The following is a 57671-nucleotide window of genomic DNA, read 5'->3' as shown; positions in this document are numbered from 1 at the left end:
TCGTCGAAGTGGGTGTAGAGGAAGTTCTCTTTGTGGTGCGCCAGGCACCACTTGGCCATGATCGAACCGCCACGGGAAACGATCCCGGTCACGCGCTTGGCGGTCAGCGGCACGTAGCGCAACAGCACGCCGGCGTGGATGGTGAAGTAGTCGACGCCCTGCTCGGCCTGCTCGATCAGCGTGTCGCGGAACAGCTCCCAGGTCAGGTCTTCAGCGACGCCGTTGACCTTCTCCAGCGCCTGATAGATCGGCACGGTACCGATCGGCACCGGCGAGTTGCGGATGATCCACTCGCGGGTTTCGTGAATGTGTTTGCCGGTGGACAGGTCCATCACGGTGTCCGAGCCCCAGCGAATGCCCCAGGTCAGCTTCGCCACTTCTTCTTCGATGGACGAACCCAGGGCGCTGTTGCCGATGTTGCCGTTGATCTTCACCAGGAAGTTGCGGCCGATGATCATCGGTTCCAGTTCGACGTGGTTGATGTTGGCCGGAATGATCGCGCGACCACGGGCGATTTCTTCGCGGACGAACTCAGGGGTGATTTCTTTCGGGATGCTCGCGCCGAAGCTGTGGCCGGCGTGTTGCTGAGTCAACAGGCCGGCAGCACGGGCCTCTTGCAGCTTCATGTTTTCGCGGATGGCGACGTATTCCATCTCGGCGGTGATGATGCCTTTGCGCGCGTAGTGCATCTGGCTGACGTTGGCCCCGGCCTTGGCGCGGCGCGGGTTGTTGACGTGGGCAAAACGCAGTTTGGTCAGCTCCGGATCGGCCAGGCGCTCCTGACCAAAGTTGGAGCTCAGGCCTGGCAGACGCTCGGTGTCGCCACGGTCGTCGATCCACGCCGAACGCACGTCGCCCAGACCTTTGCGCACGTCGATCACCACGTTCGGATCGGTGTACGGGCCGGAGGTGTCGTAGACGGTGACCGGCGCGTTGATTTCGCCGCCGAAGTCGGTCGGCGTCACCTCGAGGGTGATTTCGCGCATCGGCACGCGGATGTCCGGGCGCGAGCCCTGAACGTAGACTTTTTGCGAACGGGTGAACGGCTGAACCGACTGCTCATCGACCTTGGCCGAGTCACTCAGGTTGATCGCGTTTTTAGATTTTGTAGTCATCACGGGCTCTCCAGACAGCATCCAGGCAGTGGATTGTCGGAGCAGAACCTGAAAGGCACGGACGCACCAGGAAAGGTGCTGTGCATCGTCGTCGAGCGTTCGATTGTCGAACAATTTCCCGGACGAAGCACAAGAGGACTCGCCGGGTGACGAGAAATCTTGTTCCCTACGCAGGCGCTAACCTGATCAGGTTCAACGGGATCCGAAATTATTCGATCTCAGCCTCATAGCAAGGCACCCCGACAAGAACCCGGCCAGTCTAGACACAACCGGCAAAGAACGCCAACACCGCGGCAAACACCATGATGAATGGCGCAATTACCGGGACTTGCAGGATTGTTGCCGCACGTTTGCACAACTACACTCGCTGTGCCCTGCGCACCTTGACGCTGTCGGGGCCGCGCCGTAGCCTTGGCGCGCACATTATTTTCGTAATATTTTTGCTAGGGATCGCCTCATGCTGCGCAAACTTTCACTGGCTCTTGCCGTGTCTTGTGCGTCCAACGCAATGGCCTGGGCAGCAGAAGCGCCCTTGTCGACCAAGACCGATCTGGTCAGCGTCTATCAGGAAGCCGTCGACAACAACGCCGATCTGGCCGCCGCCCGCGCCCAGTACGGCGCGCAGAAAGAAGTGGTGCCACAGGCCCGTGCCGGCTTGCTGCCGAACCTGTCCGGCGGCGCCGAAGTGGCGGATGTGCGCACCTCGATCGACCAGCCTTCAGCCATTGCCAATCGCAGCGCGCATTCCTATCAGGCGACCCTGGCCCAGCCCTTGTTCCGTGCCGACCGCTGGTTCCAGTACCAGGCCGCCAAGGACGTCAACGAACAGGCCGCCCTGCAACTCTCGGCCAGCGAACAGAACCTGATCCTGCAATCAGCCGAAAGCTACTTCAACGTGCTGCGCAGTCAGGACAACCTGGCTTCGACCAAGGCAGAAGAAGCCGCGTTCAAGCGTCAGCTCGACCAGTCCAACGAGCGCTTCGATGTCGGCCTGTCGGACAAGACCGACGTCCTGCAATCACAAGCCAGCTACGACACCGCGCGTGCCAACCGGATCGTTGCCCAGCGTCAGGTCGACGATGCCTTCGAAGCGCTGATCACCCTGACCAACCGTCAGTACAACTCGATTCAGGGCATCGTCCATACGTTGCCGATCCTGCCGCCGACACCCAACGACGCCAAGGCCTGGGTCGACACCGCCGCCAAACAGAACCTCAATCTGCTGGCGAGCAACTTTGCGGTCAGCTCCGCCGAACAGACCCTCAAGCAGCGCAAGGCCGGCCACTTGCCGACCCTCGACGCCGTGGCCAAATACGAAAAGGGTGACAACGACGCCCTCGGCTTCGCCAACCCTAACGCCTTCGGCACGCCGTACGGTGGCAACGTCGATCAACGCACGCTGGCGTTACAACTGAACATTCCGATCTACAGCGGCGGGCTGACCAGTTCGCAAGTGCGCCAGTCCTATGCGCAACTGGATCAGAGCGAACAGCAGCGCGAAGCCCTGCGCCGGCAGATCGTCGAAAACACCCGCAACCTGCACCGCGCGGTGAACACCGATGTCGAGCAGGTACAGGCGCGGCGCCAGTCGATCATTTCCAACCAGAGCGCGGTGGAGGCCACGGAAATCGGTTATCAGGTGGGGACGCGCAACATCGTCGACGTGCTCGATGCTCAGCGCCAGCTGTACACCTCGGTGCGCAACTACAACAACACCCGTTACGACTACATCCTCGACAACCTGCGCTTGAAGCAGGCGGCGGGGACGTTGAATCCGGGTGATCTGGAAGACCTGCGACGTTATTTGAAGGCCGACTACAACCCGGACAAGGACTTCCTCCCGCCGGATCTGGCCAAAGCCGCCGAAGCACAGCTCAAGGCACGGCCGTAAACAGAAAACAAGATACCTGTGGCGAGGGAGCTTGCTCCCGCTCGGCTGCGCAGCAGTCGTAAACCTGGCGACTCGATGTCTCTGGGCTTGGGGCAGCTGCGCTGCCCAACGGGAGCAAGCTCCCTCGCCACAGGGGTTGAGTGCAAATCAGCGAATCAACCGGCCCAGCCCATCCAGCAGCCGCTGCAACGCTCCCTGATTACGGCGCATCACCGCCAGTCCAGCCTCGGCCATGCGCTGGGCATCGCGCGGCAATTCGAACAGGCGCTGCACTTCCACCGCCAGCCCTTCGGCATCATCCACTTCGGCCAACGCCCCGGCCTCGCGCAACTGCGCGGCGATGTCGAGGAAGTTGAACAGGTGCGGGCCACTGATGACCGGTTTGGCCAGTGCCGCCGGCTCCAGCAGATTGTGCCCGCCGTTGGGCACCAGGCTGCCACCGACAAAGGCGCTGTCGGCCAGTGCATAGAGAAACAGCAACTCGCCCATGGTGTCGCCGAGCAGCACCGAAGTGTCCGCCTCGACATTGGCACCGGTGGAACGACGCACCGTGGCAAAGCCTTCGCGCTGGCACAACTCGAACACCGAATTGAAACGCTCGGGATGACGCGGCACCAGAATCAGCAGCGCATTCGGGTAATTCGCCAGCAGGCGACGATGGGCGTCGAGCACCACTTCGTCTTCGCCTTCGTGGGTGCTGGCGGCGATCCACACCGGGCGTTCCAGCGCCTGCCATTGGCCGCGCAACTCATGGGCGCGCTGCAGCAGTTGCGGGTCGATGGTCAGGTCGAACTTGATCGAACCGGTGACCTCGACCGTCTGCGGGCGCGCGCCGAGATCTCGGAAGCGCTGGGCTTCAGCCTCGGTCTGCACCGCGAAAAAACTCATTTCAGCGAGCATCGGCGCGGTCAGCTTGCTGAAGCGCCCATAGCCCCGCGCCGAACGCTCGGACAAACGACCGTTAGCCAGCGCCACCGGTATCCCGCGTTTGGCGCACTGATGAATGTGGTTGGGCCACAGTTCGGTTTCCATGATCACCGCGAGTTTCGGTTTGGCGTGATCAAGAAAACGCGCCGCTGCGCACGGCAAGTCGTATGGCAGATAGCAATGCTGGATGCGCGGCTCGCTGGCGAACAGTGCCTGTATCCGCTCCGATCCGGTCGGGGTCATGCAGGTCACGGTGATCGGCAGCTGTGGATAACGTTGCAGCAAGGCGCGAATCATCGGTGCAGCAGCGATACTCTCTCCCACCGATACCGCATGCACCCAGATGCCTCCGGGTCGCAGTGACGGCATGCCATAAGAGAAGCGCTCGCCAATCCGTTTGGCATACGCCGGAGCCTTGCGCGAGCGCAGCCACAGCCGAATCGCCACCAATGGCAGCCCCAGGTAAAACAGCGCGGTGTAGAGAGTTCTATTCATGGCGGCGGAGTTTATCGACTTTTGTCGCCGATCGCCCGCAAGTGCACGGCAAAACGTTCCGCCAGCCACCTTGCGGCAGGGCCGAGAGGTTCGTCGCGGCGCCAGACCAGTTCCACCACCAGCGCCGGCGGCGTCCATTCACTGTCCAGCTCAACCATCAGGCCCTGATAGGCCGAATACTGCACCACATGCCGGGGCAGCCACGCCCAGCCAAGATCCCGCACCAGCCATTCGGCCATCACATAGAAACTGTCGGCACGCCACACCTGCGGGCTCGCCGGTTCGTTGCCGGGGTAGACGCTGGTTTGCGTCGACATCAGCAATTGCCGATGCTGCGCCAGCTGCTGGCAGGTGACGTAGGACTGCGTCGCCAACGGATGATTGATGCCGCAGACGGTGACCATTTCCACCCGCCCCAAGACCCGACGTTCCAGCGCTTCGGGGATTTCATCGTGATAGAACAGCAGGCCCAGATCGGCACGGCGTTCGACCAGTTTGCGCGCCACTTCGCCTTGGGCGGCGCTGGTCAGTTGCACTTCGAGGCTGGGAAATTGCCCGGCCAGCGCATCGAAGCTTTCCACCAGTGCCTGATAAGGCATGGCCTCGTCCTGGGCCACGCGCAACTGCGCTTCCTGACCGCGCATCATCGCCATCGCCCGACCGTTCAGACGCTCGCATTGACGCAACACTTCTCGCGCCTCTTCGAGCAGCGCCTCGCCGGCTTCGGTGAGTCGGGGCTGGCGACCACTGCTACGCTCGAACAGGCTGACGCCCAGATCATCTTCCAGCAGGGCAATCGCGCTGCTGATCGCTGACTGCGCCTTGCGCTGCTGGCGTGCTACGGCGGAGAACGAGCGCTGTTCGGCGACGCTGACGAAGGCGCGCAATTGTTCCAGATTCCACTGGGTATTCATCGATCGACCCATCTTCAAAACAGATAGGTAATGACTTTACCGCATCTGGCGAATCACTAGAATGCCGCCTCAGCAAGCAACGTTTTACATGAGGATCTACACATGAACGCCTACGCCTTCCTGGCTATCGCCATCTGCGCCGAAGTGATCGCCACCGTTTCGATGAAAGCGGTCAAAGGCTTGAGCACCCCGCTGCCGCTGATTCTGGTGATCGTCGGCTACGGGATCGCCTTCTGGATGCTGACCCTCGTTGTCCGCACCGTGCCGGTGGGTGTCGCCTACGCCGTGTGGGCGGGCATGGGCATCGTCATGGTCAGCGTCGCGGCGCTGTTCATTTATGGGCAGAAACTGGACGTGCCAGCGATGCTCGGGATGGCGCTGATCGTGCTCGGCGTGGTGGTCATCCAGTTGTTCTCCAAGACCGCAGGGCATTGAAGAAAAAGATCGCAGCCTTCGGCAGCTCCTACATTGGAATGCATATCCCTGTAGGCGCTGCCGAAGGCTGCGGTCTTTTTCGCCTCTGAGCTCCGATCCCCGAGTCTGTATACTGCGCCCTCGTCTTGAACACTGAGGTCGTTGCATGCCATCCGTTATTTCCACCGACGTGCTGATTGTCGGCGCTGGTGTCGCCGGCCTCTGGCTGAACGCGCGCCTGCGCCGCCAGGGTTTTTCGACCGTGCTGGTGGAAAGCGCCAGCCTCGGCGGCGGGCAGAGTGTGAAGTCCCAGGGCATCATCCACGGTGGCGCCAAATACGCGCTGCACGGTGCACTGACCGGCGCCTCGGAAGCCATCGCCGACATGCCGCGCCGCTGGCGTGAGGCGCTGGCCGGCAACGGCGAGCTGGACCTGTCCGGCGTGCGCGTGCTGTCCGAAGCGCATTATCTGTGGTCGCCCGGCACCCTCGCCGGCAACCTCACCAGTTTCTTCGCCAGTAAAGCCGTGCGTGGCCGAGTCGATCAGGTCAAGGGCGATCAACTGCCGCCGGCCCTGCAAGACAAGCGCTTCAAGGGCAAGGTCTATCGCCTCGCCGAACTGGTGGTCGACGTGCCGAGCCTGATCCAGCGCCTGGCCGATCTGGCCGGTGACAGCCTGCTCGCCGGGCAAAACATCGAGCCGCTGTTGGAAGCCGGTGTGCTGGTCGGCCTGAAAGTCGACGGCCGCGAGATTCGTGCCCAGCGCATCGTGCTCAGCGCAGGGGCCGGCACCGCGCAGTTGCTGGAAGACCTGGGCCTGACCCAACCGGCGATGCAACGCCGACCGCTGCACATGATCATCGCCAAAGGCCCAAGCCTGAAGCCGTTGTACGCCCATTGCCTGGGTGGCGGCACCAAGCCGCGCATCACCGTCACGACTCACCCGGCCGCTGATGGCAACTGGGTCTGGTACCTGGGCGGCGACATTGCCGAAAGCGATGGTGTGGCCCGCGAGCCTGCCGAACAGATCGCCACCGCGCAGAAAGAACTCGGCCAATTGCTGCCGTGGATCGACCTGAGCCAGGTGCAATGGGCGACCTTGCGGGTAGATCGCGCCGAGCCGCTGCAAACCGGCCTGACCCGTCCGGACAACGCTTTCCTTGCCGAGCAGGGTCGCCTGCTGGTGGGCTGGCCAACCAAACTGGCGCTGGCACCGGACTTTGCCGACCGGGTCATCGCCTCACTGGAGCGCGACGGCATTCAGCCGCAAGCTGCCGAAGCATTGCCGGCGCTGCCAAAACCACCGATGGGCGTACCCGCCTGGGAGCAATTGTTGCCATGAGCGTAGCGACCCTGCACGAACTGCATCGCCCGCTGGGCAGCACCGGCCTGCTGGTGTCCCCGCTGGGCCTGGGCACGGTCAAGCTGGGCCGCGACCAGGGCGTGAAATACCCCAACGGTTTCCAGATCCCCGACGATGACGCGGCACGCTTGCTGCTCAATCAGGCCAAAGGTTTGGGCATCAACCTGATCGACACTGCCCCGGCTTATGGCCGCAGCGAAGAACGCCTCGGCCCGTTGCTGCGCGGCCAGCGGCAGGACTGGGTGATCGTCAGCAAGGTCGGTGAAGAGTTTGCCGACGGCCTGTCGCGCCATGACTTCAGTGCGGCGCATACACGGATGTCGGTCGAGCGTAGCCTGCAACGTCTTGAAACCGATTTTATCGACCTGGTGCTGGTGCACTCCGACGGCAACGATCTGGCGATCCTTGAGCACGAAGAGGTCTACGCCACCCTTGCCGCACTCAAGGCCGAGGGCAAGATTCGCGGGTTCGGTTTCTCCGGCAAAACCGTCGAAGGCGGGCTCAAGGCGCTGGAGCAAGGGGACTGCGCGATGGTCACCTACAATCTGAACGAACAGCACGAGAAGGCAGTCATTGACTATGCTGCTGCCCACGGCAAAGCCATTCTGGTGAAGAAGGCCCTGGCCAGCGGCCATGTGTGCCTGAGCCCCGGCGTGGATCCGGTACACGCCAGCTTCGAGCTGTTGTTCCAGCAGTCCGGCGTGGCCAGTGCTATTGTCGGGACGATCAATCCGCTGCACCTCGCCCATAACGTTGCGACCGTTGCCCAGGTCCTTCGTGGTCACTGACGCCGCCCCGCGGCCTTAAGCAGGAGCCGACATGCCGCGTACGCTCATCAGAAAGAACCCGAGCAACTTCAAGACACTGCCGCTGTTCGTCGAGGCCACGCCCGAAGGTCTGACCTATCAGAGCGTCGGCATGCCGCTGAATTTCGCCCAGACCTTGCAGCGGCGCAAACCGGTGAGCGTGGCGGATGCCGAGCGCTTCGCGGTGGAACTGGCCAACCTCGGAGTCTCGGTGCGCCTGACCCTGCATTGGCAGAATCGCGACTACTGGGTGCTGGTGCGCCAGCGTCGGCAGGATCGCGGCGACGTGGTGCTCAAGCTGATTTCCGGTTACGTGCCAGCCCATGAGCTGAACATCCCGCTGCACACCGCGATTCAAGAGATTGCCGAAGAGTGCCTGCTGGAAACCCCGGAGGGCTGGCTCGGCGGGCGATTCAACGACACGTGGCTGCCCGCGCCCTACTCGTCCGCCCTGCATTATCGCGAAGCGCTGCCGTTTCGCCTGACGCCGTTGTCCGGCTCGGCGCGGCCGGTGCGCTGCGCCAATCTGCAATTGCTCGAACGGCCCCGGGCCTATGTGCATTTGCCCACCGCGTCGCTGCAACTGATCTACGACCTGCGCCTGGAAGTACCAAAAGAAGCCAAATCGCTGAGCCTGTTTCATGTCGATGAGCGGCTGGAGGGTGATCAACTGGTGGCGCGCCTGGACCGCAAGCGTCCGGATCTGTACCTGATGCCGTTGCAGGATGGTGAGCCGCTGGCTGAGCTGTACACCTTGAAGAAAGGTCAGCTGTCTCCGGCCGGCACGCGCGGTCTGTATCTGGCCGAAAGTTTTGCCAGACAGGATGGCTGGCTGGTGCGTGAGGAGCGGATTCGCTGGAAGGATTGGTTACGTCAGCAAGGCCTGACGCCGCCGGAGAAACCCACGGGCCTGGCGCGGTTGCGCGGCAAGGCGAAGCAACTGCTGAAGAAGATCGTACCGCGCAAGAAAGTCAGTTCCTGAAACGCAAAAGATCGCCGCTTGCGGCAGCTCCTGCAGGGAAGCGCATTCCAATGCAGGAGCTGCCGCAGGCGGCGATCTTTTTAGCTTGAATCAGTGACCGCGGATTTTCTCCACGATCGCCGTGGTCGAGCTGTTTTCCACCAGCCCCAGCACTTTCACCGTGCCGCCGTAAGCCTTGACGATGTCGGCGCCGACCACCTGGTCGATACCGTAATCACCACCCTTGACCAACACATCCGGTTTGACTTCGCGCAGCAGGTTTTCCGGGGTGCCTTCCGGGAAGCTGATCACCCAGTCCACCGCGCCGAGGCCGGCGAGTACCGCCATGCGTCGGTCGACACTGTTGATCGGACGTCCCGGCCCCTTCAGGCGGCTGACGGAGGCGTCATCGTTGATCGCCACGATCAGACGGTCGCCCTGGGCGCGCGCCTGCTCGAGGTAGGTCACGTGCCCGGCGTGCAGAATGTCAAAGCAGCCATTGGTGAAGACGATGCGCTCGTTATGCGCGCGAGCATCGGCCACTGCCAGTACCAGTTGCTCCAGCCCCAGCACACCGCGTTCCGAACCTTCTTCACGCTGGATCGCGCGACGCAGTTCCGGAGCGCTGATTGCTGCAGTACCGAGCTTGCCGACCACAATACCGGCGGCCAGGTTGGCCAGCGCCACCGCGTGCGGCAGTTCTTCACCGGCAGCAATTGCCGCCGCGAGGGTGGAAATCACCGTATCACCGGCACCGGTCACATCGAACACTTCACGGGCACGGGCCGGCAGGTGCAACGCCGGATGCTCCGGACGCAGCAGGGTCATGCCGTGTTCGCCACGGGTGACCAGCAGCGCGCCGAGTTCGAGATCGTGCATCAGGGCGGCGCCCTTGCTCACCAGCTCGTGCTCATCGGCGCAACCACCGACGATGGCTTCGAATTCGCTGAGATTCGGCGTGATCAGGCTGGCGCCACGGTAAATCGAAAAATCCTTGCCCTTGGGATCGGCCAGCACCGGAATGCCTTTGGCCCGGGCCGCCTGAATCAGGGCCTGATGGTTCTTCAGCGCGCCTTTGCCGTAGTCCGACAGCACCAGCACTTTGATGCCCTCGAGCAGATCATCGACCTGCGAGGCCAGGGCCAGCGCATCGGTGGCAAACGGTTCTTCGAAGTCGATACGCAGCAATTGCTGGTGCCGGCTCATGACCCGCAGTTTGACGATGGTCGGCTGATGCGCGATGCGCTGAAACAGGGCACGCACGCCCGCGCCCTTGAGACTGTTGCTCAGGCTGTCGGCGGCTTCGTCATCACCGGTCACACCGACCAGCGACGCCGGCGCACCGAGCGCGGCAATGTTCAAGGCAACGTTGGCAGCACCGCCCGGACGGTCTTCGATTTGCTCGACTTTTACGACCGGAACCGGTGCCTCAGGGGAAATCCGTGAGGTTCCACCATGCCAGTAACGGTCGAGCATGACATCGCCGACCACCAAGACTGGGGCTTGATCGAATCGCGGCATGGACAACTTCATGGAGCAACCCACATACAAAATGAACAGGGGCGCGATATTAACACAGGGTTGGCGCAGGCTTGAGTGCAGCCTGCAACAGGATGAAACAGTCCGTTACTTTGCTCATTTTTTGAGCACCAGCGCCGCCAGTTGCTCACAGGATTCGGACAACTCCAGCGTCTCGGTGTCGATCTGCCACTCGGCTGCCAATGGCGCTTCGTAAGGACTGTCCACGCCCGTAAAGTGCGTGATCCGACCTTCCCGCACGGCCTGATACAACCCTTTCGGATCGCGACGGGCGCAGACTTCGAGCGAAGTGCTGACGTGCACTTCGATGAAATCACCCTGGGCAAACAACCTGCGCGCAGCATCGCGTTCGGCGCGAAACGGCGAAATGGCCGCAACGATCACTATCAGCCCGGCGTCGACCATCAACCGTGCTACCTCGGCCATGCGCCGGGTATTTTCCCGGCGGCAGGCGTTGCTCATGCCCAGGTCGCGACACAGGCCATTGCGCACATTGTCGCCATCGAGCAGAAAGGTGTGCAGACCCGACGCATGCAGGTGCAGTTCGAGGGCATTGGCCAAGGTTGACTTACCGGCGCCGGAAAATCCGGTCAGCCACAGGCAGCGTGGGCGTTGCGACTTGAGCGCTGCACGGGCCTGATGTGACAACGCCAGACCGTAAGGCCGAATGGCCGGGGCTTGCATCGGCATTGACAGGAACTCATTCATAACCGAGCAACTCGTAATCACGCTGATAAACCCGACGCACCAGACGCCGGGTGCGCACCGTACAGAACTCCCGCGCCGGCATCGTTTGCCTTTCCCGCGAGCCGTTGACGTGAGGCAACTCGCCAGTCAGCCGCAACTGTTCGCAAACCAGACGAAAATCCCGCGCCAGATGCTCCTGATAACCGATGAAGTCCAGCGCCAGATGCCCCAGCGAATCGGTAAGAAAGTCGGTCTGTGCCGCAAAGTGCAATTGCCGGGCAATCGTTTCCGGATGCAGCCAGCGCGCGACAAAATCGTCGAAATCCCGGTACTGCCGCACCAACTGCTGCGCCGAATGGTCACGCGCGCTCAACTCGTTGCCACGCAAAAAGGCGTAGGCCGAATAGGCGCGTTCCAGCGGATCGCGGACAAAGGCGAACTTGAAGGCGTTGGCGAACTGCTCGGGGAATTGCTCTTCGTACCAGTACAACGGCAAGTGCCCGGGACGCCAGCCGTCGAACAACGCCGTGCAAACGCTGCTGCCGGCACATTTCGGGACATGGATGAACAGGCAGGAGCGCTGCTGGAAGGGCTGGGGAAACGTCAGGTTGGCCGACATCGACTTGTTCACCACCTGCCGATCGACCACCGACAGGCGCCCGAGCAGAAAGGCTCGCTGCGGCTTGGGCAGCAGTTTCCAGAGATAGCGTTGCAACATGAAAGCACCCGCGCGACGGGGATGGCCCCCTCGATAAAAGTCAGAGTTCAGTGAGGAACCTTAACAAGCGCGGTGTCCGGATTTATTCCGGTTTGGTCAAGAAGGGTAAAGGTCTGGATACAAACGACTGTGGGAGCGAGCCTGCTCGCGATAGCGGGTGAACATGCGACACGGACGTCGTCTGTTGCAGTGCTTTCGCGAGCAGGTTCGCTCCCACAGGGCAGGGCCTGGAATCAGGCGATATCTTCGGCCGGCGCATCCAGGCCCATGGCGTTGAGGCGCGCGTAGTAACCATTTTGCGCCAGCAACTGATCATGGGTACCACGCTCGACAATCCGCCCCTGATCCATGACCAGAATCAGATCGGCCTTCTCGATGGTCGACAGACGGTGGGCGATCACCAGTGTGGTGCGACCCTTCATCACCTGATCCAGCGCGGCCTGAATATGCCGTTCGGATTCGGTGTCGAGCGCGGAAGTAGCCTCGTCGAGAATCAGCAGCGGAGCATTCTTGAGCAGCGCGCGGGCAATTGCCAGACGCTGGCGCTGGCCACCGGAAAGCAAGACGCCGTTCTCGCCGACCTGAGTGTCGAGGCCTTGCGGCAGTTGCGATATGAAGTCCATTGCGTAGGCATCACGCGCGGCTTTCTCGATGTCTTCACGTGGCGCGCCGGCCAGATCGCCATAAGCGATGTTATTGGCCACGGTGTCGCTGAACAGGGTGACGTGCTGGGTCACCTGGGCGATATGACGGCGCAGATTGAGCAGCTTGTATTGCTCGATTTCCACATCGTCGATAAGGATTTCGCCCTTGTCGTGGTGATAGAAACGTGGAATCAGGTTGGCCAGCGTTGATTTGCCGCTGCCGGAGCGGCCGACCAGCGCGACCATCTGTCCCGGCTGGACCGAGAAGCTGATGTCGTCGAGCACCTGACGTTCGGTGCCCGGGTAGGTGAAGCTCAGGTTGCGCACGTCCAGGCGACCGCTCACCGAATCGCGCTCGACGGTGCCCGTATCGACTTCCGGCTCGACGTCCAGTTGCTCGAAGATGCTTTCGGCACCGGCCACGCCTTTCTGGATGGTCGAGCTGACTTCGGACAATTGACGGATCGGCTTGGGCAGCAGACCTGCCAGGGTGATGTAGGCGACCATGTCACCGGCCGAGGCGTCACCGCGCAGGAACAGCACGAGGAACATCAGCACCGCCATGGCGGTGTAGATCACCAGTTGCAGCATCGGCGTGTAGATCGCGCCGGTACGGGTCATGCGCAGTTGCTTGTCGGTATTGCTCTGGCTGGCGTTGAGGAAACGTTGCTCTTCGTAAGCCTCGCCGCCGAAGCTGCGCACCACGCGATAACCCTGGATGGTTTCCGAGGCCACATGCGTGACATCGCCCATCGCCAGCTGGATCTTCTTGCTCTGCTTGCGGAATTTCTTGCTGGCGGTGCGCACCATTACGGCGATGAGCGGCAGGATCGCGACCATCACCAGGGTCAGCTTCCAGTTCATGAACAGCAGCGAGGCAAACAGGAAGATCACCGTCATGCCTTCACGGATTACGACCTTGATCGCATCTGTTGCCGCCCCCGTGACCATGGTCACGTTGAAGGTGATACGCGAAATCAGATGACCGGAGTTATGCTTGTCGAAATAGCGGTTAGGCAGTACCAGCAGGTTGTTGAACAACTGCACGCGCAAGTCATGCACCAGCCCGAGGGAAACCTTGGCCAGGAAGTAGTTGCCCAGATACGAGCCCAGCCCCTGCCACGCGGCGATCAGAATGATCAGCAGCGGTACGGCCTGCAGCAGTTGCAGGTCACGCAGGTAAGGCACGGAGGGAAACAGTACCGCTTCAGGATTGGACAGGCCATCGACAAAGTACTTGAGGATGTAGCCGAGCATCGGCTGCGTCGAGGCGAAAATCAGAAAGCCGACGATGCTGATCAGGAACAGACTGATGTACGGCCGGACGTAGCCGAGCAGGCGGAAGTAGATTTTCAAGCTCGAAGGGCTTGCGGCGGGACTGGAGTCGGTCATATCACGCGAAAGTCGATAAAAAGGACGCTGACTTTAGCACAGCTTCTTCAGGGTTCTGGCAATCGGCGAAAGGCTGTTATTGTTATGCACCTTTTCTGCATCAAATAGCCATCACTCGAATGGTCGATCAACCTCAGGAATGAATCTCACAGCATGCAACTTCGCGGCTTCAGCGGTACGTCCAATCGAGTTTTCGATTTCATTAGCCTGTGGATACTCCCCACCGGTTATTTCCTGCTCCTGTGCGCGCTGTTCTTTTTGCCGGGCCGAAGCCTTCATCACAAGTTGTTCTACGGGCTGTTCAGCATCCCGACACTGATCGCACTGTGCCTGCGCCCGCGTGAGCTCAAGGAGCTGCTGCGCGAGCCGATTTTCATCGCGGCCCTGCTGTTCGCTGCGTGGGCGTTGCTCAGCCTCGCCTGGGGGCCAGGCGGCGAGCCGCTCGGCGGAATGTTCAAGCCGCCACTGCATACCTTGCTGCTGTTTGCCGGCTGCTACCTGTTGGTGCGCTACCGCGCCGACATCCTGCAACCTTTGCTGTTCGGCGCAGCGCTGGTCGCCCTGATTGCAACCACCATTTTCCTGTTCATGTTCGCCCGGATCTATGAACCGGGGATGCGCCTGATTGGCGGCGGCGCCTTCGATAATCCGCTGCTCAGCTCTCACCTGTTCGGGTTCTTCAGCGCCTACTGGCTGAGCGTGACCATGACCTGCAAGCGCCGCCAGATGATGTGGCTCAGCGTCCCGGCGATGGCCGTCATGTTCATGGCGGTGATCGGCACCGGCTCCAGAACGCCGCTGGTAGCACTGACCATGGCCGCGTTGTGGCTGTGTTTCATTTGCTGGAACCGACGTTCGGTAGGGTTATTGATCGCGCTGGCGCTGAGCGGCGCGACCGTTCTGACCCTGTTTGCGCAGATGATCATTGAACGTGGCGATTCCTACCGCCTGGAAATCTGGCAAAAAGTGCTGCACATGATTGCTGATCACCCCTGGATCGGCCATGGCTACAGCGCCAGCCTTTCCGTCGACCCCGGCAACGGTGTCAGTTTTCAGGAGCCGCACAGTTTTGTCCTGGGGGTCCTGTACTACGTCGGCATCATCGGCCTGCTGCCATGGCTGTTCTTCCTGCTATGGGGCCTGCTGAGCAGTTGGCGTCAGCGTGTACAGCCCATGCTGATCATTGCTTCGACCTGGCTGATATTCGGTATCGGCGCAGGCCTGACAGAAGGTGGCGGGATCATTTCGCGGCCCAAGGAGCACTGGTTCCTGCTGTGGATCCCGCTGGCACTGATCGCGGCGCTGAGCATCAATCAACGCGCGCGTCGGCTGTTGACCCTGCCCGTGCAAAAGCTGTCGGTGACAGGCCTTGAGCAATTGAGCCGCGAAGCCCGGATCATCGAAGAAGACGGCCTGGGCCCGAAAGTCCTGTGCCTGAGCGATGGCAGCTTCCTCAAACTGTTCCGTCGTCGCCGCTGGTACACCTCCGGCAGTTTCAACCCCTACTCCGAGCGGTTCGCAGTCAACAGCGAACAACTGCGCCAGATGGGGATTCCCACCCCGCAAGTATTGAACGTTTACCGTCTCGATGATGGCAGCAGTGCCGTGCATTACGCACCGTTGCCTGGCCACACCCTGCGTCAGGTGCTGCAGAGCATTACCGCCCCGGCGGTGCGTCAGGCGTTGATCGAACGCTTCGGCAAATTCATGGCGCAATTGCATGAGAAAGGCGTGTACTTCCGTTCGCTGCACCTGGGCAACGTACTGGTACTGGAAGATGGCGAGTTCGGCTTGATTGATCTGGCCGACCTGCGCATCTTCCCGACCCCGCTCAGCCTTTCGATGCGTCAACGCAATTTGCGTCATATGCAACGTTACACTGTCGACAAACGCTGGCTGTTCGAGGATCACCTCGATGCCCTGCTCCAGGGATACGCTGTGACGGCGTCCAAATCCGCAGTTGAAAACCTGCACAGGCAAGTGCTGGCCGGCAACGCCCCGGCCCGAGTTCAGTGATGATCGAAACCAATCCTCTTATTGCGCTGGCAGCCTACCTGCTGGCCATCGTCACCTCCGCGCTCCTGTTGCGCGCGGTGCCGAAAATTGCTCGGCACCTGCAGCATTCCGGCGAAAGCCGCTATGCGAGCATCGACGGTCTGCGCGGCTATCTGGCGTTTGGTGTGTTTGTGCACCATTCGATCATTACCTGGATCTTCTTGCGCACCGGCGTGATCGACTTCCCACCGAGCAACTTCTATTCGATGCTGGGCCAGGGCAGCGTCGCGCTGTTCTTCATGATCACCGGGTTCCTGTTCTGGAGCCGCTTGCTCGCGCAAGGCCGCAACCATGACTGGCTGGCGTTCGGCGTCTCACGGGTATTTCGTCTGTACCCGCTGTACCTGCCATTGATGGCGCTGGTGTTCGTCTCGGTCTTCCACTTGCAGAGCTGGCAGCTGAAAGAGCCGGGGCTGGAAGTGCTCAAGCAGGTTCTCGCCTGGCTGACGTTCGACCGCCCGGACATCAACCAGTACCGACACTCCGGCATGCTGATATCCAACGTCACCTGGACGCTGGCCTATGAGGTGTTTTTCTACCTGGCACTGCCACTCGCCGGACTGGTGTTCATCTACCGCGGCAGTTGGTTGCAAGTGGTGCTGTGCCTGATCGGCATCTACGCGCTGTACCAGATCATCGGTTGGGAGCATTCGCTGAAGAAGCACTTTCTGGCGAGCTTCCTCGGCGGTATCGCCGCCGCGTACTGGATTCGCCGCCCGGCGCTCGTGGCATGGAGCCAGTCACGCCTGGCGAGCATCATCGCCGTGCTCGCGCTGGTGATTGCGTTCACCGCGTTCAGTCGGGCGTTCAAGACTGCGCCGCTGTTTTTGCTGACGCTGTTTTTCGTGATCGTGGCGTCAGGCAACAGCCTGTTCGGCGCGCTGAAACCACGCAGCATTCGCTGGCTCGGCGAAATCAGCTACAGCACTTACCTGCTGCACGGTTTCGTCCTGTGGCTGATGGTGCAACGGCTGCCGCTGCTGCTGGATATCGATGCGCGAGAAACTTCGGTGTACCTGCCCCTGGTGGCGATCTGCACGTGCCTGCTGATTCTGATCAGCAGCGTGACCTTCCTCTATATCGAGCAACCGGGCATGGCTTCCGGAAAGAAGGTTGTGCATTGGTTGCGCCAGCGCCAGAAGGGCGAAAAGCGCCTGCCGGAGAAAGTCGCTCGCTGAGTGCGAGCGACCATGACCTCAGTCCTTTTCCAGCGGAGAAAAGAGCAAACGCCCCAAGCCGCGCCAGGTCTTCTTGTTCCAGGCCTTGAACGGGATCTGTGCCAGCAGTTCGCGGGCCAGCTTGCGATTGCGGTTGGCGGTCTTGAGGAACATCGAGTTCAGCGCCTTGAAGCGTACGTCGTCATACAGCGGATGATCGCTGAACAGCGCATAGGTGCGCAGAATGTTCTCGATCATGAAGCGATGGTTCTTGTACGAGTTGGTGGCGTGCTTGCGGTAACGCGCCATCACCACGTTCAAACCGTCAATGAAGTAACCGGCGCGGGTCACCTTCAGCTCGATGTACAGATCCTCAAGGCGAATCGTCGGATCGAACCCACCCACCTTGTCCAGCGCCTCACGCCGGATCATCAGTGTTGGCGCCGGTGGATACGGCTTGCGCTCAAGGAACATATCGTCGAAATCCAGACGGCGGAACGGTACGTCGCGGCGCTGACGCTTCTCCGGGTAAAGGCTGCCATCGGCGTGCATCAATTCGATGTTGCCGGCGCAGATCCCGACTTCGGGCTTGCCGGCCATGTACGCCACCTGGGTGGCGATTCTCTCCGGGTACATGATGTCGTCGGAGCCGAATGGCACGATCAGGCTGCCCTTCGAACGGGCGATAGCGCCATTGAGGGTATTGGTCAGGCCCTGATTCTGCTGCACACGAAAATCGAAACCGTACTGCGCCTGCAACGCGCTGATGCGTTCGACACTGTCGTCCTTCGAGCCATCATCGACCACCAGCAGCTCAATGTTCTTGTAGGTCTGATTGAGGACACTGAGGATGCTTTCCTCGATATACGGGCCGTGGTTGTACGAGGCGATAATCACGGTGACGAGGGCGTTGGCTTCACTCATGGCTTGTACTTCGCTCACGGCTGCTCCTTGCGGGCCTGTTCCAGGCCAGAATCGATCAAGTCCAGGTATTGCTGACGGAACACCTCGATGTCGTGTTGTTCTTGCAGGTAGCGATAAGCCTGCTCGCCCTTGGCCTTGAGTTCTTCATCCGATAGCGCGAGGTAGTTGTCCAGCGCGGCGACCAGACTCGGTACATCCTTGGGTGTAATCGCCAAGCCACCGGCGCCTTCGATCAGCGGCAACATGGCCGGCACATTCGAGGCGATCACCGGCAGGTGTCCGCTCATGCCTTCGAGCAACGCCAGACCGAGGCCCTCGGCCAGCGACGGCATGGTCCAGATGTCGAACGCACGCACGTATTGCAGGGCGTTTTCCTTGAAGCCCAGCAAGTGCGCACGCCCGCTCAGGCCCAGTTGTTCGATCTCGGCCGCCAGCGGAGCCTGCAGGCGCCCTGCTCCGATGATCGCCAATTGAGTGTTCGGGTATTTGTCTTTCAGTGCAGCGAACGCCTGCAGCAGATAAGTGTGCCCCTTGACCGACACCAACCGCCCCAGCGCGCCAATCAAACGCACATTCGGGTCGAGGCCCAACAGTTCGCGAGCTTTTTCGCGGCTGTGCTGCAAGCCCTCGGCCTGCTCGATGTCGATGGCATTGGTAATGGCGTAGGTGTTCTGGTCGGTGAAGCCGCAGTCGCAATCGAGCAGGTACTGTTTGACCGCCGGTGACACGCCGACGAAGCGCCAGTGCCGATCGATCAGACGCTGGGTCTGACGACGTCGGTAAAAGCGGTCGTATTCGCCGAAACCGTGGGAGATGCCAATGCACAGCGGCACTTTCAACCAGCGGTTGAGCGCCAGCATCATATTCACCGGCTTGAAGCGGTTGCAGATCACCACATCGAACTTTTCCCGACGGCAGAACTTGTACAGCTGCCACATCGCCCGCAGGCGCATGCCTTTGAGCGACTTGTCGGAAAACTCGAAGTACACCGAACGGTCAGCCCGGCTCACCGGCTCGCCCGGCCCCGGTTTGCCGCGCAGGAACGCCGCCGTGACTTCATAGCGATCAGCCGGTAACGCCTTGACGATCTGCTCGGCCAGGTCGGCGAAATCATGGGCTTTGACGTTGTAGTCGGGTTGCAGCTGCAACACCTTGGACCGTTGACTCATGACTCTCCCCGCTGATCGCCCGGTTCACCGTGCTTCAATAACCAGAACAATTCCTGGCGTCTGACCGCTTTTCGAAAAAACTCGTTTTCCCCGTATACCGAGGGTGTCCGCCCGGCGAGCAGGCGCTGAATCACGCGGCGCAGGCGGCGCTTGAATGGCGCCGGTGGTTGCAGGTCATGCATCATGCCCAGCGCCATGGCCTTGTCCCGCTGTTGTTCAAGGGACAGCGACAGGCACAGCGGCTGCATCGGCGCCGCCGCATCGAAGGCCGGCGGCAAGGCAATGCCCTGCCCGGTGTTGCCCATCGGCCAGCGGTCGTTGTCGTGCAAATGGTTGGCGTAACCGAGCAACGTCGGCTGCCAGTCGAGACTTTGGAGCGCTTGCAAAACCGCTTGCTGGGCGCAGATATGATCGGGATGCGGATCAAGGGTCGGGTGCGGCAACACAATCACGTCCGGACGGGCGCGCAGCAGCACTTCACGCAGGTCGGCCAGCAGGTTGTTCCAGGTCGGCGCACCATCGGCGTCGCCCGGCAAGGTGAACGGATTCAACTGGCGAAACAGTCGGGTATCGCTCAGATCCGCTTCGCGCGAGCCCACCGCCTGATTCGGCGCGGCCTGCATCGCCGCCAGTTGCAGGCAGAAGTAACCGAGCTGCACGCAGTGTTCCTGAGGTACGCCGGCCCAACGCGGCACGGCGAGACTGTCCCAGGCACGCAAACGGCCCTTGAGTCGCGCCGCTTCGACCTTGTTCAGGCCCATCTGCTGATAGTGCTCGGCTTCGATCTCGCCTGCGGTCAGGGTGACAATCCAGGCTTCATCGGCCTGACTGTACAAGCCATAGGCCGCCAGTTCGGCGTCGTCGGCGTGTGGTGCAATCACCATCACCCGTTGACGGCGGTAGTCCCGTTGCTCCAGCGCCCACAAAACAGGCTCGCCAGAGACCCGGCAGAAGCGCCCGCGCAAACGCAACTGACCTTGCGACAGGGTTTGTGCCTGACCACTGAGGTTCAGGTAACGCAGGCCATTGACCCCGCGTTCGAAGGTTTGCGCATCCGGATTCGCCCCGCCGAGCAGCTCGACGCGCGGATCGAGGAAACGTCCCAGCCAAGTGCTTTTAACCTTTACCGCGAGGATCAACGTCGCTTCGTCGACCAGCATCACACCTTCATCCAGACGCAATTGTTCGCCGTTCAGATGCACCTTCGGCTGCGGTGTAAACGGCGGAAAGCTGTACTGGTAATCGTCTTTCGGCGAATAGAACAGGTGATCGGCAAACCACGATTCATGGGCGATCCAGCCGACCACCGCGAGCACCAGCGGCAACCACCACGCGACCAGCACACCGAGCGCAATCAACACGATCAGGGCGATCAGCAAGGTGACGCGCTTGTTGCGGCGATGACGCTTGAGCAGTTGCTGTTTGCGGCTCATGGGCTGACTCATACGGTGAACACCGGCACGGGATTGCACCAGCGATCCTTGTATTCACGGTCGGCGCGACCGAAGGAAAACCGCAACGGCTTGTTCAGTGCTCGCGCCTGTTCCCAGGCGCTTTGCGTATTGAGGAAGCTCAACACACTGCCAGGGCTGAATTCGCGGGTCTCGGGGTCGACGCCGCCGTTGATGTACTCGACGCTGATCCACTCCGGCGCTTCGACGCGGTACACCAGTTGAATCGCGATCGGCGCATCATTGAGGAAAATCACCGAACCGATCAACAGTTCGCGCAGCAGCTCGATGACCTCGGCCATGCGCGCCGCGCCGGTGGCCGGAAAGCCCCAGCGGCGCTGGAACAGATCACAGTAGATCGCCGCCAGCTCGGCACTGGAAAACTCACTGACCGGGCGCACCAGTCCACCCGCCTCTTCCAGCAGGCGCAGTTCGCGGCGCTGGTTGTAGCGAAACTTCTTCGACAATTCTTCGGGGGTGCGGGCCATGGCCAGTTGTTCGGTCTGCAACTTGAGGCCGCTGAAGCGGTTTTCGTTGAGCGCCGACAGATAGCGTGCGCGATGGCGCAGCGGCGCCTGGGCATCGGCGGCGGCCGGCAGAATCAACTCGGCATTGCCGAGGTCGAACAGGCCTTTCTTGCCGTTGCGCTTAAGCACGTCCTTGGACAGGGCCAGGTCGCGGCCCCAGGTCGGGATTGCCGCTTTGACTTCACCGTCCTGCTCCCAGGCCAGATAGCGCACCGGGATGCCGGCCAGATCAGCCAGACGTTCGACTACCAAAGGATGCGTCGCGACGCTGCCGCCAAAACGCTGCCAGGCGCTGGCATAGGTGGAGGCGTCAACGGGCGACCAGCCACGTTCGCGCCAGCCTTGAAATCGGTTGAGCATCAGCCCCTCGGTGCCAGATCGGTAACTTGCGGCAGACGCCAGAAGGTGTCGCGCACCGCACGGTCGGAGAAACGCTCACGCAGGCGATCGAGCATCAGCTCGGCGCACTGCCGGCGCTGCTGATCATCCATACCGGCCAAATGTTGCAGGCCTTGTGCAAGGTGTCCGGCATCGCCCAGCGGGAACAGAATGCCCACGCCTTCGACCACTTCCTTGGCCCCGCCACAGGCAGTGGCGAGTAACGGCACGCCGGCGGCCATGGCTTCGAGCAGCACCATGCCGAACGGTTCGTGATCGGAGCTCAAGGCGAACACATCGAAGGCGCGGAAGTAATTGCGCGCGTCCGGCACCTGACCGAGAAACAGCACCCGGTCACCGATGCCCAGTTCGCGCGCCAGCTCCTTGAGGTCCTGCTCCAGACGGCCCTTGCCGAGAATCACCAGTTGACTGTTGCCCGGCAGACCGGGCAACGCTGCAGCAAAACCGTGCAGCAACGTGGCCTGATCCTTGTCCGGGTGCAGCCGACCGACGTTGCCGACAATGAACGCATCCGCCGCCAGACCGAGGGTCTCGCGAGCCTCGCGGGCTGACACCTGACTGGCCTGCAAGGCCGGCACATCGATGCGGTTGTACAAGGTCTGGATGCGGGTCGACGGCCATCTCGGCAGGCAGCGCCGCATGTCGTCGCGTACTGCGTCGGAGACGCCGAGCAGGCTCAGACGCTTGCGGAAAATGTGCGCGAACAGCTTGCGCGTGCCGCGTTTGTAATCGTCAAACGCGTGGTGCACGCCAATCACCGGCAGCGACGTGCCGAGCAAGGCGATGTAGATCGGCTTGAAGCGATGGGCGATGCAGAAACTGAAATTGCGTGAAGCGGCGATCTTGCGCAGATCACCGATGGCGCCCAGCTTCAGGCCACGAATGGCCTTGGAGCTGTATTCCATGAACAACACTTCATCGGAAGCACACGCTGCGGCCACCTCGCTATCGGCGGCCCCGGTCAGAAAGACCGTGGTCACCCGATAACCGGTGCCCGCGAACAGGCTGGCGTACTGCCGTGCGCAGTCGAGGAACGGCCCGTCATAGCCGTGACAGAACTGCAGCACATGGCGTTCAGCCGAGCGAGTCATAAGCGTTTGCGCCCTCTTTGACCACCAGAATGTCTTCCATGATCAGGTACTGCAGATCGGAGCCGAAGAACATGTTCAGGGCGTCGGTCGGCGAGCAGATCATCGGTTCACCACGACGGTTCAACGAGGTGTTCAACGACACGCCGTTGCCGGTGAGGTTTTCCAGCGCCTTCATCATGTCGTAGTAACGCGGGTTGTATTCGCGCTTGAGGACCTGGGCACGGGACGTGCCGTCTTCGTGGACGACTTCCGGCACGCGGGTCTTCCACTCTTCCGCCACTTCGAAAGTGAAGGTCATGAACGGCGCCGGGTGATCGATCTTGATCATCTGCGGTGCCACGGTGTCGAGCATCGACGGGCAGAAAGGCCTCCAGCGCTCGCGGAACTTGATCTGGTGGTTGATGCGGTCAGCCACGCCGGCCACGCTCGGGCAACCGATGATCGAACGACCGCCCAGTGCACGCGGACCGAACTCCATGCGGCCTTGGAACCAGGCCACCGGGTTGCCATCGACCATGATTTTGGCGATCTGCTCCGGCATGTTGTCGAGCTTGCGCCAGGTTGGCTTGTTCTCGTGACGGGCGCACGCGGCAATCACGTCTTCGTTGCTGTACGACGGGCCGAGGTAGACGTGTTCCATCTTCTCGACCGGCACACCACGGGCGTGGGACACATAGGCCGCGGCACCGACTGCGGTGCCGGCGTCGCCGGATGCAGGCTGTACGAACAGCTCTTTGACGTCGTCACGGGCGATGATTTTCTGGTTGAGCTTGACGTTCAACGCGCAGCCACCGGCGTAGGCCAGCTTGCCGGTTTCCTTGAGCACGTCGCCCAGGTAGTAATCGATCATCTGCAGCGCGATTTTTTCGAACAGTGCCTGGATGCTGGCGGCGTAGTGGATGTACGGCTCGTCGGCGATGTCGCCCTCGCGCTTGGGACCCAGCCACTCGATCAGTTTCGGCGAGAAGTAGTAACCCTTGCCCTTCTCCTTGTAGCGACGCAGGCCGATCACGTTGGCGTAGTCAGTGTTGATCACCAACTCGCCGTTCTCGAAGGAAGCCAGGCGCGAGAAGTCGTATTTGCTGGCGTCGCCGTACGGCGCCATGCCCATGACCTTGAACTCACCGTCGAGCATGTCGAAGCCGAGGAACTCGGTGATCGCGCCGTACAGGCCGCCGAGGGAGTCCGGATCGAAAAATTCCTTGATCTTGTGGATCTTGCCGTTTTCGCCATAACCGAAGAAGGTCGTGGCGTACTCGCCCTTGCCGTCGATGCCGAGGATCGCGGTTTTCTCTTTGAAACCCGAGCAGTGGTAGGCGCTGGAGGCGTGAGCCAGGTGGTGCTCGACCGGCTCGATCTTGATCTTCTTCGGATCAAAGCCCAGTTGCTCCAGGCACCAGACGATCTTGTTGCGATAACGCTTGTAGCGACGGTTGCCCATCAGGATCGCGTCGAGTGCACGATCCGGGGCGTACCAGTAACGCTTGGCATACTGCCAGCGGGCCTTGCCGAACAGGCTGATCGGAGCGAACGGAATCGCCACCACGTCAACGTCGGACGGCTTGATGCCGGCCTGTTCCAGGCAGAACTTCGCCGATTCGTAGGGCATGCGGTTCTTTGCATGCTTATCGCGGACGAAGCGCTCTTCTTCAGCCGCCGCCACCAGCTTGCCGTCGATGTACAAGGCGGCTGAAGGGTCATGGCTAAGGGCGCCGGACAGGCCAAGAATCGTCAATGCCACAGGGTCTAGCCTCTTTAGTCTGCGTTCAGGCGCGATGCGCCTTGAAAATTGATGTGCCCTCGCACCGGGCGAGAGACAGCTAAAGGGCGGGATTATAGCGTAAAAGCGCCGACAAGCCTCTAGCGGAACTGGCCAGCCTTCGCGCAGACACTCCCGAGCCTCTCAACAGAGACTCCCTTGCAAATGGTCTGGGGGATCCCGGTCGGCGCTAACGCCTCGGTGAGATCACCGGGGCTTTTCGCTTTCCGGGGGAGGGAAAACCAGCATCGGGGGCTGGAGCAGATACCGTTAGGGCTTCTGGAAAAGCTGCAGGGCTAGTCAGTGGTGCTTGTCCGCCATCGCTCAGAAAAAGATATTGTCGGCAATCTGGCCGGCCCCATCGCCAGCAGGCTGGCGAAGGCGGTTCAGGCCGCGCTGGAGATGTCCTTGGGCAACCGCTGATCGATCACCTGATACAGCGCGCTGCTCTCGGGCCAGTTGCGCATGAACCGTGCCCGATCCCGCGCATAGGCCGCTGCGAAACTTCCGACAGAGCTGTGCTGACACATCGAATCCAGGTCGATCAGCGCCCAGCGATCCTCCTGCCAGAACAGGTTATGCCCCTTGAAGTCGCCATGACTGATGCGCTCGGCAATCAATCGGGCGAACAGTTGATCCAGCGCCTGCAACTCGGATTCCGGCGCTGCACCGCTTTCAACATACGGCGCAAAGCGCTCGATGATGTCCGGCCCCGGCAGGAACTCGGTCACCAGATAGGCGCGACTGCGCAGCCACAGAAAGCGCTTTTCCAGCACTGCCAGTGGTTTCGGCGTGGCGATGCCGAGGAACGCCAGGCGATTGCCTTCGCGCCACGAATGCCACGCGCGGCTCGGGCGCCAGAAACGCTTGAGCCAATGCGCGAAGCCTTTGATGTTGTAGCGCTTGATCACCAGCGTGCGCCCGGCCACCTCGACTTTGCCAACGCTCGCCGCGCCGCCGGTCTTGTACAGATGGCCCTGATCGAGCAGTGCATCGGCCTGACCCAGCACCGGCAGCATCGCGGCTTCTTCCTCGCGGCGGATTGCGCGCAAGCCAAATGCACCGCGCTGCACACTGAACAACGTGCACTCGCGACCCACCTTGATCAGGTAATCCTTCAGGCGCCAGGCGCGCACCTTGGCGATCTGCTTCTGCAACGCTTCCAGCGGCAGCGCATGCTCGCTGTTGCTCAGCAGGTAATACACCAGCAATTCTTCGGTGAACGGCTCCAGAGACTTGGGCAACTGGGCGAAGAACACCCCGAGGTTTTCCAGCACCTTCTGCCGCGACAACGGCTGGCCAGCGGTTTCGGCGCAGATCCCGGCGCCATCGATCAGGTACAACTGACCGCCCTGGCGCAGCAGGTTGTCGAGGTGCAGATCTTCCTGCCACAGGCCTTTGCCATGCAGTTGACCGATAGCGCCCAGTGCCTCGGCGAGCACCGCCGATTGCTCGTCCGCCAGCACCGGTAGCGATTCGACCTTCTGCCAGGCATCACCGAGGCTTTCAGCACCCTCAAGAAATTCGAACAGCAGCCAGCCGCCCTCGCCATCCTTCAGGCCATCCGCCAACAACAGTGGCGTGGTCAGGCCTTGTTCGGCGAGCAGTTTGACGCCCGTCAGCTCGCGCTGAAAATGCCGTGCAGCCTTGCTGCCCACCAGCAATTTGGCCAGCACCGGCCGCCCGCGCCAGACCCCGGCACCGACATAGCGCTGCCCCGGCAACACCCGCAGCAGACTCAGCAGTTGCAGATCCGCTGGGCCTGCCGCATCGGCAAGCGAAATCGTCAGCGGCAGACTCGGCGCACGCCCGGCGTTTTTCAGTTCGGACAAGCGCATCAACGGGTCTCCTTGCGACTGCGCCGTGCGGTCAGGCGCGAAACCCAGCTGTCGACCAGCGAACTGTCGACGGTTTGATCGAGGTACGCCGCGAGCAACTCGCGCAATTGCGCCTCGCTCCATTCCGGCGCGCGACGCAGCAGCGGCTCCAGATCCTTGACCCGGTCGCGCATGCCGAACAGCAGGGGCCGGGTCTTTTCCAGGTCGATCAACTGCGCCCGATAAGCCTCACCATCAGCCTGCAAGAAAATGTGCTTGGGATAAAAACAGCCGTGCACCTGACGCACGCCGTGCAGCAGGCGCGCCAGTTGTCCACAGGATTTGAGAATGGCCGAGTGCTGCGCGGCGCTCAGCTCGGACCAGCGTTGCAACAGCGAATCAAGGTCGTCCCAGCCGTCGAGGGCACGGGTCAGCAGGATCGCCTGAACATCGCCCTTGACCTTGCGCTCGCCGAAAAACGCCGCTTGCAGCGCAGGAATTCCCAGCTTGTTGTAGCGGCTGATATTGCGAAACTCGCGGGCAAAACTCGGTTCGCCGAACGGCGCATGCAGGGTGCGGGTCAGGTAATTGCTCTGCCGTTTGAGGTAGTAGGCCTGACCTTCCAGCTCCAGGCGAAACACGCTGCTCCAGCCACCGCCATCGGTGTTCGGTTCGTCCACGGCTTCGAGCTGTTTGGCCCAGAGCGCGTCGAAAGTGCCGAGGCCATGACGCTCAAGCAGCGCCCGGTCTTCAGCAGCCAGGAAATCAGTCATTCGCGTCCCTCGAAAAATCTCACCACATGGCGAATCCGTTTCTTGTCGGCGGCATTGAGCCGATCACGTCCGCGGTATTGCAGGTAGAAGCGCAGGCGCTGGGTGTTCGACAGGTGATATTTGGCCACTTTGTCGAGACAGGCCAGATCCTTGGTGATCCGGTATTTGAGCCAGAAGCCGCGCCAGAAATCGCCGTTCGGGCAGTCGATCAGAAACAGCTGCGCCTGATCGTCGATCAGCAGGTTGCGCCACTTCAGATCGTTATGGGTAAAGCGGTGGTCGTGCATGGTTCGCGTGTAGCCGGCCAGTTGCCGGCTGATGCCATCAACCCACAGACGATCCTTGAGTTTCGGATCGTTGCGTTCGGCCAGCGCCGACAGGTCTTCGGTGCGCGGCAGCTCGCGGGTGATCATCGCGCCACGGGCATAGGCCGCGCCACGTCGCTCCAGACCCCAGGCCACCACTTCGGCGGTGGGAATGCCCCACTTGGCGAAGCGCTTGAGGTTCTGCCACTCCATCTTCACCCGTGGCTTGCCCAGGTAGCGGCGCAAGCCTTTGCCGGCGCCGACGTAGCGTTTGACGTAGTAATTGACGCCGTTGCGCTGCACGCGGATGACTTCGGACAGCGGGTCACGGGTCAGGCGCTCGCCCTGCAGGGCAAACACTGCTTCGAGGCTGCCGAAATCTTCGCTCAGTTCGCTGTATTGCGGCTCAAGAGTCCAACCCGCCATCAGAGCGCATCCCCGTAACGCTGTTTGCGCGCATAAAGCTTGTTGGCCTTGCCTTCGAGCCAGCTAAGCAGCGACGCTTCTTGCGCCAGAATCTGCCGCAGCGGTTGCTGGAAGTAGCCTTTGAGGAAACGCAGCTTGTCGCGACGGGTCAGACCGATGTCCAGCGCCGAGAAATACAGCGCGGCCAGATCCTTGTTGCGCCAGCGTTGAGTAATCTTTGCACGGGTCTGCGCGCGGTGCAGGTCGATTACCGAGAGCTTGAAATCGTCCGGCGTGACCGGTTTGTCGGTGTGCAGCAGAAAGTGGCAGATGTAGCAGTCGCGGTGGTTGACCCCGGCGCGGTGCATCATGCCGGTCATGCGTGCCACTTCAGCGATCAGCGCGCGCTTGAGTTTCGGCTGCGGCGGGTTCTTGACCCAATCGATACTGAAATCTTCGAGGCTGACGGTCGGCGCCAGCTCTTCGGTGACGATGAACGAATGCTGATCCGCCGGGTTGCTGCCCTTCTCGCCGTAAGCCACGGCGGTCATGGTCGGCACGCCGACTGCCTGCAAACGCTGGATTGCCTTCCATTCCTGACCCGCGCCGAGCACCGGCAGCTTGGCGGTCAGCAGGTTCTTGAAGATCTCGCCCCAGCCGATGCCCCGGTGGATCTTGACGAAAAATCCGTTGCCGTCGACTTCCGTGCGCAGCGTGCGTCGAGCTTCCAGCTCGCGATAGACCTCGCCCTGCAAGCCTTCGACTTCGGCGAACGGGTCGCGCCCGGCCCACAGGCTCTTGAACGGTTCAGCCAGCATCAACTTCATTTAAGCGTGCTCCGCCAGAATCACATCGGCCGCGTGCTGCGGCATGCTGTAGAGGTCGGCCGTCTCGGCGAAGGCCAGACCATTGCGGCTCCAGGCCACGCGTGCAGCGTCGTCACTCAACATGTCAGTCAGGTACTGCGTCAGTTGCGCCTGCTCGAACGGTTCGTCCAGCACGCGCCCGGCATCCGCCTCGGCGATGTAATGGGCGTAACCGCAGACCGCGCTGACCAGCACCGGCAACCCGGCCACCAGCGCTTCGAGCAGCACCGTACCGGTGTTTTCGTTGTACGCCGGGTGGATCAACAAGTCGGCGCCGAGCAGGAAGCGCGGGATATCGCTGCGGCCCTTGAGGAACGTCACGTTGTCGCCCAGGCCCAAAGTCGCACTCTGCATCTGGAACAATTTGGGGTCATCCTGGCCGATTACAAACAGCCGGGTGCGTTTCTTCAGCTCGGCGGGTAATGCCGCCAGCGCCTTGAGGCTGCGATCGACGCCCTTGGTCTTGAACCCGGAACCGATCTGCACCAGCAGCAGTTCGTCGTCCTTGAGGTTGAATTCGGCGCGGAAACCGGCGCGAATCTGGTCGGCATCCGCCGGCCGCCGACGATCCTGGGCGATACCCGGCGGCAGCAGATGGAAGCGCTCAAGCGGCGTGTCGTAATGCTTGATGAACAGCGGCTGCTGCACTTCGGAAATCATCAGCACTTCGGTTTTCGCGTCTTTGGCGAACACCGCGCGCTCGTACTCGGCGAAATGGCGATAGCGGCCCCAACGGCGATACAGCGAATGGCGCAGGTTCTGCGCCTTGTCTTCGAAGCAGCCGTCGGCGGCGTAGTAGACGTCCAGCCCCGGCATCTTGTTGAAGCCGATCAAGCGGTCCACCGGACGCTTGGCCAGATCCGCTTCCATCCACACCGTGAGTTTCTCGTTGCGCCGATGATTGAAGAGCGCCTTGACCGGCGCCACCAGCACTTCGAAACCGGGCGGCACGTCGCCTTCCCAGATCAGCGTGTAGACACGGATCTGATGGCCGCGCTTCTGGCATTCGAGGGCGATGCGCATGAAGTCGCGCTGCAAGCCACCGAACGGAAAATATTTGTACAGGACAAAAGCCAATTGCATCAGCGCAGCTCCTCAGCCATTAACAACGTGCTCAGACGGCTGGCGACACGCTCGGGATTTACACGCGTAAAGCACAGAGGCTGCTCGCGCTTGAGGTCAAACTGACGGGCATCCTGCGCAGTCGGTTGGTAGGTACATTTCTTTTGCAGGCACGGAGCGCAAGGGAAATCACTGGCCATGTGAATCTGCACCTTGCCGTAGGCGCCGGTCAGGCCCGGGTTGGTCGGGCCGAACAGCGAAATCGTCGGCACATCCAGTGCGGCGGCCAGATGACCGAGACCGGTGTCTACCGCCACACAAGCCTGGGCGCCGGCCAGCACTTTGCCGACCCCGGCCAGATTTAGCTTCGGTAGCACTTCGGCGTGTTTGAAACCGGCGGCAATCCGTTCGGCTCGGGCCTTCTCCAGCGGGTTGCCCCACGGCAGCTTGACCCCGACGCCCAGATAGCCGACGCGCTCGGTCAGCTCGCGCCAGTAGGCTTCCGGCCAGTGCTTGGTGTCCCACGTGGTGCCATGCAGGAACACCACAAAGGCACTCTTGCGCGGCAATTCCACCAGACGCTCGACGTTGAGGCCGTAGTCGCCCAACCCTTTGGGCAGGTCATAACCAAGGGCGATAGCAAACAGCTGACGCACCCGTTCGACCGCATGCTGCCCACGGGCCACCGCTAGCTTGCGGTCGTAGAAACGTGCGGCGATCGGCTCGCGCGCCGAGCCTTTGTCGAGGCCGGCCACCGGGGCTTTGACGTAGCGCGTCAGCCAGGCACTTTTCAGCAGGCCCTGAGCGTCGATCACCAGATCGTATTGGCTGGCGCGCACGCTTTGCTTGAAGCGCTTCCACTCGCCGCTCTTGATCGTCTGCCAGAGGTTCTTGCGCCAGCGACGGATCGCCACCGGGATCACCTTGCCGACGGCCGGGTGCCAGGTCGGAATTTCGGCGAAGCCTTCTTCCACCACCCAGTCGAACTTGATCCCGGGGATGGCCCGGGCCGCGTCGGTCAGTGCCGGCAACGCGTGAATCACGTCGCCCAGCGATGAAGTCTTGATCAGCAATACCCGCAACTTAATGAACCTCGACCACAGTGCCCTGCAATTTATGCAAGGCATCGTTGACCGCATCCGGCATCAGCTGGCGCAGGCAGTTGTAATGGCCGAACCGGCAGGTACGGTCGAAGCATGGGCTGCAATCCAGACCCAGCCGAACGATTTCGACGTGCTCGGCCAGCGGCGGGGTGAAACCCGGCGACGTCGAGCCGTAGACCGCCACCAACGGACGGTTCAACGCCGCCGCCACGTGCATCAGGCCGGAGTCGTTGGACACCACCGAATCGGCACAGGACAACAGGTCGATGGCCTCAGCCAGCGAGGTGCCGCCGCTGAGGTTGACCGATTCTTCACGCAAGCCGGGAATCAGCCGTGCGCGGATGTCTTCACCTACCGCGTGGTCGTTTTTCGAGCCGAACAACCACACCTGCCAGCCTTCGCGAATCCGCGCTTCGGCGACCTTGGCGTAGTGCTCGGACGGCCAGCGCTTGGACTCGCCGAATTCGGCACCGGGGCACAGGGCCAACACCGGACGGTCGAGAGTCAAACCGAACTTGGCCAGTGCCGCTTCGCGGGTCACCGGATCGATTTGCAGGCTCGGACGTGGATACGGTTTCGGCAGTTCGGCGTTCGGCTCGTAAGCCAGGGCCATGAAGCGCTCGATCATCAGCGGATAACGTTCTTTATCCAGCGTGCGCACGTCATTGAGCAGGCCGTAGCGGAATTCGCCGCGCCAGCCGGTGCGTTGCTTGATGCCAGCAAAAAAAGGCACCAGCGCCGACTTCAGCGAATTCGGCAGCAGGATCGCCTGATCGTACTGGCCGGCCAGGGATTTGCCGATGCGCCGACGCGTCGCCAGTTCCAGCGCGCCATGGCCGAGCGGAAAGCTCAAGGCCTTGCGCACTTCGGGCATGCGTTCAAGGATCGGCCGGCTCCACTCGGGGGCCAGCACGTCGATTTCGCATTGCGGGTGGCGATGTTTGAGACACTGAAACAGTGTCTGCGCCATCACCATGTCACCGACCCAACTGGGCCCAACGATCAGAATATTCATGTGGTTTCCATAAACGAACCGGGGAGGCATTTACGCCTCCCCGCCTCGAGAATCACTGAGGGAGCGGCGCCGCTTGCGATGGGTCATTACCTTCAACATGACTGTCGACTGTCACTCCGCTATCGCGAGCAGGCTCGCTCCTACATGGTTTGTTCGTGTCTCAATCTGCAAATCACCACAAGTCCCTGTGGGAGCGTGGCTTGCCCGCGATGAGGCCATCACATCTGAAAGCGACGGTGGCTGACACTCCGCCATCGCGGGCAAGCCCGCTCCCACAAGGTATTCGATGCTTCAAATATCCGGTTTCAGCTTAGCCCCAACTCTTTCCAGATCCGCAATACCTGCCGGCGTTCCTCGACAAACTGGTCGCCTGCAATCACCCCGGCGTCCTTCTGCAAGGCCTGCCGGTGGGCGGCGGAGCGGTAAGCCTTATAGGCTTCGCGCAACAGGCTGGCGTCTTCGGCGGGCATCAGCCCTTCGTGTTCCAGCTCTTCCAGAATGCGGATGTTATCGGTCCAGCGCAGCAATGGCGGGTGGCTGTGCGACCACGCCAGGGCCGCGTATTGCACCATAAATTCAATATCGACGATACCTCCGGCGTCCTGCTTGAGGTCGAACGGCGCCGTGGCCTCGAAGGCATTAGCCGCCGTACCGGCTGCGGTGCCCTTGGTGCCGAGGTTGTCGCGCATCTTGGCGCGCATCTCGCTGACTTCCTGTTGCAATTTCGCCAGATCCCGCGCTTTGCCCAAAACCTGCGCGCGGACTTTCTCGAAGGCCTGGCCGACATCCTGACTGCCCACCAACACCCGCGCCCGCACCAGCGCCTGATGCTCCCACGTCCAGGCTTCATTTTCCTGATAGCGCTCGAAGGCACCGAGTGAACTGACCAACAGCCCCGACGCGCCGGACGGGCGCAAACGCATGTCCACTTCGTACAGCTGACCAGAGTTGGTCTGCGCCGTCAGCAAGTGAATGATCCGCTGCCCCAGCCGGGTGAAGAACTGCGCGCCATCGATCGGTTTCGGCCCGTCGGTTTCCGCCTGCGGATCGCCGTCATGGATGAACACCAGATCCAGGTCCGAACCATGCCCCAGTTCCAGCCCGCCGACTTTGCCATAACCGACAATGATGAAGCCGGGATCGCACAAACTGCCGTCAGTGCGCAGCGGCGTGCCGTACTTGGCCACGGTCTGGCGCCAGGCCAGGGCCAGTACTTGCTCGAGAATCGCTTCAGCCAGCCAGGTCAGGTAATCGCTGACTTTCATCAACGGCAGGCTGCCGGCGATTTCCGACGCTGCAACCCGCAAACGGTGCGCGAGTTTGAAGTGACGCAGCGCCTCCATCTGCTGTTCGAGGTCGTCTTCGGGGATCCGCGTCAGCCGCTCGCGCAGCTCGGCGGCGAGTTCCGGCGCCAGTGGCGGCTTGAACAGCCGGCCTTCATTGAGCAACTCGTCAAGCAGCAATGGAAAACGGGTGATCTGCTCAGCAATCCACGGACTGGCCGCGCACAGCGTCAGCAAACGCCGCAAGGCGCCGGGGTTTTCCGTCAGCAGGACTAAATAAGCCGAACGCCGGGCCACCGCTTCGACCAGTGGCAGCACCCGCTCCAGCACCAGATCCGGGTTGTCATGTTCCACCGCCTGAGCCAGCAGACGCGGAATAAACGCATCGAGACGTTCGCGACCCAGGCGCTGCATCGCACGCAATTGCGGGCTGCCACGCAAACTGGCCAGCGCTTTCAGCGCTTTGCTCGCGTCCTTGAAGCCGCCTTCTTCCAATTGTCGGCAAGCGGCCTCCTCATCCTGCGCCTCTTCCCACAGCGGCAACCACTCACCACCGACCACCACTTCGCAGTCGGCGCCCTCTTCTTCATCGGGATCGGCGATCACCTGCGCGAAGTGCCAGGCCACGCGCCCGCGCCAGAACATCAGTTTTTCGTGGAAGGCCTGCCAATCGGCGAAACCAAGCATGAACGCGATCCGCGCCTGATCCTGAGTGCCGTCCGGCAACATCTGGGTCTGGCGGTCGGCAATCGCCTGGATCGCATGCTCGGTGTAACGCAAAAATTCATAGCCTTCGCGCAATTCACTGATCACTGCCGGCGGCAGATAGCCTTGCCCTTCCAGCGTGCTCAGCACCTTTAATAGAGGACGCTGTTGCAGGCTGAGGTCGCGCCCGCCGTGAATCAACTGAAAAGCCTGGGCAATGAACTCGACCTCGCGGATACCGCCGGAGCCGAGTTTGATGTTGTCGGCCATGCCCTTGCGCCGCACTTCTTGCTGGATCAACTGCTTCATGGTGCGCAGCGCTTCGATCGCCGAGAAATCCAGATAACGCCGATAGACGAAGGGGCGCAGCATGTCGAGCAACTGCGCGCCGGCAGTCTGATCGCCGGCCACCACCCGCGCCTTGATCATCGCGTAGCGTTCCCAGTCTCGGCCCTGATCCTGGTAATACTGCTCCAGTGCATTGAAGCTCAGCACCAGCGCGCCGGATGAACCGTACGGGCGCAGGCGCATGTCGACGCGGAATACAAAGCCGTCGACGGTCATCGGGTCGAGGGCCTTGATCAGGCGCTGACCGAGACGAATGAAGAATTCCTGATTATCCAGCGCGCGTTTCACGCCGACGGTTTCGCCGCCCTCGGGGTAGGCAAAGATCAGGTCGATGTCCGACGACAGGTTCAACTCCACCGCGCCGAGCTTGCCCATGCCGAGAATGACCATCTGTTGCGGCAGACCGCTGCGCCGACCGGTCGGCGTGCCGAACTGCTGGCAATGGCGGCTGTACAGCCATTGATAAGCCTGATCGATGGTGGCGTCGGCCATGTCTGAAAGATCGCGGCAGGTCTGCACCAGGTCGGCCTGGCGGTTCAGGTCGCGCCAGATGATTCGTACCTGATGGCGAGCGCGCTGGCGACGCAGGACACGACCGAGCTCATCTTCGCTTTGCGCGGTGTTCACGGCGGCGGCAATCTGCGCGCAGAGTTCACCCGGCGCGTACGGCCGGTCGAGTTCGCCGGACTGCACCAGCGTCAGCAACATCAAAGGGTCACGAACGCTCTGTTCAATGACGAAATCGCTGGCGGCACCGACGCGAGCGAATTGCGCCCAACGCTCCGGTGTCCAGTTCGACAGGCCGTGATCGTCTTCAAGGGAGGCCACGGCCGTACGGAACGACTGCTCGGATCGAGTGACCAACGGCAGGAGAATGGCGGGGAGTTCAGCGAGCACGGGCAGGGTCATGGTCTATCCTTGATCGGCGTGTAAATGGCCGCTTGTAGTGTTTGATGAAAACCCGCTACGCGAAGGACTGTCGAACAAAAGTTAGAAATAGCTGAAATTTCTTCTTCTTTGGCATCCAGCATCAAACTTTCACCTTTTTTGGATGGTAATCGACCAACCTTAACGATTATTCTCACAACGCAGTCGGAGGCCACAAGCCTTTCCTCTGTAGTTTTACTACTCGTCTATACAGGCGAAAGGCTGAAATGCTCAAAGATTTGTAGTAAAACTACACGCCGCCGGAACAACCTGTCGGCAATCCAAGAATTTTAAATCGTCTGCCCACAAGGCCAGTCGCAAACTCAGGCAACCGATTCTGGAAGCCTTTCCGCCCTGGAGCAAGCCATGCAAGACCTCGATCCCGTCGAAACCCAGGAATGGCTGGACGCCCTGGAATCGGTTCTCGACAAAGAAGGCGAAGACCGTGCTCACTATCTGATGACCCGTATGGGTGAACTGGCGACCCGCAGCGGTTCGCAGCTCCCTTACGCCATCACCACGCCTTACCGCAACACCATCCCGGTAACCCACGAAGCACGCATGCCTGGCGACCTGTTCATGGAACGCCGCATTCGCTCGCTGGTGCGCTGGAACGCGATGGCCATGGTAATGCGTACGAACCTGAAAGATTCTGACCTGGGTGGTCACATCTCCAGCTTCGCTTCCAGCGCGACCCTGTATGACATCGGCTTCAACTACTTCTTCCAGGCCCCGACCGACGAACACGGCGGCGACCTGATCTACTTCCAGGGCCACACCTCGCCAGGCGTTTACGCCCGTGCGTTCATGGAAGGCCGCATCACCGAAGACCAGATGAACAACTTCCGCCAGGAAGTCGACGGTCAGGGCCTGTCGTCCTATCCGCACCCTTGGCTGATGCCTGACTTCTGGCAGTTCCCGACCGTATCCATGGGTCTGGGTCCGATCCAGGCGATCTACCAGGCACGCTTCATGAAGTACCTGGAACACCGCGGCTTCATCCAGCCGGGCAAACAGAAAGTCTGGTGCTTCCTGGGCGACGGCGAGTGCGACGAGCCGGAATCCCTCGGTGCGATCTCCCTGGCCGGCCGCGAGAAGCTGGACAACCTGATCTTCGTCATCAACTGCAACCTGCAGCGCCTCGACGGCCCGGTTCGCGGCAACGGCAAGATCATCCAGGAACTCGAAGGCGTGTTCCGCGGTGCTCAGTGGAACGTGACCAAAGTCATCTGGGGCCGTTTCTGGGACCCACTGCTGGCCAAGGACGTCGACGGCATCCTGCAACGTCGCATGGACGAAGTCATCGACGGCGAGTACCAGAACTACAAAGCCAAAGACGGCGCGTTCGTTCGCGAGCACTTCTTCAACACGCCTGAACTCAAGGCGATGGTTGCCGATCTGTCCGACGACGAGATCTGGAAACTCAACCGCGGCGGCCACGACCCGTACAAGGTCTATGCGGCGTACCACGAAGCGGTCAACCACAAAGAACAACCAACCGTCATCCTGGCCAAGACCATCAAGGGTTATGGCACCGGTGCCGGCGAAGCGAAAAACACCGCGCACAACACCAAGAAAGTCGACGTCGACAGCCTGAAGTTGTTCCGCGACCGCTTCGACATCCCGGTCAAGGACGAAGAGCTGGAGAACCTTCCGTTCTTCAAGCCAGAGCCAAACAGCGCCGAAGCCCGCTACCTGAGCGAGCGCCGTGCCGCACTGGGCGGTTTCGTGCCACAGCGCCGCGCGCAGAGCTTCAGCGTACCGACCCCGGATCTGGACACCCTGAAAGCCATCCTCGACGGCTCGGGCGACCGTGAAATTTCCACCACCATGGCCTTCGTGCGCATCCTCGCGCAACTGGTCAAGGACAAGGAAATCGGCCCGCGCATCGTGCCGATCATCCCGGACGAAGCCCGTACCTTCGGTATGGAAGGCATGTTCCGTCAGTTGGGCATCTACTCCTCCGTCGGCCAGCTCTACGAGCCAGTCGATAAAGACCAGGTGATGTTCTACAAGGAAGACCAGAAAGGTCAGATCCTTGAAGAAGGCATCAACGAAGCAGGCGCCATGAGCTCCTTCATCGCTGCCGGTACTTCGTACTCCAGCCACAACCAGCCGATGCTGCCGTTCTACATCTTCTACTCGATGTTCGGCTTCCAGCGTATCGGTGACCTGGCCTGGGCCGCTGGCGACAGCCGTACCCGTGGTTTCCTGATCGGCGGCACCGCCGGCCGTACCACCCTGAACGGTGAAGGACTGCAACACGAAGACGGTCACAGCCACCTGCTGGCCGCGACCATCCCGAACTGCCGCACCTACGATCCAACCTACGGCTACGAGCTGGCGGTGATCATTCAGGACGGCATGAAGAAGATGACCGAAGAGCAACAGGACATCTTCTATTACATCACCGTGATGAACGAGTCGTACCAGCAGCCAGCCATGCCGGCCGGTGCCGAAGAAGGCATCAAGAAAGGTATGTACCTGCTCGAAGAAGACACCCGCGATGCAGCGCATCACGTACAGCTGATGGGCTCCGGCACCATCCTGCGTGAAGTGCGTGAAGCGGCGAAGATCCTGCGTGAAGAGTTCAACATCGGCGCCGACGTATGGAGCGTCACCAGCTTCAACGAACTGCGTCGCGACGGCCTGGCCGTAGAGCGCAGCAACCGTCTCAAGCCTGGCCAGAAGCCCAAGCAGAGCTACGTTGAAGAGTGCCTGAGCGGCCGTAAAGGTCCGGTCATTGCCTCTACCGACTACATGAAGCTGTTCGCCGAGCAGATCCGTCAGTGGGTACCGTCCAAGGAATTCAAAGTCCTGGGCACCGACGGTTTCGGCCGCAGCGACAGCCGCAAGAAACTGCGTCATTTCTTCGAAGTCGACCGTCATTTCGTGGTGTTGGCAGCCCTGGAAGCACTGGCTGACCGTGGTGATATCGAACCTAAAGTCGTGGCAGAGGCCATCGTCAAGTTCGGCATCGACCCGGAAAAACGCAACCCACTGGACTGCTGAGGAGACATTTTGTGAGCGAACTCATTCGCGTACCTGACATCGGCAGCGGTGAAGGTGAAGTAATTGAACTGTTTGTGAAGGTCGGCGACCGCATCGAAGCCGACCAGAGCATCCTGACCCTGGAATCGGACAAGGCCAGCATGGAAGTGCCGGCCCCGAAAGCCGGCGTCATCAAGAGCCTGAAAGTCAAGCTGGGCGACCGCCTGAAAGAAGGCGACGAACTGCTCGAGCTGGAAGTCGAGGGCGCCGCGCAAGCGGCTCCTGCGCCTGCCGCTGCACCGGCCAAAGCCGAAGAAAAACCGGCTGCTGCCGCTCCTGCTGCTGCCGCGCCAGCCGCTGCCCCGGCTGCCGCTTCGGTGCAGCAAGTGCACGTGCCGGACATCGGTTCGTCGGGCAAGGCCCAGATCATCGAGATCCAGGTCAAGGTCGGCGACACCGTCGAGGCTGATCAGTCGCTGATCACCCTGGAATCCGACAAGGCCAGCATGGAAATCCCGTCGCCTGCCGCAGGCGTGGTCAAGGCCATCAGCGTCAAGCTCAACGACGAAGTCGGCACTGGCGACCTGATTCTGGATCTGGAAGTGGCGGGCGCTGCGGCCCCGGCTGCGGCCGCTCCGGCCCCGGCTGCTGCTCCGGCCGCTGCCGCTGCTCCAGCACCGACCGCCGCGCCAGCTGCACCGGTTGCCGACAGCGTTCAGGACATCCACGTTCCGGACATCGGTTCGGCCGGCAAGGCCAAGATCATCGAAGTGTTGGTCAAGGCTGGCGACAGCGTTGAAGCCGACCAGTCGCTGATCACCCTCGAATCCGACAAGGCAAGCATGGAAATCCCATCGCCTGCCGCTGGCGTGGTGGAAAGCATTTCCATCAAGCTGGACGACGAAGTCGGTACCGGCGACCTGATCCTCAAGCTGAAAGTCAAAGGCGCAGCCCCTGCTGCTGCCCCGGCTCCAGCTGCCGCTGCGCCAAGCGCTCCGGCACCGGCCGCTGCTGCTCCGGCTGCCGCAGCACCTGCTGCTGCCGCTCCGGCTGCGGCACCTGCCAAGCCTGGCGCGAAAGTTCACGCCGGCCCGGCCGTGCGTCAACTGGCCCGTGAGTTCGGCGTCGAGCTGAGCGCCGTTGGCGCCAGCGGTCCGCACGGTCGCATCCTCAAGGAAGACGTGCAGGTTTACGTCAAGGCGATGATGCAGAAGGCCAAGGAAGCGCCAGCTGCTGGCGGCGCAACCGGCGGCGCGGGCATCCCGCCGATCCCGGTGGTGGACTTCAGCCGCTTCGGTGAAATCGAAGAAGTGCCGATGACCCGCCTGATGCAGGTCGGCGCCGCCAACCTGCACCGCAGCTGGCTGAACGTGCCGCACGTGACGCAATTCGACTCGGCGGACATCACCGAGCTGGAAGCCTTCCGTGTTGCGCAAAAAGCCGTCGCCGAGAAGGCCGGCGTCAAGCTGACCATCCTGCCGCTGCTGCTCAAGACCTGCGCGCACCTGCTCAAGGAGCTGCCGGACTTCAACAGTTCGCTGGCACCAAGCGGCAAGGCGATCATTCGCAAGAAGTACGTCAACATCGGTTTCGCGGTCGACACCCCGGATGGCCTGCTGGTACCGGTCATCAAGAACGTCGACCAGAAGAGCCTGCTGCAACTGGCCGCAGAAGCTGCTTCGCTGGCTGAAAAAGCCCGCACCAAGAAGCTTTCTTCGGACGAAATGCAAGGCGCCTGCTTCACCATTTCCAGCCTCGGCCACATTGGCGGCACCGGCTTCACGCCGATCGTCAACGCGCCGGAAGTGGCGATCCTCGGTGTTTCCAAGGCAACCATCCAGCCAGTCTGGGACGGCAAAGCCTTCCAGCCGAAACTGATGCTGCCACTGTCGCTGTCCTACGATCACCGTGTGATCAACGGCGCCGCTGCTGCACGCTTCACCCAGCGTCTGGGCAGCCTGCTGGGCGACATCCGCACCATCCTGCTGTAAAGCGTTCGGCCCTCCGGCAACGGAGGGCCGATCGCGTTCCACGTTTTCGAGCGCCACACGCTCGTACCTCAACCCCGTCAGTTTGACGGGGCTTTTTTTTGCCCTGAAAAAAGTGCAGCGGCTCTTCCTACAAGTTCGGTTTACTTGAACTACGACTGCAGTCGAATTCGTCCCGATATTTTTCACCGACAGGCAACTAATCTCTGCCCTCGGATTAAATAACGTTTTTCCCGAGTTATTTATAAAAAACGAAACTTACTCGAACGGACTCGAATATGTTCAAGCCAACTATTGGCCCGATTATCGGCCACACGACAACTCATCACGCGCGTATATTCATGCGCGCCGACAAGCAAGGCAACGCACCGGTATTTGCCGCCATTCGCTATCGGAAGTCTGGAACACAACAGTGGTCAGCTAGTATTTTCGCCGAACCCAGTGCGCTGCGCGACATGACCGAAGTGTTCACCCTCAACAACTTGAGCAGTGACACCGAATATGAATACCAGACCGGCTGGTTCAGCCCGATGAATCCGGTCCATACCGTGGACAGTGTCGCCGAACTGCCGCTGCAGTGGCCGCGGGAAATCTATCGATTGCGCACCCGCTCAAGCAATGCCCTGCAGCCAAAGGCCTATATCGTCGGCTCTTGCCGCTATTTGCGCATGACGGCGGGGGTGCCGGTGCTGCCCCATCTGGGTGACCGGATCTTTGCCTCCATCAACCAATTGATCGAAGGTGCGCAGCCGCCGATCAGTGCCACCCTGATGACGGGTGATCAGGTTTATGTCGACGACCTTAATCTGTTTGCACCTGATCGTGAATATAAGGACATCCTCAGTAAGTACCGTGCGGCATTTTCTCAGCCGAATATTCAGCGTTTGATGTCCGGCACTTCGACTTATATGATCCTGGACGATCACGAAATCGAAGACAATTGGCCGGCGAATGCCGAACAATCAGATCAAGTGCTATATCGCAACGCCATGGCCGCCTATGAAATCTATCAAGTCAGCCACAGCCCGGCGCATGAACTTACAACTAACGAAAAGGTGAATCGGGCAAAACTCGAGCACTACTGGTATCAATTCAGTGACGGTGATATCGAATGGTTTGTGACCGACAGCCGCACCCGCCGCAACTTGTCAGCTGATGATCGCCGCATACTCGATGAGGCGCAGGAACAGGCACTGCTCAAGTGGCTGACCAACAGCCCGGCGCGGGTGAAATTCGTCGTGACCAGCGTGATGTTCTACCCGGATCGCAAATTGCACGGCGACGATGCCTGGAAAGCCTTCCCGGAGCAGCGCCTGCGCCTGCTGGAAACCATCCGCACCCGACGCATCAGGAATGTCGTGTTTGTCTCGGGCGATGTGCATGGCTCGCTGACCTCGCGCCTGACGCATAGTGAAGACCCGGATTTCGAAGTCCACACCATCGTTTCCTCGCCGCTGTGCAACAGCAAGCTGTTGCCCTATGCCAAGGCGTCGACGTTCATCCTTGATCGACCGCTGGCGCGCACGGCGACGGGTGATTATCAGCATGAGTTGACCAGCCCGGTCGTCAGCGAAGACAACTTCGCCCATGTAGTCGTCGAGACTGATCAGATTCTGGTCAATTACCATGATCGTGATGGCAAGAAGCTGCAATCGATCAGCATCAAATTGCGTTGAATTCTGAAAAGATCGCAGCCTTCGGCAGCTCCTACATTGGCATGCATCCCTTGTAGGAGCTGCCGCAGGCTGCGATCTTTTGCTCTTTTCAACCACACACTGGAGAAATGCCCCGAGCGGCCGACACATTCTTATAGCACTTGGCCTTCATCTCTCTTGTCAGTCGGTGCCGCAATGATGCAACCTTGCCGCAGGCAACAGTAAAGAGGGCGAGAGCCCGCGCGTTCAGCATATTTCCAAGCGAGTTCCTTCATGAAGAGCCAACCCGATGCCGCCAGCCGTATGGCGGCCGAGGTAGTGACGCAGTTGCCTGTGCCCTCGCGGCTCGGCATGCTGCGTTTCGAGCGCTTGAATGAAGCGAGCTGGGCGATGCTGTTTCTCGATCCCAACTGCGAACGCCAGTTCGGCCAGCCGGCCGTCGAATTGTGTGCCTTGGTCGGCTCGCCCTACGCCAGTCTGATGGAGCCGGAAGCGCGCTATCAGTTGCACGACGCGATCCAGCAGCAACTGCGCGACAGCCCGCATTATCTGGTGCGCTACACCCTGCACACCGCCGCTGGCGTGCTGAGCATCCTCGAACTCGGCGAAGCCTATAAACAGCACAATCGGCACTTGCTGCGCGGTTATTTGCTGGCGGTCGATGATGTCTTCGACGAAGCACCAGCGCTGCCCTCCGTCGACCTCGAAACCCAGAACTCGCGGCTGCAGATCGCCTTGGAGCTGAACCAGCGCGCCCAGCAGGAACAACTGCAGCACCTTGATCGGGTCCGCGCCCAGCAGGATCTGATTCTGCTGCTTGCCCGCCAGCGCTACAGCAGCCACAACTCGCTGCAGGAAGCCGCCGAACTGATCACCCGCTGCGCCTGCGACATCTATGAAATCGACTGCGCCAGCCTGTGGAACCTCGAAGGCAATCTGCTGGTGCCGATTTCCGCGTATCACCGCGCAACGCAGGAATACCTCCTGCCGGAGGTGATCGACATCAGCGGCTTCCCCGACTACATGGAAGCGCTGCACGGCAGCCGCGCCATCGACGCGCACAATGCGATGCGCGACCCGCGCACCCGCGAGATGGCCGAAGCCCTGCGCCCGCGCGACGTCAACGCCATGCTCGACGCCAGCATCCGCGTCGACGGCCAGGTGGTCGGCGTGCTCTGTCTGGAGCAGACCGGCGTGACCCGCGCCTGGCAGTCCGATGAAATCGCCTTTGCCGGTGAACTGGCGGATCAGTTCGCCCAGGTCATCAACAACCACAACCGCCGCACCGCCACCAGCGCCCTGCACCTGTTCCAGCGCGCGGTCGAGCAAAGCGCCAACGCCTTTTTGCTGATCAATTGCGACGGCGTGGTCGAGTACGTCAACCCGAGTTTCACCGCGATCACCCAGTACTCCACCGAGGAAGTCCACGGCCAGCGCCTGTCGGAACTGCCGGCCCTGGAAAACCTCAGCGAGCTGCTGTTTGACGCGCCGTCGGCGCTGGCCAAGAGCAACAGCTGGCAGGGCGAATTCAAAAGCCGGCGCAAGAACCTCGAACCGTATTGGGGCCAGTTGTCGATCTCCAAGGTGTATGGCGATAACCGCGAGCTGACGCACTACATCGGCATCTACGAAGACATCACTCAGACCAAACTGGCGCAACAGCGCATCGAGCGTCTGGCGTACACCGACAATCTGACCAACCTCGGCAACCGCCCGGCGTTTATCCGCAATCTGGACGAGCGCTTCGCCCGCGATAGCGATACGCCGATCAGCCTGCTGCTGGTGGACATCGACAACTTCAAGCGAATCAACGACAGCCTCGGTCACCAGACCGGCGACAAACTGTTGATCAGCCTCGCCCGGCGCCTGCGCAACAGCCTCAGCCCGAGCGGCAGCCTCGCGCGGTTCGCCAGTAACGAGTTCGCCGTACTGCTCGACGACACGGATCTCGCCACCGGCCAGCAGATCGCCAACCAGTTGCTGGCGACCCTCGACAAACCGATGTTCGTCGACAACCAGTTGATCAGCGTCACCGGCTCCGTGGGCCTGGCCTGCGCGCCGCTGCACGGACGCGATCCGCAAACCCTGATGCGCAACGCCGGCCTCGCTCTGCACAAAGCCAAGGCCAACGGCAAGCATCAGGTGCAAGTCTTCACCGAAGCGCTGAATGCCGAGGCCAGCTACAAGCTGTTCGTCGAGAACAACCTGCGCCGCGCCCTGACCCAGAACGAGCTGGACGTGTTCTACCAGCCCAAGCTATGCCTGCGCAGCGGTCGCCTGCTGGGCATGGAAGCACTGCTGCGCTGGAACCACCCGGAGCGCGGGATGATCCGCCCGGATCAGTTCATCAGCGTTGCCGAAGAAACCGGCCTGATCATTCCGATCGGCAAGTGGATCGCCCGCCAGGCCTGCCGCATGAGCAAAGCGCTGACTGCCGCAGGCATGGGCAATCTGCAAGTGGCGATCAACCTGTCACCCAAGCAGTTCTCCGACCCGGATCTGGTCGCGTCCATCGCCAACATCCTCAAGGAAGAAGCGCTGCCGGCCAGTCTGCTCGAACTGGAGCTGACCGAAGGTTTGCTGCTGGAAGCCACCGAAGATACGCACTTGCAGCTCGATCAGCTCAAGCGCCTGGGCCTGACCCTGGCCATGGACGACTTCGGTACCGGTTATTCGTCGCTCAGTTACCTGAAGAAATTCCCGATCGACATCATCAAGATCGATCGCAGCTTCATCCACGAAATCCCCGACAACCAGGACGACATGGAAATCACCTCCGCGGTGATCGCCATGGCGCACAACCTGAAGCTCAAGGTCGTGGCCGAAGGCATCGAGACCGCCGAGCAGTTGGCGTTCCTGCGTCGCCACCGGTGCGACGTCGGCCAGGGCTACCTGTTCGACCGGCCGATCCCCGGTGGTGAGCTGATCCAGGCGCTCAAGCGCTACCCGCGCGGCCCGCTCTGCCTGTAGCCCTCGCCGCCCTTTCATATAGGAGCAGCCTGCGGCAGCTCCTACATTGAATAGTGCGAAATCCGACATCATTCGGCACACTGGCGGTCTGATTTTTTACATCCCATCCTGACTGAGAGGAACGATCATGGTTCTGCGCTCGGAAATTCTGGTGAACAAAAACGTGCTACCGACCAAAGACCAAGCTCTACCCGGCCGCGAGACCGCGATGACCCTGCCTGAAAAGCATTTCGTCTTCGAAGAAACCCCGTTGCTCGGCCCGTTTTTCCAGGACGTCGACTTCGCGATCTTCGGTCTGGGTTGCTTCTGGGGCGCGGAGCGCCGCTTCTGGCAGCGCGAAGGCGTGGTCAGCACCGTGGTCGGTTACGCCGGTGGCTACACGCCGAACCCGACTTACGAAGAAGTCTGCTCGGGCCTGACCGGCCACGCCGAAGTGGTGCTGGTGGTGTATGACAAAGCCAAGGTCAGCTACGAAGAGCTGCTGGCGATGTTCTGGGAGCTGCACAACCCGACGCAGGGCATGCGTCAGGGCAACGACATCGGCACCCAGTACCGTTCGGTGATCTACGCCACCTCGCCAGAGCAACTGGACGCTGCGCTGAAGAGCAAAGCGGTGTATCAGGCTGAGCTGTCGAAGGCCGGACTGGGCGACATCAGCACCGAAATCGAACAGGCGCCGACCGTGTATTTCGCCGAGGCCTATCACCAGCAATACCTGGCGAAAAACCCTGAAGGTTATTGCGGGATCGGCGGCACCGGCGTGTGCATGCCACCGAGCCTGGCGGGTAACTAAACCCCAAAGCATCGCGGGCAAGCCCGCTCCCACAGGTTTAGCGCCGACTTCAAAATGGCGCAGTACTTTGTGGGAGCGGGCTTGCCCGCGAAGGCGTCCGTTCAGACACCGCTAAAACAGTTGATCAGCTTTCAGCAATCAACCAATCCATCTGCCATCCACCCTGAGTCTGCCCAAGCTTCTTCGACAACCACGGCAGCAACTCGCGCAATTCTTCCTCCAGCCCCCACGGCGGATTGGCAATCGCCATACCGGAGCCGTTCAGGCTGTTCGGCGTATCCAGCGGATGCACCAACAGTTCCACGCGCAGCAACTTCGGCGCACCGGTACCGGCCAGATCCTGATAGAAACGGCGCAACGCACGCTGATCCTTCACCGGATACCAGATCGCCGCAACGGTCTGGCGCATGCGGCCAATCGCTTCTTTCAGCGACGCCGCACACTTTTGCATCTCGTCGAGCTGTTCGAACGGCGGATCAATCAACATCACCGCGCGTTTCTCCTGCACCGGCAACATCGCCCGCGCCACATGCCAGCCCTCGCCCAGATGCACCTTGACCCGACGATCACCGGCCATGTTCTCCTTGAGCTGCACGCCGTCTTCCGGGTGCTTCTCATTGAGCATCACCCGATCCTGCGGCCGGGTCAGACGCCGCGCCAGCTCCGGTGACCCCGGGTAGTAACGCAACTGACCATCCGGGTTCATCTCGTGCAGCACCTTCATGTAGTCGGCGGTCAGCGCCGGCAGATCCGGCTGATCCCACAAACGTGCGATGCCTTCCAGGTACTCGCCGGTACGGTTGGCCTGATCGCCCTGCAAGTCATACAGACCGATACCGGCGTGCGTATCGAGATAGGCAAACGGCTGCTCCTTGCGCGACATCAGGGCGATGAGGCGGGTCAAGGTCAGGTGTTTGAACACATCGGCGTGATTGCCGGCATGGAAGGCGTGACGATAATTCATGGCTGCTCCTGCGAGGGCCGTGAAGTTTACCTTTTACCGGGCGGCAAGTCAGGGGTTGGGGGCTGAGCGGCCCTCTTACACCTTAAGATCCGGCCCAATACCTGTGGCGAGGGGATTCATCCCCTCGCCACAGTTCAGTTGCCTCGACAACCCATCGAAAGCTTTATCAAAGCCCAGGACGCGAACATCGCTGATCCTTGGACTTCGCCCGGAAATTTCATCCTGCTTCGTCCTGCAAATGGTCCAATAACGCCGATTGCGACGTTTCTTCCGACGCTGAAACCCGGAAAAACCGCCTGACCTTGCAACGTAAAACCGGCTCGGGAAAGGCCTCGAACAAGGCAGGATGCTCCTCGCTCAGCCACTGCACAGCATTGCCGATGCGAATGTCATCAGCTGTTGCGGCCAAGACCGATCCCGTTACTTTCCACCAAGGAAACACTCGCCCCGAAACCTGCGCCCTGCCCCCGATCTCCACGGTCTGTCCATTGATCAGGCCGCGCGAAATCACCGGCATCAACTGCGCAGATTGCACTTCGTCGGACTTTAGGATCGGCAACACAAAACGCCCATCCCAGAAGCGAAAAAACACTGCTGCGCCGTCCGGCATCAGCACTTGAGTCAGGCTGCGAAAGTGCTCAACTACCACCTCCAGGCTCGCCGAGGACACCGCCAACCACCCCCAGTCGCGAGACTCGGTAGAGGCCACCCAATCGAGAAACGCACTGTCCGCCGCGACAACTCCTACAAAGGGCATTACCTCGTTCCACTCGGCGTAGATCGTGTCCGCCCAGATCGGGTGGGGTCCGACCAGCGGAGGCCTGGCGTCGCTGGCATTACTGAAAATTGCGAACAGTTGCTCCGCAGGTTTCAGCGGCTCACGCGCCAGCCACGCTGAAGGCGTCAGGCACTCAGGCTGCACAAACACCGTCCTTGCAGCGCTCGCACTCTTCGCAGAATGGCGCATCACCTTTAAAGCTCATGATTTGTGCGGCGGTGAGCATGGCCGCCGGTGCCGCTGCAAGTTTCGCTGGCAACCCCGGCACACCGGGTGCCGCGCTCATCGCCGCCATCGGCGCGCCACCGACTTGAATCGGCACGCTACTGAAGATCCCGCCAGGCCCGATGTTGATCCACTGCCCGCCGGCCTGAATCGTGGCGCTCGCGCCGCCGTCGATCACCACTTGTTGCCCGGCACTCACGTGGATTTGTGCGCTGGCGCTGGTGGCCTGGTTGCTCACCCGAATATGCCGATCGCCGACCACCGTCAGGTGATCGTCCTGTTTGACTTCGGTCAGACGCTGGCCGTGGGTGATGCGTTGTTCGTCGGCCTTCAACTCATGTTTGGCGGTGCCGGTGACGACGATGCTGCGCTGATTGTCGACCTGCACCTGCTGGTCGTGCAGTACATGCTGGGTCCAGTTGCGCTGGGCGCGCAGGTAGATTTCTTCGGCGCCCTTTTTGTCCTCGATGCGCAGCTCGTTGTAACCACCGCCACCGGGGCTGCTGTGGCTGCGGAAGATGCTGCGGGTCTTGTCCGCCGGGAGGTCCAGCGGTACCGGGGTCGCGGCATTCGGCAGGCACCCCATCACCAACGGCTTGTCGGCATCGGCGTCGATGAAACCGACCAGCACTTCCATGCCGACTCGCGGGATCAGCACGCTGCCGTAATGGTCATGAGCCCAACCGGTTGCCACACGCAGCCAGCAACTGGAATGCTCGTTGAGCTCGCCGTCGCGATCCCAGGCCAGTTGCACCTTGACCCGACCGTACTCGTCGCAGTGGATTTCCGCGTCGTGCGGCCCGGTGACGACGGCAGGTTGATAGCCAAGCATTCGTGGCTTTTCCGGGCCGAGGGCTGGGCGGAAGAACACCTCCCACGGCGTAGCAAGAAAGGTATTACGGTAACCCTGGAATGTTTCCCCATCGCTGGTCACCGATTCCTCCAGCACTTGCGGCTGTCGGCCACGGTGTTCAATGGCGGTGAGCAGCCACAGATCATTCCAGTCCAGGCGCGGGTGTTCGGTCAGTTGCAGGAAATGTCCGCAAACCAGTGCAGACACGTCGCTGATGCCCTCGGCCTGACGGTAATCGGCGACATGCCTTTCCAACGCACGCTGCGCCAGATGCTTGCCCGTCTCGCGATCGTTGAACTGGCCGGGAAAACGATAATCCTCCAGCACCGGGCGCTGCTCTCTGTCGCTGCGGCTTTGCAGTTGCAAGTGCGGTTTTTCAAAGTTGTAGTCGCGCCGGGTGACCACGCTGGTGCGGGTTTCTACCCGGACATTGAAACGCTGGATGGCGGGTGCACCAGCCGACATTCCGCTCCCCGGCAGATACAGCGTGGGCTCGGCCAGGCGCGGAAACACCGTTTGATCGTCGCCGAACACCAACAGATGGCCTTCAGGACTGTGCTGAAAGTGGTAATGAATGCCGACCTCGGCACACAGGCGCTGAATGAACGCCAGATCGCTCTCGGCGTACTGCACGCAATATTCGCGCACCGGGTAATCACTGCCGAGACGAAACTCGAAGGCGTCACGCAGGATCGCGTGGTCCTTGAGGATCCGCGCCACGATTTGCGGCACCGTCTGATGCTGAAAAATCCGCTGGTTGATGCGATGCCCGAGGTAAGTCAGACGCGGTACCAGGCTGAGGTGATAGCGCGTCAGACGTCTCCCGGAATCACCCTGCCCGACTCGATAAATCTGACCATGGACACCGGAACCTTCTGCATCGAAGCTCAGAAACGCCTGACGATGCAGCAGGCTCTCGAGGTCCAGATCGGGCCGTTCACTGACCAGTTCCAGCTCGAAACGAAAGGGTTGGCTGATGGCTTCCTTGCCCGTGAACTCAAGGACTTTGAGATCAAATTGGGCGCCTTCGAGGGTCAACGTGAAACGCGGTTGATTGGCAGGCGCGAACATCCGATGTGTCTCTGCAGATTGAGGGCGGGCGATTCTGCATGAGGGATAACGGGTGTTGGACGGGTGACGGGAAAATCAGATTTGCCCTACTTTTTCTGGCGAAAAAGCCTTCGGATATTGGCGCAATCGACTACAGACATATCCCCCAAAACCACCACTGGACCTGTGGGAGCTGGCTTGCCAGCGATGAGGCCGGCACATCCAACTTATTCGCTCACTGACACACCGCCATCGCTGGCAAGCCAGCTCCCACAGGGTTCTCCAAGTTCTTGAGAAATCACAGGCATAAAAAAACAGCCCGCCTCCTGTAGGAAACGGGCCGTTTTTCTGTGAGCCGAAGCTCAGTGCATCACTTGTTCAGGTGGAAATCTTTTTCCGCCGCTTCGAAGCGCTGCACCATGCCTTTGGTTGGCTCGCCCATTTTGCTGACGATGTAAATCGCCAGGCTGGCGAAGATGAAGCCCGGGATGATTTCGTACAGACCCATCACCTCGAAATGCTTCCACACCACCACGGTGATGGCGCCGACCAGGATGCCGGCCAGTGCGCCGTTGCGGGTCATGTCTTTCCAGATTACCGAGATCAGCACCACTGGACCGAACGCGGCACCGAAACCAGCCCAGGCGTAGGACACCAGGCCCAGCACGCGGTTTTCCGGGTTGGCGGCCATGGCGATAGCGATCAACGCCACCAGCAACACCATCGCGCGGCCGACCCAGACCAATTCAACCTGGGAGGCGGATTTGCGCAGGAAGGTTTTGTAGAAGTCTTCGGTCAGGGCGCTCGAGCACACCAGCAACTGGCAGCTCAGGGTGCTCATGACAGCAGCGAGAATCGCCGACAACAGGACACCGGCAACCCACGGGTTGAAGAGGATTTTCGCCAGTTCGATGAACACCCGTTCGTGGTTCTCGGTGACTGGGCCGGCCACTTCCGGGTGCGCCGAGAAGTAGGCGATACCGAAGAAGCCAACGGCGACAGTGCCGCCCAGGCACAGGATCATCCAGGTCATGGAGATGCGACGGGCGTTGGCAATCGACTTCACCGAGTCAGCGGCCATGAAACGCGCGAGGATGTGCGGCTGACCGAAGTAACCCAGACCCCAGCCCATCAGCGAGATGATGCCGATGAAGGTGGTGCCCTTGAGCATGTCGAAGTTGCTTGGATCCTGGGCTTCGATGGCGAGGAACGTGGTATCGACGCCACCAGTGGCCAGCAACACGATGATCGGCGTCAGCAGCAAAGCGAAGATCATCAGCGTGGCTTGCACGGTGTCAGTCCAGCTCACCGCGAGGAAACCGCCGACGAAGGTGTAGGCAATTGTCGCCGCAGCACCGGCCCACAGCGCCGTCTCGTAGGACATGCCGAAGGTGCTTTCGAACAGACGGGCACCGGCCACAATGCCGGAGGCGCAGTAAATGGTGAAAAACACCAGAATCACCACCGCCGAAATGATGCGCAGCAGGCCACTTTTGTCTTCGAAACGGCTGGAGAAGTAGTCCGGCAGGGTCAGGGCATCGCCGTTGTGCTCGGTCTGCACGCGCAGACGGCCGGCGACGAACAGCCAGTTCAGGTAGGCACCGACGATCAGGCCGATGGCGATCCAGCTTTCGGACAGACCGGACATGTAGATGGCGCCCGGCAGGCCCATCAGCAACCAGCCGCTCATGTCGGAAGCACCGGCGGACAAAGCCGTTACCACGCTGCCGAGGCTGCGGCCGCCAAGAATGTAGTCGGAAAGGTTGTTGGTGGAGCGATAGGCCATGAAGCCGATCAGCACCATTGCTGCGATGTAGATCACGAACGTGATCAGTGTTGGATTGCTTACGCTCATTAAGTTACGCCCTGGCTTTGTTTTTATGTAGCAGCGGTGATCAATCGCACACAAACGACGATGTTTGGCAGACGAATCGGGATCCCGCGCATTTAGGACTGATGTTTCCCCAGGAAAGCCACCAGCCGATACACCGGGTATTCCCGGTTGCACCTTGGGCGCGAATGCTATGCAACAAAGTAAAAAAGGTGCAACCAGTTTCTGGCGATTAAGTTGCACCTAGTCGGATATACCGATAAATACGCCGTTTTTGCTCCTTTTTAGCGCAGTCACTGCGCTCCGCTAGAAGTAAAAGCACCAAGCAGGAGCGGCACGTCAGTACCAGAAAATAATTCCTGACGAAGCGTTTATTTTTCCGACAAAAAAAGGGTTGCACCCGGTTGCACCTCTTTCGGCGCACGGCTAATCTTGCCGCCAGCTGATGCCACGCAACTGTGGCAACCATGAGGATAAAAATATGGCTACCACCACCCTTGGGGTCAAACTCGATGACCCGACCCGCGAGCGCCTGAAGGCTGCCGCGACCTCGATTGATCGCACACCGCACTGGCTGATCAAGCAGGCAATTTTCAATTACCTGGAAAAACTCGAGGGTGGTGCAACCCTGACCGAGCTGAATGGTTTGACCGCCAAGGACAGCGACGACGCCGGTGAAGTCCACACCGATCACGCGCACCAGTGCTTCCTTGAATTCGCTGAAAGCATCCTGCCGCAATCGGTGCTGCGCGCTTCGATCACTGCTGCTTACCGCCGCCCTGAGCCGGAAGTGGTGCCGATGCTGATCGAGCAGGCGCGCCTGCCGGCTCCGATGGCCGAAGCCACCAATAAACTCGCCGCGACCATCGCGGAAAAACTGCGTAACCAGAAAAGTGCCGGCGGTCGTGCAGGCATTGTTCAGGGCCTGCTGCAGGAATTCTCCCTGTCGTCCCAGGAAGGCGTGGCACTGATGTGCCTGGCCGAAGCGCTGCTGCGCATCCCGGACAAAGGCACTCGCGATGCACTGATCCGCGACAAGATCAGCACCGGCAACTGGCAGCCGCACCTGGGCAACAGCCCGTCGCTGTTCGTCAACGCAGCCACTTGGGGCTTGCTGCTGACCGGCAAACTGGTGTCGACCCACAACGAAGCCGGCCTGACTTCGTCGCTGAGCCGGATCATCGGCAAGAGTGGCGAGCCGATGATCCGCAAGGGCGTCGACATGGCCATGCGTCTGATGGGCGAGCAGTTCGTCACCGGCGAAACCATCGCCGAAGCACTGGCCAACGCGAGCAAGTTCGAAGCCAAGGGCTTCCGTTATTCCTACGACATGCTCGGTGAAGCGGCCCTCACCGAACACGATGCGCAGAAGTACCTGGCGTCGTACGAACAAGCCATCCACTCGATTGGTAAAGCGTCTCACGGTCGTGGGATTTATGAAGGCCCGGGCATTTCCATCAAGCTCTCGGCCCTGCACCCGCGTTACAGCCGTGCGCAGTACGAGCGCGTAATGGACGAGCTGTACCCGCGCCTGCTGTCGCTGACCCTGTTGGCCAAGCAATATGACATCGGCCTGAACATCGACGCCGAAGAAGCCGACCGCCTGGAGCTGTCGCTGGATCTGCTCGAGCGCCTGTGCTTCGAACCGCAACTGACCGGCTGGAACGGCATCGGCTTCGTGATTCAGGCGTACCAGAAGCGTTGCCCGTACGTGATCGACTACGTGATCGATCTGGCCCGTCGCAGCCGTCATCGCCTGATGATCCGCCTGGTGAAAGGCGCGTACTGGGACAGCGAGATCAAGCGCGCCCAAGTCGAAGGCCTGGAAGGCTATCCGGTCTACACCCGCAAGGTGTACACCGACGTGTCCTACATTGCCTGCGCGCGCAAACTGCTGTCGGTGCCGGAAGTCATCTACCCGCAGTTCGCCACGCACAACGCCCACACCCTGTCGGCCATTTATCACATTGCCGGTCAGAACTATTACCCGGGCCAGTACGAATTCCAGTGCCTGCACGGCATGGGCGAACCGCTCTACGAGCAGGTTGTCGGCAAAGTGTCCGAAGGCAAGTTGAACCGTCCGTGCCGCGTGTACGCACCGGTCGGTACCCACGAAACCCTGCTGGCGTACCTCGTGCGTCGTCTGCTGGAAAACGGCGCGAACACCTCGTTCGTCAACCGCATCGCCGACCAGTCGATTTCGATTCAGGAACTGGTGGCCGATCCGGTGGCGCAGATCGAGCAGATGGCGACCGTGGAAGGTGGTTTCGGCCTGCCGCACCCACGCATCCCGCTGCCGCGTGACCTGTACGGCGCCGAGCGCGCCAACTCCGCCGGCATCGACATGGCCAACGAACATCGTCTGGCCTCGCTGTCCTGCGCCCTGCTCGCCACTGCGCACAACAACTGGAAAGCCGCGCCGATGCTCGGTTGCGCTTCCAGCAACGAAGCTCCAGCGCCAGTGCTGAACCCGGCGGATCACCGTGATGTGGTCGGTCACGTGCAGGAAGCTACCGTCGAAGACGTCGACAACGCGATCCAGTGCGCGCTGAATGCTGCGCCCATCTGGCAGGCCACCCCGCCAGCCGAGCGTGCAGCAATTCTGGAACGCGCCGCTGACCTGATGGAAGGCGAGATCCAGCCACTGATGGGCCTGCTGGCCCGTGAAGCCGGCAAGACCTTCGCCAACGCCATCGCCGAAGTGCGTGAAGCGGTCGACTTCCTGCGTTATTACGCGGTGCAGGCGCGCAACGATTTCAGCAATGACGCCCACCGCCCACTGGGCCCGGTGGTGTGCATCAGCCCGTGGAACTTCCCGCTGGCCATCTTCAGCGGTCAGGTCGCTGCCGCACTGGCCGCCGGCAACCCGGTACTGGCCAAACCGGCCGAGCAGACGCCGCTGGTCGCCGCGCAAGCCGTGCGCTTGCTGCTCGAAGCCGGGATTCCCGAAGGCGTGCTGCAACTGCTGCCGGGGCGCGGTGAAACCGTTGGTGCCGGTCTGGTCGGTGATGAGCGCGTCAAAGGCGTGATGTTCACCGGCTCCACCGAAGTCGCGCGCCTGCTGCAACGCAACATCGCCGGTCGCCTCGACAGCCAGGGCCGTCCGATTCCGCTGATCGCCGAAACCGGTGGCCAGAACGCGATGATCGTCGACTCTTCGGCCCTGACCGAACAAGTGGTGATCGACGTGGTGTCCTCGGCCTTCGACAGCGCTGGTCAGCGTTGCTCGGCCCTGCGCGTGCTGTGCCTGCAGGAAGATTCCGCCGACCGCGTCATCGAAATGCTCAAAGGCGCGATGGCTGAAAGCCGTCTCGGCAACCCTGAGCGCCTGTCCGTGGACATTGGCCCGGTGATTGACGCCGAAGCCAAGGCCGGTATCGACAAGCACATCCAGGCCATGCGCGATAAAGGTCGCAGCGTGTATCAGGTGGCTATCGCCGACAGCGAAGAAGTCAAACGCGGCACCTTCGTCATGCCGACCCTGATTGAGCTGGAAAGCTTTGACGAACTGCAACGCGAGATCTTCGGCCCGGTGCTGCACGTGGTGCGCTACAAGCGCAAGGACATCGACCAGTTGATCGGCCAGATCAATGCCTCCGGTTATGGCCTGACCCTCGGCGTACACACCCGCATCGACGAGACCATCGCCAAGGTGATCGACAACGTCAACGCCGGTAACGTCTACGTCAACCGCAACATCGTCGGTGCCGTGGTCGGCGTGCAGCCATTCGGCGGCGAAGGCCTGTCGGGTACGGGCCCGAAAGCCGGTGGTCCACTGTACCTCTATCGTCTGCTGTCGACGCGTCCTACGGACGCCATCGAACAATCCTTCGCTCGCGGTGATGCGCTCGTCGCCCCGGACGTGCGTCTGCGTGAGGCCATGAGCAAACCGCTGAACGCTTTCAAGGCCTGGGCCGAGAGCAACCAATACGCCGAACTGAGCACCCTGTGCGTGCAATACGCCGCGCAGTCGCAAAGCGGTATCACCCGCGTGCTGGCCGGCCCGACCGGCGAGAAAAACAGCTACGCGATCCTGCCGCGTGAACACGTGCTGTGCCTGGCGGACGTCGAAGGCGATCTGCTGACCCAACTGGCGGCGGTATTGGCGGTCGGCGGTTCGGCGGTATGGCCGGAATCCGACATCAGCAAGGCCTTGTTCGCACGCCTGCCGAAGGACGTTCAGGCGCGGATCAAACGGGTTGCCGACTGGCACAAGGATGAAGTGGTGTTTGATGCCGTGCTGCATCATGGTCATTCCGACCAGTTGCGTGGCGTGTGCCAGCAGATTGCCAAGCGGGCCGGTGCGATCGTTGGCGTTCAGGGCCTGTCCCAGGGCGAGAGCAACATCGCGCTGGAGCGCCTGGTGATCGAGCGCGCGTTGAGCGTCAACACGGCGGCGGCGGGGGGTAATGCGAGCCTGATGACTATCGGTTAAAAACCGTTAAGCCGGGTACTGCACAGGTGCCCGGTTCAGCAGAAAAAACTGTGGGAGCTGGCTTGCCAGCGATAGCGATGTGTCAGCCACCATTAATGGTGATTGCTCCGCCGCCATCGCTGGCAAGCCAGCTCCCACAGTTGTTTTGGGGTGTTTGCAAAGTTGTTGCGGGGCTCCAACATCACGCCCATCAATCATCCTGTTCAGCCTTTATCAGCACGCCTAGACTCGGCCCAATCCCAATTTTCAGGTAGGCCGCCATGTCCGAGACGCTGCTCAGTTCCCGCAATCTGGCTTTCGAGCTGTACGAAGTCCTCGATGCCGAGGGCCTGACCCGGCGTGAGCGCTTTGCCGAGCACAACCGTGAAACATTCGATGCGGCCCTTGGCACGGCGCGCAACATCGCCGAGAAATACTTCGCACCGCACAACCGCAAGGGCGACGAGAACGAGCCGCGCTACGAAAATGGTCAGGCGGTTCTGATCCCGGAAGTGAAACCGGCGGTGGACGCGTTCCTCGAGGCCGGCTTCCTGAATGCCGCGCGCAGTTTCGAAGCGGGCGGCATGCAACTGCCGACGCTGCTGTCGCAAGCGTGCTTTGCGCACTTTCAAGCGGCGAACGCGGCGACCACTTCCTACCCGTTCCTGACCATGGGCGCGGCCAACCTGATCGAAAGCTTCGGCAGCGACGAGCAGAAACAGCGCTTCCTGCAACCAATGATCGACGGCCGTTTCTTCGGCACCATGGCCCTGACCGAACCGCACGCCGGTTCGTCGTTGTCGGATATTCGTACCCGCGCCGAGCCGGCGTCCGACGGCACTTATCGCCTCAAGGGCAACAAGATCTTCATTTCCGGCGGCGATCATCCGCTGTCGGAAAACATCGTGCACATGGTGCTGGCCAAGCTGCCGGACGCGCCGCCGGGGGTGAAGGGCATTTCGCTGTTTATCGTGCCGAAGTTTCTGGTCAATGCTGACGGCAGCCTCGGTGCGCGCAACGATGTGCTGCTGGCCGGGCTGTTCCACAAGATGGGCTGGCACGGCACCACCTCGACCGCACTGAACTTCGGCGATAACGGCGATTGTGTCGGCTATCTGGTGGGCAAGCCGCACCATGGCTTGAGCTACATGTTCCAGATGATGAATGAGGCGCGGATCGGCGTCGGCATGGGCGCAGTGATGCTCGGTTACGCCGGTTACCTGTACTCGCTGGAATACGCCCGCGAACGCCCGCAAGGGCGGGTGCCGGACAGCAAGGATCCAACCACCGCGCCAGTGGCGATCATTCAGCACGCCGATGTCAGACGCATGCTGTTGACGCAAAAGTCCTACGTCGAAGGGGCGTTTGACCTCGGTTTGTACGCGGCGCGACTGTTCGATGACACCACGACGCTGGAGACCGAAGCCGAGCGTAAACAGGCCCATGAGTTGCTGGATCTGCTGACGCCGATCGTCAAATCCTGGCCGTCGGAGTTCTGCCTGAAGGCCAACGAACTGGCGATCCAGATTCTCGGCGGCCACGGTTACACCCGCGAATACCCGGTTGAGCAGTATTACCGCGACAACCGCCTGAACCCGATCCACGAAGGTACCCACGGCATTCAGTCGCTGGACTTGCTCGGGCGCAAACTGGCGCAGAACGGCGGCGCCGGATTGAAGCAACTGATCCGCCTGATCGCCAACACCGCCGAGCGCGCGACCGCGTATGAATCGTTAACGGCATTGCGTGAGCCACTGGAGCAACTGGTGGCGCGCCTGCAAACAGTCACCATCGGCCTGCTGACCGATCTGGCGCAGGGCAAGGTCAACAGCAGCCTGGCGAATTCGGCGCTGTACTTGAAGGTATTCGGGCACACGGTGATTGGCTGGCGCTGGCTGGAACAGGCGATCCGCGCCGAGGAAGGTCTGGCCAAAGGCAATGCGGCAGATGCTGACTTTTATAAGGGCAAGCTGCAGGCAGCGCGGTATTTCCTGACGTGGGAAGTGCCGGGCTGTCACCATGAGCTGGCGTTGCTGGACGCGCGGGATGATACGTGTCTGGCGATGCAGGATGCGTGGTTCTGATCCAGATTTTTTGTCGCTGCTGATGCCGTCTTCGCGGGCAAGCCCGCTTGTGTCTGAGTAAGGGAATA

At 61.1% G+C, this 57671-nt stretch carries 40 protein-coding genes and 1 riboswitch (1 of these 41 running past the window's edge); of the genes, 14 read left to right on the top strand and 26 right to left on the bottom strand.

Features of this window, described 5'->3' with window-relative positions:
• Positions 1 to 1115: the 5' portion of a phosphomethylpyrimidine synthase ThiC gene (gene thiC / locus B1722_RS21695; protein WP_086794239.1), read on the bottom strand. 775 nt of this gene lie to the left of the window's left edge; the window shows 1115 of its 1890 coding nt (coding positions 1-1115); the start codon lies at positions 1113 to 1115; its stop codon lies off the left edge, out of view.
• A 146-nt stretch (positions 1116 to 1261) separates the two neighbouring features.
• Positions 1262 to 1367: riboswitch (TPP riboswitch) on the bottom strand.
• Positions 1368 to 1572: 205 nt separating this feature from the next.
• Here thiC and B1722_RS21690 point away from each other — a divergent pair.
• On the top strand, positions 1573 to 3006 hold the full coding sequence (locus B1722_RS21690) for a TolC family outer membrane protein (RefSeq protein WP_041065783.1): 1434 nt from the start codon (positions 1573 to 1575) through the stop codon (positions 3004 to 3006).
• A gap of 147 nt (positions 3007 to 3153) precedes the next feature.
• On the opposite strand, the gene waaA is transcribed toward B1722_RS21690, so the two are convergent.
• Positions 3154 to 4428: a lipid IV(A) 3-deoxy-D-manno-octulosonic acid transferase gene (gene waaA / locus B1722_RS21685; RefSeq protein ID WP_086794237.1), complete on the bottom strand. Its 1275-nt coding sequence runs from the start codon at positions 4426 to 4428 to the stop codon at positions 3154 to 3156.
• Positions 4429 to 4439: 11 nt separating this feature from the next.
• Entirely contained in the window at positions 4440 to 5342 is a 903-nt protein-coding gene (locus tag B1722_RS21680; protein WP_086794236.1) for a LysR family transcriptional regulator, read from the bottom strand.
• Positions 5343 to 5444: 102 nt separating this feature from the next.
• On the opposite strand from B1722_RS21680, the gene B1722_RS21675 reads away from it, so the two are divergent.
• The 4 genes from B1722_RS21675 (at position 5445) to B1722_RS21660 (ending at position 8907) form a co-directional block, all read left to right on the top strand.
• Positions 5445 to 5777: a multidrug efflux SMR transporter gene (locus B1722_RS21675; protein ID WP_003221050.1), complete on the top strand. Its 333-nt coding sequence runs from the start codon at positions 5445 to 5447 to the stop codon at positions 5775 to 5777.
• Positions 5778 to 5922: 145 nt separating this feature from the next.
• The gene (locus B1722_RS21670) at positions 5923 to 7098 is read left to right on the top strand and encodes an FAD-binding oxidoreductase (protein WP_086794234.1); all 1176 of its coding nucleotides are present in this window, start codon (positions 5923 to 5925) and stop codon (positions 7096 to 7098) included.
• A complete protein-coding gene (locus B1722_RS21665; protein ID WP_086794232.1) occupies positions 7095 to 7907 on the top strand; it encodes an aldo/keto reductase in 813 nt (270 codons plus the stop codon). The genes B1722_RS21670 and B1722_RS21665 overlap by 4 nt, the downstream gene beginning before the upstream one ends.
• Positions 7908 to 7938: 31 nt before the next feature.
• Positions 7939 to 8907 carry a metal ABC transporter ATPase gene (locus B1722_RS21660; RefSeq protein ID WP_086794230.1) on the top strand — a complete coding sequence of 323 codons (969 nt, stop codon included), beginning with the start codon at positions 7939 to 7941 and terminating at the stop codon, positions 8905 to 8907.
• 90 nt (positions 8908 to 8997) lie between these two features.
• Here the strand turns inward: B1722_RS21660 and hldE are convergent, their stop codons facing one another.
• The 4 genes from hldE to msbA all read right to left on the bottom strand — a co-directional run bounded on the left by hldE (position 8998) and on the right by msbA (position 13866).
• Entirely contained in the window at positions 8998 to 10419 is a 1422-nt protein-coding gene (hldE, locus tag B1722_RS21655; protein WP_041065802.1) for a bifunctional D-glycero-beta-D-manno-heptose-7-phosphate kinase/D-glycero-beta-D-manno-heptose 1-phosphate adenylyltransferase HldE, read from the bottom strand.
• Positions 10420 to 10521: 102 nt separating this feature from the next.
• Positions 10522 to 11133, bottom strand: coding sequence for an adenylyl-sulfate kinase (cysC, locus tag B1722_RS21650; protein ID WP_086794228.1), 612 nt, complete (start codon positions 11131 to 11133; stop codon positions 10522 to 10524).
• Positions 11126 to 11830: a sulfotransferase family 2 domain-containing protein gene (locus B1722_RS21645; RefSeq protein WP_041065808.1), complete on the bottom strand. Its 705-nt coding sequence runs from the start codon at positions 11828 to 11830 to the stop codon at positions 11126 to 11128. Before B1722_RS21645 ends, cysC begins: the two co-directional genes overlap by 8 nt.
• A 233-nt stretch (positions 11831 to 12063) precedes the next feature.
• Positions 12064 to 13866, bottom strand: coding sequence for a lipid A export permease/ATP-binding protein MsbA (gene msbA / locus B1722_RS21640; RefSeq protein WP_041065811.1), 1803 nt, complete (start codon positions 13864 to 13866; stop codon positions 12064 to 12066).
• Positions 13867 to 14019: 153 nt separating this feature from the next.
• On the opposite strand from msbA, the gene B1722_RS21635 reads away from it, so the two are divergent.
• Both B1722_RS21635 and B1722_RS21630 read left to right on the top strand, forming a co-directional pair.
• Complete coding sequence (locus tag B1722_RS21635; protein ID WP_041065814.1) at positions 14020 to 15882, top strand: bifunctional O-antigen ligase/aminoglycoside phosphotransferase family protein; 1863 nt, start codon at positions 14020 to 14022, stop codon at positions 15880 to 15882.
• Positions 15882 to 17099 (top strand): acyltransferase, encoded by a 1218-nt coding sequence (locus B1722_RS21630; protein ID WP_041065816.1) that lies wholly within the window; start codon positions 15882 to 15884, stop codon positions 17097 to 17099. The genes B1722_RS21635 and B1722_RS21630 overlap by 1 nt, the downstream gene beginning before the upstream one ends.
• Positions 17100 to 17117: 18 nt before the next feature.
• Here B1722_RS21630 and B1722_RS21625 read toward each other — a convergent pair whose 3' ends face one another.
• The 15 genes from B1722_RS21625 to B1722_RS29910 form a co-directional block, all read right to left on the bottom strand.
• The gene (locus B1722_RS21625; protein ID WP_086794263.1) at positions 17118 to 18002 is read right to left on the bottom strand and encodes a glycosyltransferase; all 885 of its coding nucleotides are present in this window, start codon (positions 18000 to 18002) and stop codon (positions 17118 to 17120) included.
• 14 nt (positions 18003 to 18016) lie between these two features.
• Complete coding sequence (locus B1722_RS21620; RefSeq protein ID WP_041065819.1) at positions 18017 to 19171, bottom strand: glycosyltransferase family 4 protein; 1155 nt, start codon at positions 19169 to 19171, stop codon at positions 18017 to 18019.
• Positions 19168 to 20604, bottom strand: a complete 1437-nt coding sequence (locus tag B1722_RS21615) for a PIG-L deacetylase family protein (RefSeq protein ID WP_086794226.1) — start codon at positions 20602 to 20604, stop codon at positions 19168 to 19170. The genes B1722_RS21620 and B1722_RS21615 overlap by 4 nt, the downstream gene beginning before the upstream one ends.
• An 8-nt stretch (positions 20605 to 20612) precedes the next feature.
• A complete protein-coding gene (locus B1722_RS21610) occupies positions 20613 to 21509 on the bottom strand; it encodes an antimicrobial resistance protein Mig-14 (RefSeq protein WP_041065825.1) in 897 nt (298 codons plus the stop codon).
• Positions 21509 to 22639 carry a glycosyltransferase gene (locus B1722_RS21605; RefSeq protein WP_086794224.1) on the bottom strand — a complete coding sequence of 377 codons (1131 nt, stop codon included), beginning with the start codon at positions 22637 to 22639 and terminating at the stop codon, positions 21509 to 21511. Before B1722_RS21605 ends, B1722_RS21610 begins: the two co-directional genes overlap by 1 nt.
• A complete protein-coding gene (locus tag B1722_RS21600) occupies positions 22623 to 24380 on the bottom strand; it encodes a carbamoyltransferase (RefSeq protein ID WP_041065832.1) in 1758 nt (585 codons plus the stop codon). The genes B1722_RS21605 and B1722_RS21600 overlap by 17 nt, the downstream gene beginning before the upstream one ends.
• A 404-nt stretch (positions 24381 to 24784) precedes the next feature.
• Positions 24785 to 26236, bottom strand: coding sequence for a lipopolysaccharide kinase InaA family protein (locus tag B1722_RS21595; RefSeq protein ID WP_086794218.1), 1452 nt, complete (start codon positions 26234 to 26236; stop codon positions 24785 to 24787).
• Positions 26236 to 26988 (bottom strand): lipopolysaccharide kinase InaA family protein, encoded by a 753-nt coding sequence (locus tag B1722_RS21590; RefSeq protein ID WP_086794217.1) that lies wholly within the window; start codon positions 26986 to 26988, stop codon positions 26236 to 26238. The genes B1722_RS21595 and B1722_RS21590 overlap by 1 nt, the downstream gene beginning before the upstream one ends.
• Positions 26985 to 27719, bottom strand: a complete 735-nt coding sequence (locus B1722_RS21585) for a lipopolysaccharide kinase InaA family protein (RefSeq protein ID WP_041065844.1) — start codon at positions 27717 to 27719, stop codon at positions 26985 to 26987. Before B1722_RS21585 ends, B1722_RS21590 begins: the two co-directional genes overlap by 4 nt.
• Positions 27719 to 28525 (bottom strand): lipopolysaccharide core heptose(I) kinase RfaP, encoded by an 807-nt coding sequence (rfaP, locus tag B1722_RS21580; RefSeq protein ID WP_086794215.1) that lies wholly within the window; start codon positions 28523 to 28525, stop codon positions 27719 to 27721. Before rfaP ends, B1722_RS21585 begins: the two co-directional genes overlap by 1 nt.
• Positions 28526 to 29647, bottom strand: a complete 1122-nt coding sequence (locus B1722_RS21575) for a glycosyltransferase family 4 protein (protein ID WP_086794214.1) — start codon at positions 29645 to 29647, stop codon at positions 28526 to 28528. It lies immediately after the preceding gene.
• Positions 29647 to 30708, bottom strand: coding sequence for a lipopolysaccharide heptosyltransferase I (waaC, locus tag B1722_RS21570; RefSeq protein ID WP_027611365.1), 1062 nt, complete (start codon positions 30706 to 30708; stop codon positions 29647 to 29649). Before waaC ends, B1722_RS21575 begins: the two co-directional genes overlap by 1 nt.
• A gap of 1 nt (position 30709) precedes the next feature.
• Positions 30710 to 31744 (bottom strand): lipopolysaccharide heptosyltransferase II, encoded by a 1035-nt coding sequence (gene waaF / locus B1722_RS21565; protein WP_041065855.1) that lies wholly within the window; start codon positions 31742 to 31744, stop codon positions 30710 to 30712.
• Between the two features lie 305 nt (positions 31745 to 32049).
• Complete coding sequence (gene glnE, locus B1722_RS21560; protein ID WP_086794212.1) at positions 32050 to 34989, bottom strand: bifunctional [glutamate--ammonia ligase]-adenylyl-L-tyrosine phosphorylase/[glutamate--ammonia-ligase] adenylyltransferase; 2940 nt, start codon at positions 34987 to 34989, stop codon at positions 32050 to 32052.
• Positions 34986 to 35111, bottom strand: a complete 126-nt coding sequence (locus B1722_RS29910; protein ID WP_256198919.1) for a hypothetical protein — start codon at positions 35109 to 35111, stop codon at positions 34986 to 34988. The genes glnE and B1722_RS29910 overlap by 4 nt, the downstream gene beginning before the upstream one ends.
• Before the next feature lie 262 nt (positions 35112 to 35373).
• Between B1722_RS29910 and aceE the strand changes: the two genes are divergently transcribed.
• From aceE to msrA, 5 genes are all read left to right on the top strand, one after another.
• Complete coding sequence (gene aceE, locus B1722_RS21555) at positions 35374 to 38019, top strand: pyruvate dehydrogenase (acetyl-transferring), homodimeric type (RefSeq protein ID WP_003220999.1); 2646 nt, start codon at positions 35374 to 35376, stop codon at positions 38017 to 38019.
• Between the two features lie 11 nt (positions 38020 to 38030).
• Complete coding sequence (gene aceF, locus B1722_RS21550) at positions 38031 to 39989, top strand: dihydrolipoyllysine-residue acetyltransferase (protein WP_086794210.1); 1959 nt, start codon at positions 38031 to 38033, stop codon at positions 39987 to 39989.
• Positions 39990 to 40264: 275 nt separating this feature from the next.
• A complete protein-coding gene (locus B1722_RS21545; protein WP_086794209.1) occupies positions 40265 to 41662 on the top strand; it encodes an alkaline phosphatase D family protein in 1398 nt (465 codons plus the stop codon).
• Between the two features lie 252 nt (positions 41663 to 41914).
• Entirely contained in the window at positions 41915 to 44611 is a 2697-nt protein-coding gene (locus tag B1722_RS21540; RefSeq protein WP_086794207.1) for a bifunctional diguanylate cyclase/phosphodiesterase, read from the top strand.
• A 127-nt stretch (positions 44612 to 44738) separates the two neighbouring features.
• On the top strand, positions 44739 to 45404 hold the full coding sequence (msrA, locus tag B1722_RS21535; protein ID WP_007967332.1) for a peptide-methionine (S)-S-oxide reductase MsrA: 666 nt from the start codon (positions 44739 to 44741) through the stop codon (positions 45402 to 45404).
• Between the two features lie 124 nt (positions 45405 to 45528).
• Here msrA and B1722_RS21530 read toward each other — a convergent pair whose 3' ends face one another.
• From B1722_RS21530 to putP, 4 genes are all read right to left on the bottom strand, one after another.
• A complete protein-coding gene (locus B1722_RS21530; RefSeq protein WP_003220988.1) occupies positions 45529 to 46368 on the bottom strand; it encodes a 23S rRNA (adenine(2030)-N(6))-methyltransferase RlmJ in 840 nt (279 codons plus the stop codon).
• 217 nt (positions 46369 to 46585) lie between these two features.
• A complete protein-coding gene (locus B1722_RS21525; RefSeq protein ID WP_086794206.1) occupies positions 46586 to 47290 on the bottom strand; it encodes a DUF4123 domain-containing protein in 705 nt (234 codons plus the stop codon).
• Complete coding sequence (locus B1722_RS21520) at positions 47280 to 49295, bottom strand: type VI secretion system tip protein VgrG (protein WP_086794204.1); 2016 nt, start codon at positions 49293 to 49295, stop codon at positions 47280 to 47282. The genes B1722_RS21525 and B1722_RS21520 overlap by 11 nt, the downstream gene beginning before the upstream one ends.
• A 349-nt stretch (positions 49296 to 49644) precedes the next feature.
• Positions 49645 to 51129, bottom strand: a complete 1485-nt coding sequence (gene putP / locus B1722_RS21515; RefSeq protein WP_086794202.1) for a sodium/proline symporter PutP — start codon at positions 51127 to 51129, stop codon at positions 49645 to 49647.
• Positions 51130 to 51586: 457 nt separating this feature from the next.
• Here putP and putA point away from each other — a divergent pair, with 457 nt between their 5' ends.
• Together putA and B1722_RS21505 are read left to right on the top strand one after the other, a co-directional pair.
• A complete protein-coding gene (gene putA / locus B1722_RS21510; protein ID WP_041065882.1) occupies positions 51587 to 55540 on the top strand; it encodes a trifunctional transcriptional regulator/proline dehydrogenase/L-glutamate gamma-semialdehyde dehydrogenase in 3954 nt (1317 codons plus the stop codon).
• A 260-nt stretch (positions 55541 to 55800) separates the two neighbouring features.
• A complete protein-coding gene (locus B1722_RS21505) occupies positions 55801 to 57603 on the top strand; it encodes an acyl-CoA dehydrogenase (protein WP_086794201.1) in 1803 nt (600 codons plus the stop codon).
• Positions 57604 to 57671: the final 68 nt, after the last annotated feature.

It is taken from the genome of Pseudomonas sp. SCPG-7, from assembly GCF_002156405.1.
Classification (GTDB): Bacteria; Pseudomonadota; Gammaproteobacteria; order Pseudomonadales; family Pseudomonadaceae; genus Aquipseudomonas; species Aquipseudomonas parakoreensis.
The sequence above is the reverse complement of the archived record's forward strand: the minus strand, read 5'-3'. Positions and strand labels throughout refer to the sequence as shown.

What these genes read in the sequence shown, in the direction of transcription:
- B1722_RS21690 (WP_041065783.1), top strand. Translation starts at nt 1,573, where the DNA reads ATGCTGCGCAAACTTTCACTGGCTCTTGCCGTGTCTTGTGCGTCCAAC.
- waaA (WP_086794237.1), bottom strand. Translation starts at nt 4,428, where the DNA reads ATGAATAGAACTCTCTACACCGCGCTGTTTTACCTGGGGCTGCCATTG.
- B1722_RS21680 (WP_086794236.1), bottom strand. Translation starts at nt 5,342, where the DNA reads ATGAATACCCAGTGGAATCTGGAACAATTGCGCGCCTTCGTCAGCGTC.
- B1722_RS21675 (WP_003221050.1), top strand. Translation starts at nt 5,445, where the DNA reads ATGAACGCCTACGCCTTCCTGGCTATCGCCATCTGCGCCGAAGTGATC.
- B1722_RS21670 (WP_086794234.1), top strand. Translation starts at nt 5,923, where the DNA reads ATGCCATCCGTTATTTCCACCGACGTGCTGATTGTCGGCGCTGGTGTC.
- B1722_RS21665 (WP_086794232.1), top strand. Translation starts at nt 7,095, where the DNA reads ATGAGCGTAGCGACCCTGCACGAACTGCATCGCCCGCTGGGCAGCACC.
- B1722_RS21660 (WP_086794230.1), top strand. Translation starts at nt 7,939, where the DNA reads ATGCCGCGTACGCTCATCAGAAAGAACCCGAGCAACTTCAAGACACTG.
- hldE (WP_041065802.1), bottom strand. Translation starts at nt 10,419, where the DNA reads ATGAAGTTGTCCATGCCGCGATTCGATCAAGCCCCAGTCTTGGTGGTC.
- cysC (WP_086794228.1), bottom strand. Translation starts at nt 11,133, where the DNA reads ATGAATGAGTTCCTGTCAATGCCGATGCAAGCCCCGGCCATTCGGCCT.
- B1722_RS21645 (WP_041065808.1), bottom strand. Translation starts at nt 11,830, where the DNA reads ATGTTGCAACGCTATCTCTGGAAACTGCTGCCCAAGCCGCAGCGAGCC.
- msbA (WP_041065811.1), bottom strand. Translation starts at nt 13,866, where the DNA reads ATGACCGACTCCAGTCCCGCCGCAAGCCCTTCGAGCTTGAAAATCTAC.
- B1722_RS21635 (WP_041065814.1), top strand. Translation starts at nt 14,020, where the DNA reads ATGCAACTTCGCGGCTTCAGCGGTACGTCCAATCGAGTTTTCGATTTC.
- B1722_RS21630 (WP_041065816.1), top strand. Translation starts at nt 15,882, where the DNA reads ATGATCGAAACCAATCCTCTTATTGCGCTGGCAGCCTACCTGCTGGCC.
- B1722_RS21625 (WP_086794263.1), bottom strand. Translation starts at nt 18,002, where the DNA reads ATGAGTGAAGCCAACGCCCTCGTCACCGTGATTATCGCCTCGTACAAC.
- B1722_RS21620 (WP_041065819.1), bottom strand. Translation starts at nt 19,171, where the DNA reads ATGAGTCAACGGTCCAAGGTGTTGCAGCTGCAACCCGACTACAACGTC.
- B1722_RS21615 (WP_086794226.1), bottom strand. Translation starts at nt 20,604, where the DNA reads ATGAGCCGCAAACAGCAACTGCTCAAGCGTCATCGCCGCAACAAGCGC.
- B1722_RS21610 (WP_041065825.1), bottom strand. Translation starts at nt 21,509, where the DNA reads ATGCTCAACCGATTTCAAGGCTGGCGCGAACGTGGCTGGTCGCCCGTT.
- B1722_RS21605 (WP_086794224.1), bottom strand. Translation starts at nt 22,639, where the DNA reads ATGACTCGCTCGGCTGAACGCCATGTGCTGCAGTTCTGTCACGGCTAT.
- B1722_RS21595 (WP_086794218.1), bottom strand. Translation starts at nt 26,236, where the DNA reads ATGCGCTTGTCCGAACTGAAAAACGCCGGGCGTGCGCCGAGTCTGCCG.
- B1722_RS21590 (WP_086794217.1), bottom strand. Translation starts at nt 26,988, where the DNA reads ATGACTGATTTCCTGGCTGCTGAAGACCGGGCGCTGCTTGAGCGTCAT.
- B1722_RS21585 (WP_041065844.1), bottom strand. Translation starts at nt 27,719, where the DNA reads ATGGCGGGTTGGACTCTTGAGCCGCAATACAGCGAACTGAGCGAAGAT.
- rfaP (WP_086794215.1), bottom strand. Translation starts at nt 28,525, where the DNA reads ATGAAGTTGATGCTGGCTGAACCGTTCAAGAGCCTGTGGGCCGGGCGC.
- B1722_RS21575 (WP_086794214.1), bottom strand. Translation starts at nt 29,647, where the DNA reads ATGCAATTGGCTTTTGTCCTGTACAAATATTTTCCGTTCGGTGGCTTG.
- waaF (WP_041065855.1), bottom strand. Translation starts at nt 31,744, where the DNA reads ATGAATATTCTGATCGTTGGGCCCAGTTGGGTCGGTGACATGGTGATG.
- glnE (WP_086794212.1), bottom strand. Translation starts at nt 34,989, where the DNA reads ATGACCCTGCCCGTGCTCGCTGAACTCCCCGCCATTCTCCTGCCGTTG.
- B1722_RS29910 (WP_256198919.1), bottom strand. Translation starts at nt 35,111, where the DNA reads ATGCTGGATGCCAAAGAAGAAGAAATTTCAGCTATTTCTAACTTTTGT.
- aceE (WP_003220999.1), top strand. Translation starts at nt 35,374, where the DNA reads ATGCAAGACCTCGATCCCGTCGAAACCCAGGAATGGCTGGACGCCCTG.
- B1722_RS21545 (WP_086794209.1), top strand. Translation starts at nt 40,265, where the DNA reads ATGTTCAAGCCAACTATTGGCCCGATTATCGGCCACACGACAACTCAT.
- B1722_RS21540 (WP_086794207.1), top strand. Translation starts at nt 41,915, where the DNA reads ATGAAGAGCCAACCCGATGCCGCCAGCCGTATGGCGGCCGAGGTAGTG.
- msrA (WP_007967332.1), top strand. Translation starts at nt 44,739, where the DNA reads ATGGTTCTGCGCTCGGAAATTCTGGTGAACAAAAACGTGCTACCGACC.
- B1722_RS21530 (WP_003220988.1), bottom strand. Translation starts at nt 46,368, where the DNA reads ATGAATTATCGTCACGCCTTCCATGCCGGCAATCACGCCGATGTGTTC.
- B1722_RS21520 (WP_086794204.1), bottom strand. Translation starts at nt 49,295, where the DNA reads ATGTTCGCGCCTGCCAATCAACCGCGTTTCACGTTGACCCTCGAAGGC.
- putP (WP_086794202.1), bottom strand. Translation starts at nt 51,129, where the DNA reads ATGAGCGTAAGCAATCCAACACTGATCACGTTCGTGATCTACATCGCA.
- putA (WP_041065882.1), top strand. Translation starts at nt 51,587, where the DNA reads ATGGCTACCACCACCCTTGGGGTCAAACTCGATGACCCGACCCGCGAG.
- B1722_RS21505 (WP_086794201.1), top strand. Translation starts at nt 55,801, where the DNA reads ATGTCCGAGACGCTGCTCAGTTCCCGCAATCTGGCTTTCGAGCTGTAC.